Here is a 55,217-nt window from a genome sequence, read left to right on the forward strand (position 1 = left end):
ACCCCGACGTACTCGGTCCACTGCCGGGCGTTGTTGAACACCGCGTTGGGGTCCGCGAGCGCTTTCAGCGCCTCCAACTCGAACGCCAGCGTCATGTCTGTAGATCCGCCGCTGTCCATGCGACCCGCTTGCTCCCCACCGGCGAAAACAACTTCGCTTCCGGGTAGCCGCGCCCGCTCACCGCAGCGCGCCCGCCCACCGCCGTGTGATTACCCTCCTGACGCGACCGCCCTCACCGCGACCGAACCAGGTAGTAGTCGGTGAACTTCACCACGTCGCCGTCGTCGAGGTCGCCGGTCTCCGGCGCCGTCCACGGCACGTCCGCCAGCTCCCGGACGATCCCCTGCTCGTCGTCGTCCAGTTCGTCGTAGTGGCGCACGCGCGCGTCCGACGGGATGCGGCCGGTGCGGCGGAGCCGTACTCGTCGCCCGGTGTCTCTAAGTGACATGTGTTACCGTATAACATGATTAATAATAAGTGTTTCGCGGCGGGCGCCGCTCCGGTTCGGCTCGCTCGCCCCGCGAACGCGACGGCGGCGTCTCAGTCGTCGGCGCGGGGGAAGGTGAGGGTCACCACGGTGCCGCGGGGCGCCGCGTCCGCGACCGCCGCGGCGCCGCCCGACTGCTGGACGACCCAGTAGACGAGCCATAGCCCGAGACCGCTGCCGTGGTACAGCGCGTCGACCGCCGTCCCGTCGACGAGGACGTCTCGGTTCATGCCGGTCAGCCCCGGCCCGTCGTCCTCGACGCGGATCTCGATCGCGTCGGGGCGGGCTTCGACCGAGACCGCCACCGTCGGCCGGTCACGGTCGTGGTGTTCGACGGCGTTCCGGACCAGCTCGTCTATCGCCCGGGAGAGCCAGGTGGTCGCGGACGCCGTCGCGACCCCGTCGTCAGGCGTCGACGCCTCGATCGTCGCCCCGGGGAACTCCTCGGCCCGCGCGGCGACCACCTGTCCGGCGACGCGTCCGGCGTCGACGGGCTCGGTCTCCGGCGCGTCGCTCAGTATCTCGGTGATGTGGTGGGCCTTCTCGCTCGTCTCCAGGAGGCCGTCGGCCCGCGACACGATGTACCCGGCCGCGTCCGCGGGGTCGGCGGCGCCCGCGGCGATCTGCTCCGCCCGTCCCCGGACGACCGTCAGCGCGTTCCGGAGGTTGTGCTGGAGGACCCGGTCGACGACCCGAAGCTGTCGCGCGCGGTTCTCGCTGTCGGTCACGTCTCGAAGCACGCCGACGACCCCGGCGGGCTCCCCGTCGTCGGGGCTATCGAGCGGGTAGTACCGGACGTCGAACGTCCGCCTGCCCCGGGTCGGGTGCGTCCGCGTCGTCCGGTACTCCACCCGCTTCCCGCGGAGCGCGCGCTCCACCTGTCGCTCGACGTCCTCGTAGCCGTCCCCCGGGACGACGTCGGCGAGCGTCAGGTCCGTCACGTCGCGGTCGCCGAGCCCGTGGTACTCGCGGTACTGCGGGTTCGCGAACAGGAGCCGCCCGTCGCGGTCGACCGCGGCGATGAGGTCCGTCGCCCCGTTGATCGCGCGCTCGTACCGCTCCAACTCCCGTTCGCGCTCCTTCCGGTCGGAGACGTTCCGACAGATGGCGAAGGTGCCGGCCAGGTCGCCGTCGGCGTCGTAGTAGGGGTACCGCTGCGTGCTGAACGTCGCCTCCCGATCGCCCTCCGGAAACGTCGGTGAGACCTCGTACTCGGCCATCTCCTCGGCGTCGAGCACGCCTCGCCGGCGCTCGTCGACCTCGGTCGCCGTCTCCGCGTCCATGAACGCGAACTCGTCGGTGCCGTACAGCGCCTCCCGGTCGACGCCGGCGAACTCGCTTACGGCCTCGTTCAACAGCTCGAACTCCCCGTCGCGGTTCTGGAGGAGGACGGGGTCGTCGAGCCGCTCGACGATGTCCCGGTACTGTTTCAGCTGGCTTATCGCCGCCTTCCGTTCCGTCACGTCCGTCTGGATCGCGACGAACCGAGTCACCTCGCCGTCGTCGCCGATCACTGGTGCGATCGTCTGATGGGCGTGGTACGGCTCGCCGTCTCGCCGCCGGTCGATTATCTCCTCCTCCCACACCTCGCCGTCCAGCAGGGTCGACCACAGCGAGTCGAAGTACTCGTCCGGCATCTCGCCGGAGTTGAGCATCGCCGGGGTCTCGCCGAGGACCTCCTCCGGCTCGTAGCCGGTGTGGTCGGTGAACGCCGGGTTGACGTACTCGATCGTCCCGTCGACGTCGGTGACGTATATCGCGTGGCCGGCGTGTTCGACGAGGTTGCGGAACGTCTCCAACGTCTCTCCGCCGACTTCCTCGACCCCGTCTCGAAAGACACCGGTATACACGGCGTCGGTGCTGTCTCTTATACACATCTCTGAGNGCCATCAGAGATGTGTATAAGAGACAGGTCACGGTGTGACCGTCCGCGTGTCTGATGGGGGCAGAGAAGCTCCCGCGGCCGTCGAGCCCCTCGACGCGTGTGAACCGCTCGCGGACCGACCGGGCGCGTCCGTCCGCCGCCTCCGAGGCGACGAGGGAGGCGAGGTCGCGGCCGCGGAGGGCAGCGGGATCGTAGCCGAGAACCGCCTCGGTGGCGGGATTCGCGTAGACGACCGTCCCCCTCCGGTCGACGGAGACGACCGGATCGGAACACGCCTCGACGAAGGAGGCGAAGAAGCCGGCCGGAGGCCCTTGCGATCCGGATGACATATAAATGAGAATGGGCGCCAACGGTGAAAAGCACCGTGGCACGTCGCTCGCAGCGAATCCGCCGCCGCGACCGGCGCAGGCCGATAATGGGGCGAGGTCGGCGGGCTACTGCTCGGTCGGGGCCGCCAGGTCGTCGACGGAGAAGCCGGGCTCCATGAGGCGGTCCGTCTGGTCGCTCACGTCGCGCCCCTCGCGCATCAGCTGCTTGAACGCGGACTGCGGCGAGAGGTCGCCGATGAGCACGCCGCCGACCACCTTGCCGTCCTTCAGCGCGACGCGGCGCCACTCGCCCTCGGCGGTGGTCGCCTCCACCGACTCGTCGCCGAGCGTCGGGTGCCCGAAGGAGAGGAACGGGAAGTCGAAGTGCGTGATCGAGTACGAGGAGACCCACTCGAACGCCTCGCTGCCGTACTCGACCATGTTGCGGGCCGCGATCGTTCCCTGCTCCTTGGCCGACCCCCACGAGCCGTTCTTCGCGCGCTCGCCGAGGATGAGGTCGTTGAACGTGGTGATGTCGCCCGCGGCGAACACGTTGTCGACGTTGGTGCGCATGAACTCGTCGACGACGATGCCGTCGTCGAGCTCCAGCGGCGTGTCCTCGACGAGCTCGGTGTTGAAGTTCAGCCCGATGGCGACGCCCGCGAAGTCGCACTCGTAGCGCTCGCCGTTCGGGTCGACCGCGGCCTCGACGTGGCCGTCGTCGTCGACCTCGAAGTGGTCCACGCCGGAGCCGAAGACGGGCTCGACGCCGCGCTCGCGCATCGCCTCGTGCATGATCTCCGCGCCCTCCTCCGAGAGCGCGTAGCGCCACCAGTTGTCGCCGCGCATCAGGTACTTCGCCTCGACGTCCTGCGCGCCGCAGATGGCCGCGAAGTCGATGCCGAGCAGCCCGGCGCCGACGATGACGCCCTTCTCCGCGCCCTCGACGCTCTCTTTGATCCGGCGGGCGTCCTGGAACGTCCAGAAGTGGTGGATCCCGTCGGCGTCCGCGTTCTCGACCGGGAGCTGCTGGGGCGTGCCGCCGATCGCGAGCAGGAGGGAGTCGTACTCGAACGTCTCGCCCTCGTGGGTGTGGACCGCGTCCGCCTCGACGTCGATGTCGACGACGACGGTGTTGAGTCGCAGGTCGACGTCGTGGTCGTCGTACCAGTCCTCTTGGTGGATCGAAATCGGGGCCTCGGGGAGCTTCCCCTTCGCGTACTCCTTGATCAGAATCCGGTTGTAGAGGGACTCACCCTCGTCCGTGAGAACCGTGATCTCGGCGTCGGGCGCTTGCTCGCGCAGCGTCTCGGCCGCGGACGCGCCCGCGATACCGTCACCGATGATCACGTACGAATCGCTCATAGCCGGCCGTTCGGATTCATGGTTAATGTGGGTTGTCATCCGCGTCTCGGGGCGTGAGAACCTCACTCACCCGCGACGGAACGCCTGTCCCGATCCGCCCCGCGCGGTGGATCTCTCCCCCCGATCAGCGATCCGTCCCCGGTCAGTGATCCGCACCCGCCGGCTCCGCGGGGAAGTCCTTCTCCCCCGCCTCGACGGCGACGTCGAGCCAGTTCTCCGTCGGGACGAGCGGGCACTCGTACGCGTGGTTGTACGCGCAGGTCGGGTTGTACGCCAGGTTGAAGTCCACGATCCACTCGTCGTCGACGCGGTCGCGGTCGGGCTCCAAGTCGAGGTATCGGCCCGCGCCGTACGTCGCCTCGCCGCTGGTCGCGTCGCGGAACGGCACCCAGAAGCGGTCCGCGCCGTCGGCCGGTCGATACGCTTGGAGCGTCGCCGACTCGCCGTCGACCTCGAACCGGAACTCCCCCCACCGGCGGTACGTCTGCTCGCCGTCCGCGGTCGTCTCGACGGTCACGGTCTCCTTCTCGTCGTGTTCGCGGAGCGGGAGGACGAACCGGTACGCCGGGTCCGGATCGAAGTACGCCAGCCCGGGGAAGGCGTCGCCCCGCATCGAGGCCGGCAGCGGCGACCGCGCCGACTCGCGGAACTGCTGGATCTTGGCCTCACGCTGCGCCTCCACCTGCGCCGCCCAGTCGTCGTCTACCTCCTTCGATCCCATGTCTGCCACAATATTGTTCGTTGAGCGCAATAACAGTTCCGCGGCGCGGTCGGCGTCGCGCACGAGCACGAGCACACGCCGCCCGCTGGTGGCGGAAGGCGCGGACGGGCGCGCGGTCGCGACGCCACACATTCAAGAGCGTCCCGGCCCAACGACGCGTATGAAAATCCGGCAGAACATCCGCCACTGGGCCGCGAAGAAGGCGTTGACCACGCCGGTGGTCGGCGACGTCGCCAACGACAAGCTCGTCGACCTCCACACGAGCATCTTCCTTAACAAGGCCGACGAGGACCGGCGCGAGGAACGCCGCGACCACCTCGACAGCTTCTTCGACGCGACGATGGACACCTACGTCGCCGCCTTGGAGGCCGGGTTCCCGGAGGCCGAGGCCCGCGAGATCACCCACGTCCAGGCGAACTTCGACTTCTTCAACCGCGGGTGGACGGAGATGATGGAGATCCCCGGCGACGAGTTGGAGGCGCACTACCGCCGGTACGAGTCCTTCTTCTCGGAGTACGGGATCACCATCGACGACCCGCTGGGCGAGTTCCGCCCGCCCGGTGGCGTCGTCGAGGCGCCGGAGACGCCCGGGAAGCTCGATGAGCCCGAGTACGAGAACGCGCTGGCCGGCTTCGCCGACGACGTGTACGTCGAGACCGACGACGGGGAGACGGTCGTCGGCGGCGACACGGAGGAGCCGGACGAGGTCGACGCCGCGACCGCGCCCGGCCTCGACGAGGACGAGGCGAGCGCCTGAGCGCGGTCGAAACACCGGTCGTCTGCCCTCCTCTCTGCCCCCGCCTGCCGCCGGTTCCCCGCGGGTCGGCGGTCGCGGCCGCTCGCCGACCACGTTTATACTCCGCGGGAGACACGGGGGCGTATGAACCGCGGGCAATCGTTCCTGCTCCTCCTCATGGGGTCGGTCGCGCTCTTGACGCTCTTCGTCATCCTCCCGTTCGTCGAGTACGTGATCGCCTCCGCGATTCTCGCCTTCATCCTCTACCCGTTCCACCGCCGGCTCACCAGCTGGCTCCGGAAGCGCGTCTCGAACCGGTTCGGCCAGATGCTGTCGGCGCTGATCCTCATCCTCTCGTCGATCGTCGCCGTCATCCTCCCGCTCGCGTACATCACCTGGGTGTTCGTCCGCGATCTCACCGCGATCGCGGCCGGCGAAACGGGGATAGACGTCGCCGCCATCGAGGCCGAGATCGCGGCGCTCACGGGACAGGACCCGGAGGTCGGCGACCTCCTCCAAACGATCGGCGAGCTCCTCGTCCAGACGCTGTTCGGCGGGTTCAGCGGCGTGTTGAACACGGCCATCCGCGCGTCGGTCGGGCTGTCGCTCGCGCTGTTCTTAGTGTACTACACGCTCATCGACGGGCCGGCGTTCGTCAAGTGGATCCGGGCGACGAGCCCGCTGCCGTCCGACGTGACCGCGGACCTCGTCGACCGCGTGAACGTGATGACCCGCGGCGTCGTCATCGGCCACATCTCCGTGGCGCTCCTCCAGGCGCTGGTCGCCGGGATCGGGCTGTGGGCCGCCGGGATCCCGAACGTGGTGTTCTGGACGTTCGTGATGGCGGTGTTGGCGCTGTTACCCCTCATCGGCGCCTTCTTCGTGTGGGGCCCGGCGGCCGCGTACCTCGTGATCGTCGACCAGGTGACCGCCGGGATCTTCCTCGCCGTCTACGGCGTCGCGGTGATCGCGATGGTGGACAACTACGCCCGGCCGCTCGTCATCGACCAGCAGGCGCATCTGAACCCGGCGATCATCCTGCTGGGCGTCTTCGGCGGAATCTACTCGGTCGGATTTACCGGCCTCTTCGTCGGCCCCATCGTGATCGGCGTGCTCGCGGCCACGCTGGAGACGTTCCGCGAGGACTACGACGCGATCTGAGCGGGATTTAAGCCCGCACACCGCGAACGGCCCCCTATGGCGACGACCGCGACCTCCCGACTCCCCGACCGACGGGACGCCCTCCTCATCGCCGGCGCGGCGATCGCGGTCAACCTGATCGGCGCGCTCGGCGTCCCCTTCACGACCACCCAGAGCGCCTGGTTCGCGGCGCTGGAACTGCCCTCCTTCTACCCGCCGGGGTGGGCGTTCGGCGTCGTCTGGCCGATCCTGTACGCGTTACTCGGTTCGGCGGCCGCGCTCGTCTACCTCGCCGGGCGCGACGGGAGAGCGCCGGCGGGTCGCGTCTGGACCGCGCTCGCGCTGTTCGGCGTCCAGCTCGCCGTCAACGTCGCGTGGTCGCCGATTTTCTGGGGGCTCGAACGCGCCGACCTCGGGCTCGCCGTCCTCGTCGTCCTCCTCCCCTTGGTCGTCGCGACGATCCGGGCGTTCGACCGCGTCGACCGGCGCGCCGCGGCGCTGCTCGTCCCCTACCTCGCGTGGGTCTGCTTCGCGACCGCGCTCAACTACGCGATCTGGACGCTCAATTAGCGCCCGTCGCGCGGGGACCGGTCGGGGTCGGGCGGCCCGCGCTCCAGCCGCGCCGCGACGAACCGGCGCTCCGCCCGGCTCAGCTCCCCGTCGGTCTCGCGGAACGCCGCGAGCCCCTCGCGGTACCGCTCGGGGTCGACGTCCGCGGGCGCCGCCGCGGGTCGCTCCAGTTCCAGCTCGGCGATCCCCGTGCGCTCGCCGGTGTACGCGAAGCCGCACTTGTGGCACGCCTCGTACGCGAACGGGTTGTTCACGGCGATCTTCACGCGCTCGAAGCCCGCGACGGCGAGGTCGGCGACGGTCTCGCCGATCAGCCGCGGGCCGATCCCCTCGCCGCGCCGCGCGGCGTGGACCGTGACGTACCGCAGCCGACAGGTGGCGGGGTCGGTCCGGTCGGGCGAGAAGGAGACGGCCGCGACCACGTCCTCGTCGAACGCCCCGGAGTCGACCGTGTCCGGCAGCGGCTCGTCCGGCTCCCAGTCCGGCGCGGCCGGGCGCCCGTCCGGCGTCCGGATCACCGACTTCCCCGGCGCGCCGACGACGAACTTGCCGGCGTACGCGAACGCTCGGTAGTCGAGCCGGAGGGTCTCGCCCTCGTCTGGCGGACACACGAGCGCGTACTCCATGCGGGTCCCTACGGCGGCGAGCGGCTAAATATGGTCGGTGGCTCTTTATCAGTCCCGGCGCTCGGTTCGCCCATGTACGGGATCGGCGACGTGGGCTTCTTCGACCGGGTGGCGCCGCTGTACGACCTCGCGATGCCGCCGGCGGACGGCGAGGCGCTGGCCGCCGGCCTCGACCACGCCGCGCGGCCGATCGAGCGCCTCCTCGACGTCGGCGGCGGCTCGGGGCGCGCGGCCGCCGCGCTGACCGGCCCGGAGATCACAGTCGTCGATGCCTCCGTCGGGATGCTCTCGCGGGCGCGTCGCGGCCGCGAGCTCGCGGGGCTCGCGGCCGACGCGGGCCGGCTCCCGTTCCGCGACGGGAGCGTCGACGCGGTCACGGTCGTCGACGCGTTCCATCACCTGCCGGACCAGGACGCCGCGCTCGCGGAGGCGGCGCGCGTGCTCGCGCCCGGCGGCGCGCTCGTCGTTCGGGATTTTAATCCGGACCATCCGCTCGGCCGGCTGCTCGTCGCCGGCGAGCACGCGATCGGGATGGACTCGCGGTTCCGGCCCCCCAGCGAGCTCGCGGCCGCGATGGACGACGCCGGGCTCGACCCGCGGATCGTCGACCGCGGATTCGGCTACACGGTCGTCGGCGTTCGACGATGATCGGTCGGTACAGAGAAAGAGACAACCGATCGGCGGTGCCGTGGCGCGTGCCTGCGAGCGGCCGACAGGCCGCGAAGCCAGCACGCGCGAGGGAGTCGGCGGCGACCATCGAGAGCCGCCGACGAGGCTGGGGAGGGGTGAGGTGCTGGGCGGAGCGGTGCGGGGTGGGTTCCGAAGGGGCAGCCGCGAGGCGGGCGTAGACGACGCAAGGACCGCAGGAACGAGCGGAGCGAGTGACGAGGACCGCAGCGAGTGTACGCCCGCCTCGCGGCTGGGGCTTCGGCGGTGTTCGTGTCGATCGGCCTCTTATAAATAGAGGTGTATCGCCGAGCGGCTGGGGCTTCGGCGGTGTTCGTGTCGATCGATGTCGATGAATCCGGTCGTTTGCCTCAGTCCTGCGTCCGTCCCTGCGGCTCGGCGCCGCGGGTCGGGTCCGGGGAGTCCTCGTCGTGGTCGTGGCCGCCGCCGTGATCGTGATCGCCGTGGTCGTGGGCGTCGTTCGACCCCGTCTCGCCGAGGACCTCGGCGCCCTCGCCGTCGATCATGTCCATGTTCTTCAGGTTGTCGCGCTCCTCGAAGTCCTCGACCGCGTCCATCACGTCCGCCTGCGTGATCGTCATTCGGTCCTCTGTGAGCGCGCCGAGGACGGCCTCGCGGAGCACCATCCGGAGGTCGGAGCCGGTGAGGCCGGTCGTCCGGTCGGCCACCTCTTCGGGGTCGAAGTCGGCGATCTTCATCTCCTTCGTCACCACGCGGAGGATGTCCGCGCGCATGTCGCGGTCCGGCTTGGGGAAGTTGACGATCTCGTCGAAGCGGCGCCATGCGGCGGCGTCGAGCTGGTCCGGGTGGTTCGTCGCGCCGATGAGGAGCACCTCGTCGCGCACGAGCGACACCTCGTCGATCGACTTCAGCAGGGTGTTGACCGCGCGTTTCAGGGCGGCGTGCTCGTCCGAGCGGCGGGTCTTCGCCACCGAGTCGAACTCGTCGATGAAGAGGATGCACGGCGAGAGCCGCTTGGCGACCTCGAAGCTCTTCTCGACGTTCTTCGACGTCTCGCCGAGGTACTGGCTCGTGATCATCGAGAGCTTCACCTCGACGAACGGGAGCCCGAGCTCGTGAGCGAGCGCGCGCGAGACGGTCGTCTTCCCGGTGCCCGGCGGGCCGACGAACAGCAGCTTGCCGATCTCGCGGAGGCCGATCTCCGCGAGGTACTCGCGGTGTTCGATCGCCTTGACGATCTTCTGGATCTCGCCCTCCTGGTCGCCGGTCAACACGAGGTCGGCCAGCGTCGTCTCGATCTCCTCGGGCGCGCGGACGTTGACGAGGTCGAGCATCTCCCCGTCCTCGTCCTCGTCGAAGTACTCGGAGAGCAGCGCGTCGATCCAGACGCGGTCGGCCTGGACCGGCCGCACGTCGTCTCGGGCCTCCTCGCGGGTCACCGGCGGTTCGAGGTCCTCGGCGGCCTCCATCGCGGCGACGAGCGTCGGGTTCCCGGCGACGCGCTCGTCGTCCGCGCGGTCGCGGTACCACTCCAGCCCCATCGCGGGCTGGGTCAGGGAGATCTCGCCGGAGAACTCCGTGCGTTGGGTGAAGAGGAGGTCGGAGACCGCGTCCCACGGCCGCTCGACGCCCGTCGCGGTGCGGGTGGTCTCGTCGGTCGCCTTCAGCGGTCGCTCCACGCCGCCGGGGGCGTCCTCGGCGGCGTCGGCCGACCAGAACACCTGCCGGAAGCGCGGCGGCAGGTCGTTCTCGTCGAGGTCGCGGTCCTGCGTGTAGAAGTGCGTCGTCAACACGAACTCGACGACGTCGAGCGCCGGGTCACTCATCCGCGCGAAGTAGCGCCGGGACGCGGTTAAGAGCGTCGAAGCGCCGGCGGTCGCGGGCGGACCGTCGGTCGGCGGATGCGGAACGGCGGTCGGCGGGAGCGAAGCGCCGTCGGGGCGGGCGAACGGGAGCGTCGTCGAGGCGGGCGGCGGGAGCGTCGTCGGTGCGGGCGAACGCACGCCGTATCGAATCCTTATTAGCGCTGGTCCGCGACGTACCGCGCATGAGTTCCGAAGACGCGGCCGAGCCGGGCGACCCCGCCGGCACCGGCGCGAGCGGCACCGGCGGCGAGAGCGAGACGGACCACGAGAACGCGCTTCAGGACGTCATCGCCGTCGACCCCGACGACGTGGCGCAGGGTACGGTGAACCGGCTCGACGCGCACACCGGTGACGGGATCCGCCACCGCGCGTTCACCTGCCTCGTCTTCGACACCGACGGCCGGATCCTGCTGGCCCAGCGCGCGCCGACCAAGCGCCTGTGGGACGGCCACTGGGACGGGACGGTCGCCTCCCACCCCGTCGAGGGGCAGTCCCAGGAGGAGGCAACCGAGCAGCGCCTCGAGGAGGAGCTCGGCATCTCGCCCGACCAGTACGACGACCTCCGCGTGACGGACAAGTTCGAGTACAAGCGCTACTACCCCAACGAGGGCGTCGAGTGGGAGGTGTGCGCGGTGCTGAAGGTCACCCTCGACGACACCTCGCTCGACCCGGACGACGACGAGATCGGCGGCATGCTGTGGGCCGACTACGAACACCTCCACGAGCACCCCGAACTGTACCGGCAGCTCCGCCTCTGCCCGTGGTTCGAGATCGCGATGCGGCGCGACTTCTCCTGAGCGGCCGGACCGGCGCGCCCCGGCCGAGCGGGTCCGCGCCGCCGTCGCCCTCTCCGGACCGAAGCAGCGAGTTGAAGGCGCTCCCGCGCCGCGATCCGGTATGACCGTCGTCGCCCTGCTGGCGAACCCGCCCCGCGAGGGGCTCGTCGGAACCGCGATCGCCGAGTCGACGCCGCTGTCGCCCGCCGAGGCGGCCGACCTCTACGAGGCGCAGTTCCGGGACGCCGTCCTCGCGGTCGACCGCTCCGGCGGCGAGCTCCTCGTCAACTACCCCGACGAGGAGGACCTCCCCGCCGACTACCGGACGGAGACGAGCCCGGAGGCGGAGCTGCGGACGCTCGTCGCGGACACCCTCGGCGGCACCGAGGAGGTCCGCTTCGAGCGGCAGGTCGGCTCCTCGTTCGGCGCGCGCGCCGGCAACACCGTCACGCACCTGCTGCGCGAGGAGGGCGCCGACTCCGTCGCGGTCGTCACCCCGACCGCGCCGCTGCTCTCGCGCACCGTCGTCGACTCCGCGGCGATGAAGCTCCGGACGACGGAGGTCGTTCTCGGGCCCTCGTCGAACGGGCGGGCGTACTACGCGGGCTTCACCGAGCCGATCGACTTCGACGGCGCGTTCGAGGCGCCGGCGCTGCCGACGCTCGCGGAGCGCGGCCGCGACGCGGACCGCTCGGTGGACTTCGTGGAGCCGTCGCCCTCGCTGGAGACCGGCGAGGACCTGCTCGACGTGATCCCGATGCTGCGGGCGCGGTTCGCAGCGGAGCGCGTGGTGCCGGACTACACGGCCGCGTTCGTCCACGAGAAGGGGCTGGACGTGGTCGTCGAGGACGGCGAGCAGCGGTTGGTTCGGGATTAAAAATCAGCACACCGTTTGGTCACCAGTCGCCGCACCGACCCCGATTACAACATATCGTCAGTCGTCTCCGCCGTCCGGAGCTCGCCTAAGGTCGTGTACCGCAGCGCCTGCGGATAGCGCGTCTCGTAGGGGACCGGATCTTCGAGTTCGTACAGCGAGCCCGGTTTGAAGATGATGACTTTCTTATCATCTGCGATTGCGCCCCGATTCTTGTACTCTAACGGCTCACGCATCAGGTCCGCCTGCTCAGGCGACACGACTCGCTCGACTTCGGCGATATATTTCACCTGTCGAACGCCACCAGTGACGTACATCGCCACGTAATCGAACTCGCGTCCGACCCGAACGAACCCCCACGCCTCGTTCTCTTTTAAAAAGGACAGCCCGGATTCCCTCGTCGGGAATACTGCCACCGTTGAGTCCGGATCTCCGTCGATGTCTCCGCGGCGGATCGTTCCAGCGATGTGATTTTTGATCGGTTCGAGACGGCGGTTGTCTGGACCATCCGTAGAACCGGTTTCACCACTGACGTCGATCTCGTCGTCAGTCGTTGGCGGGCTGTCGGCGGCGGCGAGCTCACTTTCCGTTTCTCCGACGAATTGGCGCTGTTCACGTAGCAGAGACACGAGCCCCTGAACGAACTCCCTCGACTGCGCCTGAAGGTCGATCGGTAACTCGCCGACCTCATCGGTAACCGCGCTCGCGACGGAATCGGTGACCGTCGATTCATTCTCGCTTAAATATCGGATCGTACGATTCGTTTCCGCGACTTGTTCGGCGATCTCCGCCGATTTTCCCGATCGGATCGACTCTTTCGTGAGGAGTTCGAGAACGCCCGGACGCTCGTTGAGATCTTCGAGGCTGAACTGAAGGACCGACATCTCTTCGCCGCCGTTACGGCGGCGATCCTTCGTCAGGACCTCGAACGATTTTCCGTTGGTTAAGATTCCCCAATCGACGTCTAACTCTTGCCGCATGTAACTTCGCAACTGACGGACCTCGTCGTCTGACAGCGTCGATCGGACGGGTTTTGCTTCGACGAAGACGACTGGTGAATCACCGACAAGGAGAGCGTAGTCGACGTGTGTGCTGCCCGACGCCATCGGAACGTTGTACTCCAGTGCGACCTCCGTCGAGTAGAGGTCCCACCCGAGGAGTTCGAGGAAGGGCTGGATCAGTTTCACCTTCGTGTTCTCCTCGTCCATCTGCGGCGATGCTTCGATGAGTCCCCGACATCGGTCGACGTACTCATCGATTTCGTCCCGGTCCATTGACGTGTGATTTATGGCGAGGCCTTTTAAAATACCGCTGGGTCGGACATTCCCGATCCGATACCACTTAGTCGGCCGACGCCGAGCGGTCACGTGTGGTGGGATGGCAGAGTGGCCCATTGCGCCTGCCTTGAAAGCAGGTAGCCTCACGGCTTCCTGGGTTCGAATCCCAGTCCCACCGTGTCGAGCGCGGCGCATTCCGCGCCGCGCGAAGACCGTGCGCGGATTCGAAGCCTGCGAGTCGCAGCGCCCGAGCGGTGCGAGGTGTGAGCAACGCGAACACCTCGAAAGCGAGCGGCGAAGCCGCGAGCAGCGAGGGCGACCGTCTCGCATCGGTTCGAATCCCAGTCCCACCGTTTCTCCGAGAACAGCAGTGAGCGGAGAGCGGTTGCTGGGATCCGAACCGGAGACCGACCGGGCTGGCGCGAAACTTAATTCGGTTACTCCCTCGTCTCGTCCGTCGATCACGAGCGACCCTCGTTCTCAAGGCCCTATTTCCTCGAACCGCTACCACACCGCTGATAGCCCGAAGCGGCCGGTAACACTCACGTCCGGTGCCCCGTGGTACCGCGTGCCGCATTATCTTTAACAGGTTTCCGGCACATGTTCGTAACAGGTGATACACGCATGAGCTACGAACTCGATCCGCTACCGTACGATTACGACGCGCTGGAACCGCACATCTCCGAGCAGGTGCTCGAATGGCATCACGACACCCACCATCAGGGGTACGTCAACGGCTGGAACTCAGCCGAAGAGACGCTCGAAGAGAACCGTGAGTCCCACGACTTCTCTTCGTCCGGCGGGGCCATCCGCAACGTGACCCACAACTCCTCGGGTCACATCCTCCACGACCTGTTCTGGCAGAACATGTCGCCGGAGGGCGGCGACGAGCCCGAGGGGGCGCTGGCCGACCGCATCGCAGAGGACTTCGGCTCGTACGAGGCCTGGAAGGGCGAGTTCGAGGCGGCGGCCTCCGCGGCCAGCGGCTGGGCGCTCTTGGTGTACGACACGTTCTCGAATCAGCTTCGCAACGTCGTGGTCGACAAGCACGACCAGGGCGCGATCTGGGGCGGTCACCCGATCCTCGCGCTGGACGTCTGGGAGCACTCCTACTACCACGACTACGGTCCGGCTCGCGGCGAGTTCGTCGACAACTTCTTCGAGGTCGTCGACTGGGAGGAGCCGTCGGATCGCTACGAGCAGGCCGTCGAGCTGTTCGAGTAAGCGCGTTCGAGAGGGCGCGTTACGCGCGTCGAGATCCGCATTTTTTCGCAGGACACTACGGGGTTAGTGACGGATCCGTTCAGGCCGATTGATTTACCGGGAACTTTTGACGGGTGCCGGGACTGCCCCAAAGCCCCACCCGCGAGGACTCGCGTGACTCGCTGCGCTCCTCGGTCGCTCACTCCGTTCGCTCCCTGCGGTGCTTGCGTCGTCAGGCTTCGTCCTCGCGGGTGCCCCTTTGAGTCCCACCCGACCGCAACCGCATCGCACCTCTCACCTCCCCAGCCTCGTCAGTCGCCCGTCGCTTCGCTCCGGGCGACTGACTCCCTCGCGCGTGCTGGCTCGCGGCCTGTCGGCCGCTCGCAGGCACGCGCCACCGCACCGGTGAATCCGTATCGGCAGCGTTTACGGACGCGGTCGCGTACCCTTGCGCATGCCCGAACCGAAGTCGGCGTTCGACGCCACCTACCCGTGCGACTTCTACGAGCCCGCGGAGCTGTTCGAGCCGGACCAGATGTACACCGTCCCCGAGATCGGTCGCCTCCTTCAGGGGCTGGAGCCTGACGCCGAGGTCGACCCCGACACCGAGGCCGTGCTGGTCGACTGGGCGGTCCCGTGGGTGATGGTCCACTCTGAAGACATGGTCGTCGCCGAACCCTTGCGCGAGGACGGTCCGGGGTACTACGGGCTGGCGACCGAGGGCGACTCGGACGCGGAGTCCGACGCCGAATCCGAACCGGACGCCGACGGCGACGAGGCCGGCGCCGACGAGTCGGCGTGACCGGGGAGCCCTCGGACGCGCCGACCTATCTCGTCGCCGGCGGCGCGCGCGTCGACGCCGGCAAGACCACCTTCTCGGCGGGGCTGGTCGCGCACCTCGCCGGGCGCGCGGGCGACGCGGTCGGCGTCAAACCGCGCGCGGGCAACGATCACTGGTTCGACCACGACGACTACCGAGTCGCGACCGACGCGGGCCGGCTCTACGGGAAGGACGCGCGCACCCTCGCGGCCGCGACTACCCGCGCGCTGGCGACGGTCGACGACGCCGCACCGTCGCCCTCGGCGGTCACGCCCGAGTCGATCAATCCGGTCCACCGTCTCTGGAAGCCGACGCCAGGCCGGACCGGAATGTTGGGCGACGCCGACCGCACGTTCCTCTGTGACCGCGTGACGACCGACTCCGGAACGCGGTTCGTCGTCAACGGCGCGGCGGAGGACGCTGGGCTACTTCCAGACGGCCTCACCGAGCGCCTCCCGCTCGCGGACGCGACCCGCGTACACGATGTCCCCGAGTTCAACGAAGTGATGGCCGAGGCGCACCTCCCGGCGATCGAACGCCTCGCGGAGCGCGTCGCGCGGACCCCGGTCCCGCGGGTCGTCGAGTCGTACGCCGACGTCGCCGGGACGCTGCCCCGCGACGGGCCGGTCGCGCCCGACGCGGTCGCGGTCGTCGACCCCGGCCGCGCGCGGATCTACGCGGGCGACCGCTACGCGAAGGCCCGCGCCGTCGCCGCCGGCAGCCCGCGCGAGGGCGCCCGCGAGGAGCACGTCGACGCGGTGACGGAGATGATCGAGCCGCTCGCGACCGAGCCGCTGCCGGCGCTGTCCGGCGAGGTTCGGGGGGACCCGGATCGGATCGCGTCACGGTACGAATCGGCGTACGCGGCGCTCACCGACGGTATCGACAGTTGAGAAGAGGTCCGGCGACCCGCGTTCAGGCGTTCCGCTTGGTGTAGTGTTCCAGCGCGGACTCGATCGACGAGAGGTCGGCGTTCACGCGGCTGTCGGCGACACGCATGAAGCCGGGCGTGTACGACGACGAGTAGTCGAAGATGCGGTTGACGGCGCGCTTGGGGGCGGAGACGGCGCTGAAGTCTGTGACCGTGTACACCCGGGTGGTCGGGAAGGCGGTCCAGAACGTCCCGCTCGCCCACCGGCCCTCGTCCGCGAACGCCTCGCCGACGCGGCCGGTCGCGACGTACTCGTCGTCCGCGTAGAACAGCAGGAGGTCGCCCCCGCTCATCTTCTCGAACGTCGAGCCGTTGCCGCTGTCGTCGTCGACGGCCCACAGGCGGGCCTCGTCGAGGTCCGCGAGGGGTTCGGGGCGATCCGGGTAGTCGGTGAGGTCGACCGGGGACCGGACCGTTCGGTCGAAGTTCTCCGGGTCGATCGGGACCAGGAAGACGTTCGCGCTCATTACCCGTCGTTTCGCCGGCAGGGGTTTAAAGCCGTTTGTTGCTGTTCCAGGACCGGAGTCGTTCGGTCACTCGTCGTAGTCGGCGTACAGGCGGTCCATCCGCGCCGCCATCACGAAGTCGGCGCGGGTGAGGCCGCCGACTTCGTGGCTCCACATCTCGACGCCGACCTCGCCCCACGACAGCGCGATGTCCGGGTGGTGCCACTCCCGCTCGGCGAGCTCGCCCACGTCGTTCGTGAACGCCAGCGCCGTCTCGAAGTCGGGGAACTCGTAGCTCGCCTCGAGGTGGTGGTCGTCGACGACCTCCCAGGCGTCGCCGAGCTCGGCGACGTAGTCGGCGCACTCGTCTGCGTCGAGCGGTTCCGCGTCGTCGCCGGCCGGTTCGACAGGCTCGTCCGCGAGCGGTGAGGACATACCCCACGTTGGGCGACGAGCGGTTTGTACCTTCCGCGGCCGAGACCCGTCGCTCCCGACGAGCGAGAGTCCGGGGCTCACCGGAGCCGCGAGAGCGCGTCGCGGACCGTACGGCGGAGCCGGGCGAGTGGTCCGTCGTCGCCGTCCGCGTCAGGCTCCCTCGCGCCCGGCTCCGAGAGTTCCCAGCCGGCCTTCTCGGCCGCTTCGTCGACTCGCAGGAACTCGTAGCCCGTCTCGGTCGCGACGCGCTCGTCCGCGCGGGTGGTGCCGACGAACACGCGGCGCGGGGCGGCGCTCTCGTCGCGCACGTCCGCGAGCGTTCCCCACTTGTCCCAGTTCGTGAGTTCGTAGTCGTTGTCGACTCCGTGGTCGCGGGCGAACGCCGCGACCTGCTCCGCCTCGTTCGCGACGATACCGACGTGGCGGCTCCACCGGCGCGCGTCGGCGAACGCCGCGGCGGGGTCGGCGAGCGACCGCGCGGCGCCGAGCGAGAAGACGAGCGTCACGTCGCCGTCGCCGGGGTCCGTCGCGTCGATTCCCATCTCGTTCGGCCGGAGGCGACCCGCGGCCTAAACGCTGTGGGGAGGCTTTTGTCCGGGCGCCTCCTCGGCCCCGACGATGGAGTTCGAATCCACCTTCGGCACGGGCGCGCCGCTGCTCGGCATGGTCCACCTCCCGCCGCTGCCCGGCGCCCCCAGAGCGCCCGACGACGGGCGCGAGGCGATGCGCGCGGCGGTCGACCGGGCCGCGAGCGACGCGCGGGCGCTCGACCGCGGCGGCGTCGACGGGATCGTGATCGAGAACTTCGGTGACGCCCCTTTCTACCCGGACGAGGTCCCGCCACACGTCGTCGCGGCCGTCACCCGCGCCGCGACCGCGGTCGCCGACGAGACGGACCTCCCGCTCGGGATCAACGTCCTCCGGAACGACGCCGAGGCCGCCCTCTCGATCGCCGCCGCGGTCGGCGCCGACTTCGTCCGCGTGAACGTCCACACCGGCGCCCGAGTGACGGATCAGGGGATCGTTCAGGGGCGCGCCCACGAGACCCTCCGCCTGCGAGACCGGCTCGGCGTCGACGTGGGCGTCTTCGCCGACACCGACGTGAAACACTCCGCGCCGCTGACGCCGGCGGGCTACACCGCCGAGTCGTTCGCCGACACCGCCGAGCGCGGCCTCGCCGACGCCGTCATCGCCTCCGGGCCCGGGACCGGCGAGGCGGTCGACGCCGAAGCCTTGGAAGCGGTCGTCGCAGAGCGCGACCGCCACGGCCTCGACACGCCGGTCCTCGTCGGCAGCGGCGTCACGTCGGAGACGGTCGCCGACCTGCTCGGCGTCGCGGACGGCGCCATCGTCGGCACCGCGCTCAAGGAGGGCGGCGAGACGACCGCGCCGGTCGACGCCGACCGCGTCGCCGACCTCGTCGCGGCCGCCGACGCGGTCCGGTGACCTCGTCAGTTCCGGTACTTTCGCCGATCTCAGTCGCCGTCGTACCCGCGCTCCGCGAGGAACGACTCGACCTCGCTCCGCGTCGGGAGTCCGGGCTGCGTGAACCGGCTCGTGCAGTTGATCGCGGCGACCGCGGCGGCGAACCTGACGCCGGAGGCGACGCCGTCGCGGGCGGCAGATGAATCCGCGGACGCTTCCGCCGATTCCCCCGCGATCCACCGGTCGATCAGCCCGCCGGTGAACGCGTCGCCGGCCCCGGTCGTGTCGACCGTCTCGACGTCGAACGCGTCGAACTCGGTCGCCTCTCCCCCGGCAACCGCCGTCATCCCGTCCGCGCCGTGCGTGAGGACCGCGCGGGGCCACGTCGGGCCGCCTCGCGACCGCGATGCGGACGCCGCGTCGGATTCTCTCTCGGACGCGACCGCTCGGCGCTGTGCGTCCGCGACCCGTTCGACCGCCGCCTCCGCGGAGCCGAAGAACGCGGGCGCGGCGACCCCGTCGGCGACGAACAGGTCGGCCCGGTGGAGGAACCGGTGGATCGTCGCCGGTTCCGTCCCGCGTCCGACCAGCTCCTCGACGGACCCGGAGAGGTCGAAGATCAGCGCGGGCGGGCTCCCGCCCGAGTCGGCCGCGCTCTCCCGGAGCGACTCGACCCGGTCGAGGATCCGCCGCGCCGCGCGGTCGGGGGCGTAGGCGGTGAGGAAGACGGCGTCCGCGTCGGCCATCGCCGCGAGCGCGTCGTCGTCGGGACGGAGGCCGCGGAAGCTCTCGCCCGCCGTGACGATGGCGCGCTCCCCGTCCGGGTCGCGGAGGATGAGCGACCTAGTGTGGGCGTCGTCGCCGACCGCGACGTGGGTCCCGTCGACGCCGGTCTCGGCGAGGTACGCCAGCGCGCGGCGCCCGTACTCGTCGTCGCCAACGCGGCTGACGAGCCCCGCGTCGCGGCCGAGTCGGTCGAGCGCGACCGCGACGTTGGCGCCGACGCCGCCGAACGCGGACGTGACTTCGCCGGCGAACGCGCCGCCGTCCGGCTGGGGGAGGTTGCTGACCGCGTACCACTCGTCGATGGCCGCGGCGCCGACCGAGAGAATCGCCGGTGAACCCCCCTCCGCGGCGTCGCCGGCGTCCGACTCCGGCGTCACGGCTCGCGGAAGAAGTCGTCGTGGACCGCCATCGCGGCCTCGACCGCGATCGGCCCCTCGACGGTCGTGTCGCCGTCGGCGCGCCGGATCACTTCTTCGAGGGGGATCGGCACCACGTCCGCGGAGAGCTCGCCGAGCGTCTCGCCGTCGACGCCGAAGACGATCCGGCCGATCCCCGCGTAGTGGATCGCCGTCGCGCACATGGGGCACGGCTCCGTGCTGGCGTACATCGTACAGGCCTCCAGCTCGTCGGCGTCGAACTCGCGCGCGGCCCAACGCGCGAGGGTCAGCTCCGGGTGCGCCGCCACGTCGCCCTCGGTCCGCGTCTCGTTTCGCGCCTCGCCGACGACCTCGCCGTCGACCGCGAGCAGCGCGCCGAACGGGGTGTTGCCGGCCTCTACCGCCTCCTCCGAGAGCCGGATCGTTCGCTCGACGTACTCCCGGTCGGTGGGGTCGTCGGGGAGGTCCTCAAGGTCCTGGAACTCGCCGGCGTCGCCGGCCGCGTCCGCGTCTGTCATACGCCCCCGTACGCCTCCGGATACCTAACGGTTGGTACCGCCGTCGTCGGACGACTTCGGGCGGTCGTCGTCCGGCGGCCGCCCGCTGCCCTCGTCCGAGTCGGTGGGGGCCGCCGCGTCCTGCGACTCCCGCACGTCGCGGAGCGCGTCGACCGCGTCGTCGGTGGCGCTCGCGGTCCGGGTCTCGGTGGCGGCCGCTGGGTCGAGCCCGTTGGGTTGGTCATCGTTCGTCGCGCTTTCGTCGGCCTCGTCGGCGTCGCTCGCGCCCGTCTCGTCGCCCGATTCGCCCGCGCCGTCGGCCTCGTCGTCCGCGCCGAAGAGCCACGCGCGGACCGCGTCGATGAATCCCATGGATCTGTGTGGTCGTCGTCAGTAGTTCCTGAACAGCAGCGCGCGCACGTCGTCTTTCGTCCGCGCCGTCTCGACGCTCCCGTCGGGGAGGTCGACCTCGTACCGCGCGTCGCCGTCCCCCTCTCGCCACTTGTCGGCATGGGTGTCGAGGAGGCTCATCATCGCGTCCAGCTGGCCGGCGCCGCCGTCGTCGCCTCCGGTAGCGTCTCCATCGGCGTCGTCTTCGCTTGCTTCGTCCTCGACCGAGTCGCTTTCGTCGGCGGCGTCCTCCACTGGCCCATCCGTGGACTCGACCGCGTCGAGGTCGACGTCGACGCGCGCGAAGGGGTCGGCGGCGAGCGCCTCGGCGGCGTCGAGGATCGCGTCGACGAGCTCGTCCTTCGTCATCCCGCTGCGCCCGGTGACGTCGAAGGCGGCGGCGATGTCGGACAGGTCCATCGGATCGTCCGGGTCGGGGTCGCTGTCCCGTCGGTTCCGCGCCGAGAGGAGTTCGCGGGCGCGGTCGCGGTCGAACGGGACCGCGTCGGCCGCCGCTTCGCCCACGGCGTCGGTCGGCTCGTCGCCGGTGTCGTCGCCTCCCCCGTCGCCCGTCGGCGCCGCGACGCGTTCGGGGTCGTCGACGGCGTCCGCGAGGTCGAGCAGGTACGAGAGCGCGTCCTCGCGGTCGACGGAGGCGTACGTGCCGGCGTGGGCCGCTTCCAGCTCCTCGCGGAGCGCTTCGATCCGGTCGGCGTGGTCGTCGGTGATGTCGAGCGTGGGCATAGTGTGGGTCCGGGGCTACTGGTTCTGTGGCTCGGGCGGCTACTGGTTCTCCTCGAAGCGCGCGAGCGCGTCCGCCCAGCTCTCGGCGAACTCCGGCTCGCCGGAGTGGTCGGCCTCCACGTCGGCGTAGCCGCAGTCGTCGCAGGCGACGGCGGTGGCGGCGCCGAGCGAGAGCGACGACAGCTCGGCGCCGCAGCGGGGGCACTCGTGCGACACGGATGCTCGCGTGGAACCTCGTCGCCCGCGGTGAAAAACGCACGGGTCGGGTGGGTGCGTCGACGGACGGGAACGCGATCGGAGCGGCGGGCGAACGGTGCGCCGCCGGGGTAACAGTCATTACACTCGGCGGAAACGTTCGGATATGAGCGAAGCGGACGCCGAGAACGTCCTCATCGAGTACTACCGTCGCTACGTCGGCGACCCGGACCGGACGATCGACGTGTACGCCGGCTTCGGGCTGTTCTCCGCCGGCATCGCGCTCGGGGTGATCGGGGTCGTCGTGTTCCTCTACAGCGCCACGCTCGACCCGACCGCGGCCTCGACGTTCGCGGTCCGCGAGGTCGCCGCGGTTGCGGGCGCCGTGGGACTCCCCGCGCTGCTGTTCGGCATCGTCGTCCTCCTGCCGGTCGACCGCCGGATGCTGTACCTCGCGGGCGCCGGGATCGCGGTCACGCTCGCCGCCACGGGCGCGTTCACCTGGGCGTACCCACACAACTGGAACGTCGTCGTCAACACGGACTACAGCGCGCGGATCGTCGCCGTCTACGCGCTCGGACTGGTGGCGGTCATCGGCGCCACGGGCGGCGCCCTGGTCGCGCACCGCGTCGAGCGCGTCGCGGGCGGCGCGGGCGCGGCGGGCGCGGCGGGCGGTGCGGGCACCGAGGGCGGCGTCGCGGACGCGAGCGGCGGGTCGGGGTCGGAAGCGGCCGGCTCCGGCGGCGAGGCGGTCACCGAGGAGTCGGTTCGCGCGGACATCGAGCGCGAGCTGGAGGACGCGGAGCTGACGTGGGGCGGCGTCGAGCGCTCCGAGACGCGCCGGCTGGAGCTGAACACGAGCGCCGTCGACGAGGCCGACGTCGACGCCGAGAAGCTCGCGGGGTCGGCGACCGAGACCCGGACGACCTCCGGCACGGTCAACGACGCGGTCTCCGAGTTGAAGGGGCTTCAGGGCGGGGACGTGAAGACCGACAGCGGGCAGGGCACCGACGACCAGGCCGCGAAGCTCCGCGAGCTGCGCGAGCAACAGCGGAAGGAGGCCGAAGAGGACGACGAGGACGGCTCCGTCGTCGACAGGATCAAGGGCCTGTTCGGCTGAATCGGGCTGGCTACGTTCGATAGTATTTATAAAAAGGTGGTTCGGTTGAGGGCGTCGCCGTGTTCTCAGCCGGTTATTTATAAGAGATAGATGCGCGGTTGGCGACGAACACCGCCAAAGCCCCAGTCGCGAGGGCGGCGCACGCTCGCTGTCGCCCGAAAATCGTAGATTTTCGGGATGACGAGACGCCTCCGGCGTCTCGAACCACGCGCCTCACTCGGTCGCTCGCGCTGCTCGCTCCCTCGTTGCGGTGCTTACGTCGCCTGCGCCGCCCTCGCGACTGCCCCGTTGAGTCCCGCCCCGCACTGCTCCGCACAGCACCTCTCACCGCCCCAGCCTCGCCGCTCACGCCCTGCGGGCGTTCGCGGCGTCCCTCGCGCGTGCTCCTCGCGGCCGCCTCCGGCGGCCACTCGCAGGCACGCGCCACCGCGAATCGATTTATGAATGCCTGCGGGCTAATCGTCCGACGGCCGTCGCTCGCCCATTTATATACCTCCCGCCGCGTAGTTCGGGCGTGTCCCGCGTCACCGTCAGCATCGACCCGCACGTCCACTCCGAGGGGAGCTACGACGGCCACGAGCCGGTCGAGCTGATTCTCGAACACGCGGCCGAAATCGGGCTCGACGCGGTCGTCATCACCGACCACGACGTAATCCGGGAGTCGAAACGCGCGGCCGAGATCGCCCCCGAGTACGGGCTGATCGGCATTCCCGGCGTGGAGGTGTCGACCGCGCACGGCCACCTGCTCGCGGTCGGCGTCGAGCGGATGCCGCCCCGCGGGCGCTCGTACGCCGAGACGGTCCGCTGGATCCGCGACCGCGGCGGGGTCGCCATCGTCCCGCACCCGTTCCAGCGCTCGCGCCACGGCGTCCGCCAGCGCAACATCCCGACGCCCGGGTCGGCCGAGGACGCGGACGAGCCCGTCGCGGCGGACGGCGCCCCCGAAGCCGGGGCCGTCGAGGCGGACCCCGAGCCGGAGCCCGCCGCGGCGGTCGCCGAGGTGGACGCGATCGAGGTGTTCAACGCGTGGCTGTTCACCGGGTACCGCAACCGTCGCGCGCGTCGGTTCGCGGCCGAACACGGCTATCCCGGCGTCGCCGCGAGCGACGCGCACCACCTCCAGTACGTCGGCCGGGCGTTCACGGAGCTGACGGTCGAGGGCGTCGAGTCCGTTCACGACGTCACGGCCGACGACGTGCTGGCGGCGATCCGCCGCGGCACGACGACCGTCGAGGGGCGGCGCGCGCCGATCCGGATGGCGGCGAAACACTACGTCGGCGCGGCCGGGCGCCGCTCGGCGTACTACGCGCGGACCGGCGCGGCCCGGGGCGCGCGCGCCACCAAGCGGACCGCGGTGGACGGGGCGGTGGCCGCGAAGGTCGCCGCGCTCCAGTCGATCCACCGCACGCGGCGGTTCCTCTCCTGGTTCGCCTGAGAACGAGACCCGGCGAGCCGGCGCCCGCGGAGAACGGGTTTTTGCCCGCGGCCGCGAATGTACTCCCATGAGCCACGACAGACGCGAGTCCGGGTTCAAGCGGCGGACCCGGGTCGCGGACGCGAGGGCGACGCTGCTCGACGCCGTCACGCCCCACGACCGGACGGAGTTGGTCCCGGTCGAGGCGGCGGACGGGCGGGTCGTCGCCGAACCGATCGACGCGCCCGCGCCGGTGCCGGGGTACGACCGCGCCGCGATGGACGGGTACGCGGTCCGCGCGAGCGACACCTTCGGCGCGGGCGACCGCTCGCCCGCGGTCCTCGCGTCGAAGCCAGCCGAATCGGACGCGGTCGCGCCCGGCGAGGCCGCGCGCGTCCACACCGGCAGCGCGGTGCCCGAGGGCGCGGACGCCGTCGTGATGGTCGAACAAGCGGAGGAGGTCGGCGACGAGGTGGAGGTGTTCGACGCGGTCGCGACCGGCGAGAACGTCGGCGAGGCCGGCGAGGACGTCGCCGACGGCCAACGCCTCTACGAGCCCGGGCACGTCCTGCGGCCCTCCGACATCGGCCTCCTGCGGTCGGTCGGTCTCGACAGCGCGCCGGTCCGCGAGCCGCCCGAGGTCGCCGTCATTCCGACCGGCGAGGAGCTGGTCGAGTCCGACCCCGACCCCGGCGAGGTGATCGAGACGAACGGGCTCACGGTCTCCCGGCTCGTCGAGCGCTGGGGCGGCGAGGCGCGCTACCGCGACGTGGTCACCGACGACCCGGACGCGCTGCGCGAGGCGGTGGAGTCCGACCTCGACGCCGACGTGGTCGTCACCACCGGCGGCTCCTCCGTCGGCGAGCGCGACCTGATCCCCGAGGTCGTCGACGGCCTCGGCGAGGTGCTCGTCCACGGCGTCGCACTGAAACCCGGCCACCCGGTGTGCCTCGGGACCGCCGAGGGGACGCCGATCGTGTCGCTCCCGGGTTACCCGGTCGCGTGCATCGTCAACGCGGCGCAGTTCCTCCGGCCCGCGACGAAGCGGGCGGGCGGGACCGACGCCGAGCCGTTCCCGACGCGGCGCGCGACGCTCGACCGGAAGATCGCGAGCGAGCCCGGCGTGCGGACGTTCGCGCGGGTGACGCTCTCGGAGCCGGTCGACGGTGCCGATTCGACTGACGGCGACGACGCCGACGACGCGCTCCCGACCGCGACGCCGACGCGCGCCAGCGGCTCCGGCATCCTCTCCAGCGTCGCGCTCGCCGACGGCTGGGTGGTCGTCCCCGAGCCGCGGGAGGGACTCGACGCCGGCGAGGCCGTCGACGTGGAGCTGTGGGAGGTGACCGAATGAGCGACCGCAAGGAGTTCCGCGACCTCGCGACCCCCGAGGCCGCCCGCGAGGCGATCGCGTCGCTCGACCTCTCGCCGGCGCCGGAGACGGTCCCGCTGCGGGAGGCCCGCGGGCGCGTCCTCGCCGAGCGCGTCGACGCCGCGATCGACGTGCCGGGGTTCGACCGCGCCTCGATGGACGGGTACGCCGTGCGGGCGCGCGACACCTTCGGCGCCGACGAGGCCGACCCCGCGGAGCTCGACCTCGTCGGTGCGGTCCACGCGGGCGCGGCGCCCGACGTGACCGTCGAGCCCGGCACCTGCGCGGAGATATCGACGGGTGCGGTGATGCCCGACGGCGCGGACGCGGTCGTGATGGTCGAGCGGACGGACGAGGTCGACGGGGGCGATTCCGGGTCCGGCCGGATCGCGATCCGAACCTCGGTCGCGCCGGGCGACCACGTGATGACCGCGGGGACGGACATCGCCGCCGGCGCCCGCGCGCTCGGCCCCGGAACGCGGCTGACGCCCCGCGAGATCGGGCTGCTGTCGGCGCTCGGCGTCGACGAGGTCCCGGTCGGGGGGCGGCCGCGCGTCGGCATCGTCTCGACGGGCGACGAGCTCGTGCGGCCGGGCGACGAGCTCGACCCGGACCGCGGCGAGATATACGACGTGAACTCGACGACGATCGCGGCGGGCGTCGAGGAGGCGGGCGGCGAGCCCGTCCTCTACCCGCACGCCGGCGACGACTACGACGAGATGGAGCGGCTGCTCCGCCGCGCGGCCGACGAGTGCGACCTGGTGCTCTCGTCGGGGTCGACCTCGGCGAGCGCCGTCGACGTCATCTACCGCGTGATCGAGGCGCGCGGCGAGCTGCTGCTCCACGGCGTCGCCGTCAAGCCCGGCAAGCCGATGCTCGTCGGGCGGCTCGACCGTACCGAAGAGGCGGACGGCTCCCGGGGAAGCGAGTCCGCCTACATCGGCCTCCCCGGCTACCCGGTGTCCGCGCTCACCATCTTCCGGACGTTCGTCGCACCCGCGATCCGCGAGGCCGCCGGCCAGCCCGAGCCGGCGACGGCGACCGTCGAGGGTCGGATGGGCGTCGGCGAGCGCTACGGCGAGGGGCGCCTGCGGCTGATGCCGGTCGGCCTGCTCGACCTGGAAGACGGCGACCGCCCGCTCGTCTACCCGGTCGACAAGGGGTCGGGCGCGACGACGAGCCTCGTCGAGGCGGACGGCGTCGTCGCGGTCGACCCGGACACCGAGTACCTCGACGTCGGCGAATCGGTCTCAGTTGACCTGTTCTCGCCGGACGTGCGCCCGCCGACGCTGCTGGGGGTCGGCGAGGACGACCCCGCGCTCAACCGCTTACTCGACCGGCTCGACAACCCCCGGTACCTCGCCGTGGGGTCGCGCGAGGGGCTCCGGCGCCTCCGCGACGGCGTCCCCGACGTGGCCGTGACCGCGGGGCCGACCGAGCGCGACGTCGACGCCGAGGCTGTCGGCGGCTGGACCCGCGAGTGGGGGCTCGTCGTCCCCGACGGGAACCCCGACGACGTGACCGGGATCGCGGACCTGATCGACCGCGACCTCCGGTTTCGGAACCGACCGACCGTCTCGGGGCTCCGACGGAGCCTCGACACGGTCCTCGACGACTTGGCGGACGGGCGCGACGCCGACCGCCGCGACCTCGCCGAGGAGATCGACGGCTACGAGCGGACCGCGAAGGCGTTCGAGAGCCCGGTCCGCGCCGTCGCCGCCGGCGACGCGGACGCCGGCCTCGGTCTCCGCGAGACGGCGGACCGACTGGGCTGCGGGTTCGTCTCGCTGGGCGAGCAGTCGGTCGTCGTGCGCGCCGCCTCCGACCGTATCGACCGCGAGCCGGTCGCGGCGCTGGCGGCGGAACTCGGCGGTGGCGCCGACGACGGCGCCGAGACGGCGGGCGCGGGCGCTGACGCGGCCGAGGATCGTCCCGACCTCGACGCGATCCTCGCCGACCTCCCGGGCTACTCGCGGAACAGCCGGAACGACCCCTGACCGACGACGACCTCCGACCGGTTCCCGTCGCGCTCGCCGTCTTCCTCGGCTCCCTCGCCCCCGTTTCCAGCGGTGGTGACGGTCATTTCGCTGACGCCGATCGAACCGCCAGCCCGCACCACCTCGGCCTCCGCGCGGAGGTCGCCGTTCGCGGGCCGGAGGTAGTTCGCGTTGAGGTTCACCGTCGCCACGCCGCCGTCGAGCGGGTCCTCGAACGTCGTGCGCTGGGCGACGCCGCCGGCCGTGTCGATCAGCGTCGCCGCGACGCCGCCGTGGATCGTCCGGCCGTCCGCGTTCGTGAGCTTGTCGTCGAACGGGATCGAGAGCACGACGCGGCCGCGTTCGATCGTCTCTACCTCCGTGTTCAGCCACGAGAGGTAGCCGTGATCGTCTTCCAGCTTCCGCCTGACGAACTCCGTCGCCCCGTCCGGGAGCGAGTCCATCTCCGCGATCTCCGTGCGGTCCATGTTCCGGAGAATACCCCGGGAGGGTTTGTACCCCCCGGAAACGCGCGACAACCGGCCGCCGATTGACGGCTTCGCTCAGCCGACGCCGAGCCGGATCGGGTCGTCGCTCGCGACGACGTCGAGCGTCACCGACTCGCCGATCTCGAACTCGCGGTCCGGGCAGACCACCTTGACGCCGAACCGGTCGCCGCGCGCGGCGAACAGCGACAGCCCGGTCACGCGCTCGCCGTTCGCGAGGACGTCGACCGGCGCCCACTCGACGCCGGGCGCTCCGGCGTCGGCGTCGCCGGCCCGGAGACTCCCGATTTCGGTACCGAAGAGGGATAGCGTCGTCCCGTCCGGCACGGTGGACCCCACCTTCCCTCGGAACGTCCCGCCGCCCGCGTAGTGCGTCAGCCCGCCGTCGAGCGGGACTCCCTCGTCGCTCGCGAGCGCGGCGAACGCCGGTCCGGAACCGGAGCGCCGCGGGCCGTCGAGGACGACGTGCGTCGGGCCGCGCTCGACGACGGCCCCGGTCCCGCCCCACGCGACCGGCTCCGCGTGGAGATCCGCGGCGACCGGCAGCGACCCGCTCGCTCGGAGGGGATTCGCGTCCGGCGGGCGGAAGCCGAGGTGGACGTGGTCGTCGACCCACTGGCCGAAGAAGCCCGAGCGCGTCGTCGGGCCGAGCGCGTCGCCGACGGCGACCCGGTCGCCGGGGTCGACCTCGGGGATCACGTGGAGGACCCGAGCGACGGTTCCGGACGGAGCGCCGGCGCGGGCGCACCACTCGTCGGCGAGGTCGACGACGATCAGGTGGTCCTCGGCGGCCGCGTACGGACGGTCGGGGCAGCCGACGGTGCGGACCTCGCGGACGACGCCGGCGACCGGCGACCGGCCGACGCCGGCGCCCGGGTACAGGTCGACCGCGCGGCCGTGGTCGTGGGCGGGGTACGGGGAGTTGAACCGCGAGAACTTCTCGTACCGCTCGACGACGTCGGCGGGGAGGGTGACCGTCGCTTCCGGCGCGTCGGAATCGGCGGCGCCGTCGTCGGCCGGGGGCCCCGTCACGAGTCGGCCGCCTCCATCCCCTCGATCACGAACCGCGCGCCGCCGGCGTCGGACTCGGCGACCGAGAGCGTCCAGCCGTGCGCCTCGACGATGTCGCCGACGATGGCGAGTCCAAGCCCGGTGCCGCCGCCGAGCGACACGCCGCGCTCGGTGACGCGTTCGCGCTCCTCGGGCGGTATCCCGGGGCCGTCGTCGCCGACCGCCAGCGCGACCCCGTCGCCGTCAGCCGAGACGGTGACGGTGACGGCGACGTCCTCGCCCGCGTGATCGATCGCGTTGCGGAACAGGTTCGAGACCAGCTGTTCGAGGCGGTCGCGGTCGGCCAGCGCGGTCGCGTCGCCCTCGACGGTCAGCGTCGCCTCCGCGGTCTCCAGCCGCGACCAGACCCGCCGAACCGTCGCGTCCAGCGAGACGCGGTCGAGGTCGTCGACCGTCTCCCCCGCCGTCGCCAGCGCGAGCAGCCCCTCGATCATGTCGTCCATCCGCTCGTGGGCGTTCGCCGCCCGCTCTAAGGCGCCGTCCGGGTCCTCGCCGCGCTGGCGGGCCAGTTCGACGGCCGCGGACGCGGCGGCGAGGGGGTTCCGCAGGTCGTGCGAGACGACGCCGGCGAACTCCTCGAGCCGCTCGTTCTGTCGTTCGAGCTCGGCCTCGCGCCGTTCGAGCTCGGTCTGTCGCCGCTCTCGCGCGGTCACGTCGCGCAGCAGGAACACGTGCCCGCGGTCCGTCCCGCGCGGGTCGGTTATCGGGTTCTCCTGGATGTCGAACTGGCGGTCGCCGATGGCGATCGGGTGCTCGTCGCCGCCCTCCAGGCGCGGGAACGCCTCTGACAGCGACGATCCCACCGCGTCCGGCGGGAGGATCGCCTCGGCCGCGGGGTTCAGGTCGCGGATGCGGCCGTCGGAACCGGAGACGATGACGGGGTCTTGCATCACCTCGACGGCGGTGTCGCGCGCGACGACCGCGGCGTCGAGGGTGCCGAGCCAGAAGACGGTGCCGTAGAGGAACACGCCGTGTATCACGAACGCCGTCGGCAGCCACGAGAGGTGCGCGTAGCTCCCCACGTCGACGAAGGTGGCGATACCCGCCAGGAACGGGAACAGGGTGCCGAGCAGCACGACGAACGTCTGGAGCCGGTAGCGGTTCCCGGTCCGCTCGTAGAGGTCGACGACGAGGAGCACGCCGGCGACGCACAGCCCGTACGCGAGGAGGACGAACGCGCCCCCGACGGGGCCGAGCCCGTACCCGAGCAGCATGAACGGGCCGTCCGTGACCGGCGTCACCGAGCGGCGGGCGAGCCCGTGGGTGCCGCTCGACCACGCGAGGAGGACCCAGACGAACGCGGGCGTCGCGAGCGCGACGATCCGGTTCTCGGTTCGCCAGCGGTCGTGCCCGGTGAACGCGAAGGCGAAGAGGATCCAGAGGACGGGTAACGCGCCCATGAGCGGCGTCGCCAAGTTGAGCGCGACCGTCATCGCGACCTCGCCGGTCGCGGCGACGCGGAGCGCGTACAGGAGGGAGACGCCGCCGCCGCACAGCAGGTAGAGCGCGACTTCGATCCCGCCGGGCTCGTCGCGCTCGCGCCACGCGACCCGGCCGAGCCAGAGCCCGATGCCTCCCGCCAACAGGCAGGCGGTCAGGTACGCTTGGACCGGCAGCGCGCCAAGGTCGCTCATCGATACCTGAACCACTTCCAGGGCCGACAAAACTGTTGTGTCACACGGCGGCCGACGGGCCGCCTCCTCGCCGGGGCTCGGGGCGCGCCGACGGGCGACCGCGCCCGGCGCAAAGGGCTTGTGCGCTCCCGTCGTCGGATTCGGTATGCGCGTGTACAGGGGCGAGTTCGCGACGCCCGCCGCGGACCGCGAGCCGACGGCGGAGCTGCTCGCGTCCGCCGCGGACGGCGTATCAGCCGTGCGCGTGGCCGCGCCGCCGCGGCAGGTCGCGTTCGGTCGGCGTGACGCCCGCGAGTCCGGGTTCGAGGCGGCGAAGCGGGCGGCCGAGGAGGCGGGGTTCCCGCCCGTCGAACGCGACGTCGGCGGGCGCGCGGTCGCGTACACCGGGTCGACGCTCTCGTTCGGCGTTGCGGTGCCGGCCGGCGGCGGGCGGGGCTCGATCGACTCGCGGTACGAGACCGCGACCGAGACGCTCCGCGACGCGCTCCGCGACGTGGGCGCCGAAGTGGTCCGGGGAGAGCCGCCGGCCGCCTTCTGTCCGGGGGACCACTCGCTCCGGGTCGCGGGCGGGAAGCGCGCTCCGAACGCTCCGGAGGACGACGGCGGAAAGGTCGCGGGCCTCGCCCAGCGCGTCCGCGCCGACGCGGCGCTCGTCGCGGGCGTCCTCGTCGTCTCGGCCGCGGACCCCGACCCGATCGCGCGGGTCACCGAACCGATCTACGACGCGCTCGGGGTGCCGTTCGATCCGGAGTCGGTCGGGAGCGTCGCCGACGCCGGCGGTCCGGACGACCCGGACGCCGTCGCCCGCGCGGTCGAGGGCGCGTTCGTCGACGGCCCGTGGGGGGACGGCGAGCGCGAAGTCGTGCGCGTGGACGGGGAAGACGCCTGAGCGCGGCGCGGCCCGCGGTTCCGACGTTTCGACGTGCTTTTTATGCGCGGGGGACTGGGTTCGCGCATGGCCGAATTCAAAGTCGTCGTCGCCGACCCCGAGACCGGCGAGACGTTCCAGCGAGAGGTCGACGGACAGGACGCCAACCGATTCCTCGGTCGCGAACTCGGCGACGAGATCGGCGGCGACGCCGTCGGGCTCTCCGACCACACGATCGAACTCACCGGGGGCTCCGACGAGACCGGGCGCCCGATGCGCGAGGACGTCTCCGGCACGCGCCTGAAGGAGCTCCTCCTGGAGGGCGGCGTCGGCTTCGAGCCGTCCCGCGAGGGCGAGCGCAAGCGCATCACCGTCCGCGGTCGGGAGATCGACGACGATATCGCGCAGATCAACGCGAGCGTCGTCGACGGCGACGGCGACGTTGCGGCCGCGCTCGGCGAGGGCGACGCGGACGACGACGCCGACGAGTAACGACGCGGCGATGCCTCGCGTCCCCTCCGACGGCGAGGACGTCTCTTCGATCCGCGTCTCGCTCGCCCGGAGCGGCGGCACTCGCCGCCCCTGCGTCAGGCTCCCCGACGACGACGCGCTCGACGGCCGCGTCGAGTCCGGACGCTGCGACGCGCTCGGCGTGAGTCAGGGCGACCTGATCCGCGTCGCGATCGACCGCGAGGAGTACCACGCGCGGGTCGCAGGCGACTCGACGGGACGGCTCCTCCGCGGCGCGTTCGACAACCGGCGGCTCGCGCGCGAGGCCGGCGAGGGCACGAACCGATTGGTCGAGTGGCTCGACGCGAACGGTCGAGGGCCGGGCGACAGCGTCGTCCTCGACGTCGTGGTGCCCGGCGAGCTGTACGGCCTCCGGATCCCCGGCGAACGGACCGTGTACGACGCGAACCGCGGGCCGCGCTCGTCGCTCGCGGACATCGCGCAAGACGTGGACGAGTAGCCCCGCGGCGTCAGGCCAGAAGCCCCGCGGCGTCAGGCCGGATCCCTTATTCTCGCTCGGTTCCGAGGTCGTTCCATGCAGGAGGTCGACGCGGACCTGACGGCGCTCGACCGCGCGATCATCAACGCGTTCCAGGGCGGGTTCCCGGTCGCGGAGCGCCCCTTCGACGCGGCGGCGGCCGCGCTCCGCGAGCGCGGCGTCGACGTGACCGGCCCGGAGCTGTGCGAGCGCGTCCGCGAGCTCGACGAGGAGGGAATCCTCTCGCGGTTCGGCGCGCTCGTCAACGCTGAGGAGATCGGCGGGGCGGCGTCGCTCGTCGCGATGCACGCGCCCGAGGACCGCTACGAGGAGATCGCGGAGACGGTCAACGAGTTCACCGCGGTCGCGCACAACTACGAGCGCGAGCACCCCCACCTCAACATGTGGTTCGTGGTGAGCGTCGCGGACCACCCGGACCCGGACAAGGACGGGAGCGACCGGGTCGAGGAAGTCCTCTCCGAGATCGAGGCCGCCACGGGCCAGGAGACGTACAACCTCCCGAAGCTCCGGGAGTTCCACGTCGGCGCGAAGTTCCTCGTCGACGGGCCGGTCCCCGAGGGCGACGTCGACCTCTCGGAGCTGGGCCCCGAGGTCGCGCCGAGCGACCGCGGGACGCTCACCCCCGACGAGCGCGACCTCGTGGTCGAGATCCAGGGCGGGCTCCCGGTGACGGAGACGCCGTACGCCGACGTGGCGGCCGCGATCGGCGCCGACGTCGACTGGGTGATCGAGACGATCAAGCGGTTCGAGTGGGAGGGGAAGGTGCGCCGCGTCGGCGTCATCCCGAACCACTACGCGCTCGGCTACACGGAGAACGGGATGACGGTCTGGAACGTGCCCGAGGAGGTCTTAGACGAGGTCGGTCCCGCCGTCGCGGCGCTGGACTTCGTCACGCACTGCTACGAGCGGCCGCGCCACGCCGGCGTCTGGGAGTACAACTTCTTCGCGATGACGCACGGGCGCACGGAGGCGGAGAGCGAGCGCCGGATCGCGGAGGTGCGGGAGCTGATGGACGAGCACTGGGACGTCGGCGCCGACGACTGGGACACCCTGTTCTCGACGCGCATCCTGAAGAAGACCGGCATCCGCATCGCGGACCGGGCGGACAGCAACACGGCGTGACCCGCCGAACCGCGCGGCTCGGAGGCCGAGCGTGACGCCGCTGTACCACGACCTCGCGGGCGAGACGGTCGTCGTCTTCGGCGGCGGCGCCGTCGGCTCGCGGAAGGCGAGGGGGTTCGACGAGGCGGGCCGGATCGTCGTCGTCAGCCCCGAGTTCGCAGAGCGGCTGCGCCCGCTCGAGGACGAGACGACCGACCCCGACGGACCGATCGAACTGGTCCGCGCCGCGCCTGACGCCGACGCCGTCGCGGAGTGGATCGACCGCCTCAACCCGGCGCTCGCGGTCGCCGCGACCGACGACGCCGCGGTCAACGCCGCGGTCGAGGCGGCCGCGCTCGACCGGGGAATCCTCGTCAACCGGACGGACGTCTCCGGGGGGCGGGACCCCGGGAGCGTCGTCGTGCCCGCGACGGTCGAGGACGATCCGGTGACCGTGGCGCTCTCGACGGGGGGGACGAGCCCCGCGCTCGCGAAGGCGCTGCGGGAGCGGATCGAGGCCGAGATCGCGGGCGCCGGCGAGATGGCGGCGCTCTCGGGCGAGATCCGCGAGGAGCTGAAAGCGGCGGGCGTCGCCCCCGAAAAGCGGCGGGAAGCGGTCCGGCGCGTTGTCAGATCCCGGGGGGTTTGGAAGGGTTTACAAAAGGGGAGATCCAACGGACGGCAAGAGGCCGACACCGTGATTGAGGAGGTACTCGACCGATGAGAGAGACGGGTGCGATCGCCGGCGTGAGCGTCGCCCACGCCGACGCGACCGTCGACGAGATCGAGGCCGCCGGCGGCGACGGCGTCCGCGCGACCGTCTCCGACCTGCTCGCTCGCGAAGGGGTCGAGGAGGCGTTCGCGGTCCAGACGTGTAACCGCTCGGAGGCGTACGTCGTCACCGACCGGACCGTCGACGGGACGACGGCGCTGTCGACGTTCGCGCCGGACGTTCGCGGCGGCGCGGTCCGCCGCCTCGACCACGAGGAGAGCTTAGAGCACCTGATGCGCGTCGCGTCCGGGCTGGAGTCGCTCGTGCTCGGCGAGGACCAGATCATCGGCCAGCTGCGCGAGGCCTACGAGGAGTCGAAGTCGGCGGGCGGGATCGGCCCCGTCCTCAAGGACGCCGTGACGAAGGCGCTCCACGTCGGCGAGCGCGCACGGACGGAGACGGAGATCAACGAGGGCGTCGTCTCGCTCGGCTCCGCGGCCGTCCGGCTGGCGGCCGGCGAGATCGACCTGACCGACGGGACCGCTGTCGTCGTCGGCGCCGGCGAGATGGGAACGCTCGCGGCCCGCACGCTCGACGACACCGCGGTCTCGGAGATCGTCGTCGCGAACCGCACGGTGCCGCACGCGGAGTTCGTCGTCGAGGAGGTCGACACCCCCGCCGAGGCGGTGTCACTCGCGGACCTCCCCGCGATCATCCCCGACGCCGACCTCGTTGTCACCGCGACCGGGAGCCCGGATCTGGTCGTTCACCCCTCGTACGTCGACGGCGCGGGTCGCGTCGTCTGTATCGACATCGCGCAGCCGCGCGACGTCGACCCCGCGGCCGGCGCCCGCGAGGGCGTCACCGTCTACGACATCGACGACCTCGAAGACGTCACCCGGCGGACCCGCGAGAGCCGCGCCGAGGAGGCCCGGAAGGTCGAGTCGATCATCGACGAGGAGCTCGACCGCATCCTCCGGGCGTACAAGCGCAAGCGCGCGGACGACGCCATCTCGGCGATGTACGCCGGCGCGGACCAGGTGAAGGCGCGCGAGCTCGACCGCGCGATGTCGAAGCTGGAGGCGCAGGGCGGGCTGACCGACGAGCAGCGCGAGACGGTCGAAGACCTGGCGGACGCGCTCGTCGGCCAACTGCTCGCGGCCCCGACGCGCTCGCTCCGGGACGCCGCCGGCGAAGACGACTGGGAGACGATCCGCACCGCGCTCCGGCTGTTCGACCCCGAGTTCACGGCGGAGGCCGACGGGCCGGAGGAGACGGACATCGCCGACGCCGCGGCCGGCGGTCCGGACGCGCTCCCGGACTCCGTCGCCGAGGAACTCGACGACTAAGTTTGTCGTTTATAAGTAGTTGTCAGTAGACCGGCGCTGAACGCTTCTAAAGTCCCAGCCGATTATTTATAAATCGTTGCTGGCGGATCGGCGACGAACTCCTCCAAAGCCCCAGCCGGCGAGGACTCGCGCGGCTCGCTGCGCGCTTCAGTCGCTCGCTTCGCTCGCTCCTTCCAGTGCTTACGTCGCCGTGCTTCGTCCTCGCGACTGCCCCTTTGAGTCCCACCCGACCGCACCGCACAGCGCCTCACGCCTCCCCAGCCTCGTCGGCCTCCCTGCGGTCGGCCGACTCCAGCGAGGGACCGGAGGTCCCTCTGGCAGCCGGCGCGTAGCGCCGGCGACCTCGCGCGTGCTGCCTCGCGGCCGCCGGAGGCGGCCGCTCGCAGGCACGCGCCACCGCCGCGTTCATTTATAAATCGTTGTCTGCGAGGGTTGAGGGTCGACCGGTACTTCGACCCGACTTGGTTCGGACGGACCGCCGCGCTTTATTCCCCGCCCGCACCACGGGCCGGTATGAAGCTCTCCGAGTACGTCGAGCGACTCGACGACGAGCTCGACACGGCCGCGTACGCCGACGTCGACGCGAGCGCGAACGGGCTCCAGGTCGGCCCGGACGACGCCGAAATCGAGCGCGTCGCGTTCGCGGTCGACGCCGCGCAAGCGACCATCGAGGCCGCCGCGGACGCGGGCGCGGACGTTCTCGTCGTCCACCACGGCCTCTCGTGGGGCGGCATCGAGCGCGTCACGGGGCGCGTCCACGACCGGATCGCGGCGCTCGTCGAGAACGACCTCGCGCTGTACGTCTCCCATCTCCCGCTCGACGGGCATCAGGAACTGGGCAACGCCGCCGGCGTCGCCGAGGCGGTCGGGCTCTCCGACCGCGACCCCTTCGGGGAGATGGGCCCGGTCACGATTGGGACGATCGGCGAGGCGGCCGAGCCGCGGTCGGCGGCCGCGATCCGCGAGACGCTCGACGGGTTCGAGGGGCAGCCGGCGGGCGAGGCATCGCCCACGCGGGTCCTCGACTTCGGCCCCGACGAGATCGAGCGCGTCGCGGTCGTCACCGGGTCCGGCGTCGACTGGCTGGACGAGGCGGTCGCGGCCGACGCGGACGCGCTGATCACCGGCGAGGGGAAACAGCAGGTCTACCACGACGCGCGGGAGGCCGGAATTTCCGTGTTCCTCGCCGGCCACTACGCCACGGAGACGTTCGGCGTCCGCGCGCTCCAATCGCTGACCGACGACTGGGGCGTCGAGACGACGTACCTCCCACATCCGACCGGTCTGTGAGTCGACCGTCGAGGTGACCGCGCGCCGGCGGGACTCCGCGGCCGACGGGGCGACTCCGATCGGGGGCGCGTTCGCCGCCGAACGCAACCCTTACCGCTCGCGTCCGCGCAGTCGGGGTATGCGCGATCACTTCGAGATCCGGGACCACGACGCCGCCGGGCGGATCGGCCGGCTGGAGGTCCCGCGCGCCGACGTCACGGTCGAGACGCCGGCGCTCCTGCCCGTGGTCAACCCCAACGTGCTCACGATCGAGCCCGAGCGGCTCCGCGGAGAGTTCGGCGCGGAGATGCTGATCACGAACTCCTACATCATCCGCAGCACCGACCGCATCCGCGACCGCGTCCTCGACGAGGGGCTCCACGACTTCCTCGGCTTCGACGGCGCGATCATGACCGACTCCGGCTCCTTCCAGCTGGCGGAGTACGGCGACATCGACGTGACGACCGCGGAGATCATCGAGTTCCAGCGGCGGATCGGCAGCGACGTGGCGACCCCCGTCGACGTGCCCACGCCGCCCGACGCCGACCGCGACCAGGCGGAGCGAGAGCTGGCGACGACGAAGCAGGCGCTCGCGGACGCCGAGGACGCCGAGACCGGCGAGATGCTGGTCAACGCGCCGGTCCAGGGTTCGACGTACGCCGACCTCCGCGAGGAGGCGGGTCGGCACGCGGCCGCGACCGACCTCGACGTGTTCCCGGTCGGCGCGATGGTCCCCCTCCTGAACTCCTACCGCTACGCCGAGGTGGTCGAGGCGGTGCGCGCGGCGAAGCGGGGCCTCGGGCCGGGCGCGCCGGTCCACCTGTTCGGCGCCGGCCACCCGATGATGCTGGCGCTCGCGGTGGCGGCCGGCTGCGACCTGTTCGACTCGGCCGCCTACGCGCTGATGGCGCGCGACGGCCGCTACCTCACCGTCTCCGGGACGGAACACCTCGAAGACCTCGACTACTTCCCCTGCTCGTGTCCCGTCTGCGCGGACCACACGCCCGCCGACCTCCGCGGGTTCGACGACGGCGAGACGGAGCGGCTGCTCGCGGCGCACAACCTCCACGTCACCTTCGAGGAGCTGCGCCGGGTGAAGGAGGCGATCCGGTCCGGGAACCTGCTCGACCTGGTCGACCGCCGCGCCCGCGGCCACCCGGCGATGCTCGACGGCTACCGCGCGCTGCTCGACCACGCCGACGAGCTGGAGCGCACCGACCCCGGCTCGAAGGACGCGTTCTTCTACACCTCTCACGAGGCGGCGCGCCGGCCGGAAGTCGAACGGCACCAGGACCGGCTCGCCCGGCTGGCGGCGCCCGACGACCTCCTCCTCACCGAGTCGAAGGCGCCCTCGAACCACGAGTACGACGAGGTATGGCGCGTGAAGCCGCCGTTCGGCCCCTACCCGCCCGCGCTCTCGGAGACGTACCCGCTCACCGCGGAGGTGCCCGAGCGGACCGACGACGCGGCGCAGGTCGCGGCCGCGGCGGGCGTGGCCGCGCTCGCGGCGGCGAACCCCCAGACGGCGCTCACGCTCGGCCACGACGCGTGGTGCGACCGCGCGCTCGACCGGCTGCCCGAGCGCGTCGAGACGGAGAACCTCCGGACGCTCGGCTGACGAGCGGGACGCTCGTTCGGGAGGGAACCACCGCGCCGAAAAGCGCAGCCGTGACCGCGTCGCCCGTCGGTTCGGAGACGTCGCGCGGCTCAGTCCCGGCGGTGGCCGGCCGGCTTCTTCCGGTCGACCTCGACCTCGACGTGGATCGAGTCGGGGAAGTCGCGGCCGACGACGTCGCGCGCGATGTCGTCGGCGCCGTGGATCTCCATCGAGCGGCGGTACACGTCGTAGCGCCACGGCGAGAACTCGTCGCCCGGCGAGAGGTTCTTGTACAGCGGGACGGTGACGTTCTCCGAGGGGCTCGCGTGCGGGCCCTTACACTCGGCGCCTTTCCGTTCGAGCGTCTCCTTGAGTTCCTGGACGGTCTCGACGAGCACGTCGCGGTCGCCGGACGCGAAGTCGAGCTTCGTGACGAAGGTCATGGCTGGGGGTCGTCCGCAAATGGCCGCCCGAGCGGTAAAAACGCATCTACCCGTGCTGGACGCGCGCGACCCCGGGCGAATCCCGCCGGGAAACCGGTCGACGCCGCCGAGTCGCTTCTCTCTGTTCGGGAGTCCGACACGCTCTTTAGGGGTGATCGCTTACCTGCGGCCAATGACGGTCGAAGCGACCAGTGCCGGAGCCATCCTCTTCCGCGATACCCGCGGCGAACGGGAGTACCTGCTCCTGAAGAGCCGACCGGGGGACTGGGAGTTCCCCAAAGGCGGGGTCGAGGGGGACGAGGAGCTCCAGCAGACGGCGATACGAGAAGTCGGCGAGGAGGCCGGTATCGAGGACTTCCGGCTGATCGACGGGTTCCGAAGGGAGTACGACTACGTGTTCGAGGCGAACGGGAAGACCATCCACAAGACGGTCCACCTGTTCATCGCCCGCTCGTTCGAGGCGAGCGCGGAGCTCTCGAAGGAACACCGCGACCTCCAGTGGCGCGACTACGACCAGGCGCTCAACACGATCACCCAGGACGGCCCGCGCGACATCTTAGAGGAGGCCCACGACTACCTCGACGAGCGGAAGGACGAGGAGAACGGGAAGTACGTCTGATCGGGACGCGGGGGCGGCGTGGGCGACGACCGCCTCGCCCCGAGCGGTCCGCTTTTGTCCGCCGCGCTCGACGGTCCGACCAGTGACGCCCGACGCCGAGTTCGGCTACGAGCTGCTGGTCTGCCGGTACGCCGAGCTGGCCTGGCACCCAAGCGAGGGGTCCCGTCCCGCGTTGGTCTCCCGCCAGCTCGGCACCAAGGACCGGCGGTGGGACACCGTCGTTATCGAGCTCGACCCGGAAGCGTTCGAACGGCGGCGCGAGTTCGGCGACCGGGCCATCGACTCCGACCTCCTCCACGTCGTCCGGGGCGCGCCCGCCGAGTGGGCGTTCTACCGCGACGCGCTGCCGCACCCCGGCTACCCGTGGCGCTACGTCCGGCAGGCGGTCCACCGCGCGGCGGGCCGAGACCTGATCGAGAAGCGCCGCGACGGCAACCGAATCGAGATCCGCCGGAAGCGACCGTACCCGGACTGGGTCGAGCGGATCGTCGCGGTCGAGAACAAGCCGGACCTGGACCGCTCCGCGGCCGACCGGCTCTCCGACCAGCTCGATCACGACATCGAGACCGCGCTCGCCGACGAGGCGTGGCTCGCGACCGAGACGACCGGCGAGCGCGTCGAGCCGGCCCTCCTCCGCGAGATGCCCGTCGAGGCCGGGATCCTCGCGACCGACTTCTCGGGCGGCCTCGACGCTGACGCGGCCGACGTGGCGTGGCACCCCAGCGACCTCTCCCCGGGAGAAGGCCAGCGCCGCGACCCCGAGACCGAGACGCTGCGGCTGGAGATCGCCGAGCGCGCCTACGGGAAGGGGTGGCGCTCGTACCACGACACGATGCGCCCCGACTGCCGGCACTTCGAACTCCGGCGCGAGGGGCGCGCGCTCGTCCCGTACTGCGCGGCGAAGGGGAAAGTCCCGACAGCGCGGGAGTGTTCCGGCTCCTGCCCGGAGTTCTCGCCTGAACCCCCGCAGTGGCGGACGAGGGGCTGGCCGATCGAGGGCGGGCCGGGGAAGGGTATCGAGCGGCTACTGCGGAGACGGCGGGAACGCGAGCGGGACCGGGCCGAAAGGGTTGAGTGAGCGGCGGCGCCAGCGAGCGTATGCGGTTCCCGAGCCCGTCGCCCTCCGAGTACGCGCTCAACACGGCGCTCGTGGTCCTCACGCTCGCGGTCCTCCAGTACACCGGCTGGCTTTGGGACGACCCCGCGGGCCTTGACCCGGCGTTCCTCGTCGCGGTCGCGGTGATGTTCCCCGCGTTCACGTACCTGATCGCGCTCGTCGGGGCGAACGTCCGGTCGAACCCCAAGTGAGCGACTCACCGGAACCGACCGGGCCGTAGCCGCCGCCACATCGGCCGCCGCCTACGCCAGCGCGGCCGCCAGCTTCTCGATCGGGTGCGACGGCTCCGGCACCTCGCCGGGGCCCTCCTCCAGTTGCGTCCGGCAGGAGGTGCCGGGAGCGACGAGTTCGTCGCCGTCGCTGGCGTCCACCTGCTCGAACAGGTTCTCGCCGATCGCCTTGCTCATGGAGTAGTGCTCGGCCTCGTAGCCGAACGAGCCCGCCATCCCGCAACAGGAGGAGTCGAGGGGGTCGACGCCGTAGCCGGCCCGGCGGAGCACGCCGACCGCGTGGTGGTCCTTCTTCGTCGCCTTCTGGTGGCAGTGACCGTGGTAGGTGAGCGACTCGGTTGGCGCGTCGAGCGCGAGCGACTCGTCGAGCCGGTGGGCGTCGACGTACTCCATGACGCCGTAGGCATGCTCCGAGACGGCCGCCACGTCGGCGTCGGGCACGTCGCTGGCGTCGCCATCGAGCAGGTCGTGGTAGTCCGACTGGAGCATCACGGCGTCGGACGGCTCGACGACGACCACGTCCCATCCGTCGCGGACGTCGGGCGCGAGCGTCTCCACGGCGTCTTTCGCCGTCGCGCGCGAGACGTCGAGCATCCCCTTCGAGTGGGGCGGGCGCCCGCTGCCGTCCACGTCCGGAATCTCGACGTGGCAGTCCGCGGCCTCCAGCACGCGCACCGCGGCCTTCCCCGCGCCGGGGTTCGTGTAGGTGGTGTACACGTCGGGGAATAAGAGCACGTCGCGGGCGGCCTCCTCGCGCGGGACGCCCGCGCCGCCGCGCGCCTCGAACCAGTCGACGAGCGTCTCCGAGCGGAACTCGGGGAGGTCCCGTTCTTTCGCGATCCCGAGCGCCTTCTCCGCGACGAGGCCGCTCCCGGGGATCTTGTTCGGCAGGTTAGAGAGCGGGGCGAACTTCGAGGCGAGCGGCGCGAGCGACTCGAAGCGGCCGAGCAGCCGCGTCCGGAGGTCGATCCCGTGCTCCTCGTGGTGGGCGTGCTCGACCTCGGCCTTCAGCTTCGCCATGTCGACGCCGCTCGGGCAGTCGACCTTACAGCCTTTACAGCCGACGCACAGGTCCATCACCTCGGTGACGAACTCGTCGTCGGTCGGGTCGTCGGGGAGCTCGCCGGAGATGGCCCCGCGGAGCATGTTCGCCCGGCCGCGGGTCGCCTGGATCTCCTCCTCCGACGCGCGGTAGGTCGGGCACATCACGCCGCCGGTCGTCTCCTGCGGGCCGCGACAGCCGCCGCAGCCGTGACACAGCTCGACCATCCCCTGCATCCCGTTGTCGACCGCCCACTCCATCGCGGGGTCGAAGCCGGCGTCGTACTCGTAGTCGGCGTCGAACCGCAGGTTCTCGCTCATGTCGGAGTCGCCGCAGACGTTCCCGGGGTTGAGCAGCCAGTCGGGGTCGAACGCGGTCTTGAGATCGCGGAACGCCTCCCAGAGGTCGTCGCCGTACAGCTTCCGGTTCCACTGGGTGCGCGCGCGGCCGTCGCCGTGTTCGCCGGACACCGACCCGCCGAGCCGGACCACCGCGTCGGTGACGCGGTCAGCGATGTCGACCATCGCGTCGACGTCGTCGACCTCCTTCGTGTTGATCAGCGGGCGGATGTGTAACACGCCCGGCCCGGCGTGCGCGTAGAAGGTGGCGAACGTGTCGTTGTCCGCCAAGATCTCCTGGAACTCGCGGGTGTACTCGGGGAGGTGTTCCGGCGGGATGGCGCAGTCCTCGATGAAGGAGATGTGCTTCTCGTCGGTGGTGCGCGAGAGCAGGATCGGGAGGCCCGCCTTGCGCATCTTCCAGAACCGGTCGCGCTGCTCCGGGTCGTGCGCCTCCATCGCGTGGACCGCCCGCCGGGGGTGGCTCGTCGTCTCGGCGGCGCCCGCACTCGGGTCGGCCGCGGTGTCGACGGCGGCGCCGGACCCGTCGGCGGCCCCGCCGTTGGCGTCGGCGCCCACCCGGTCCGCGATCAGGTCCGCGACCTTCTGTTTCCCCTCCGCGTCGTTCTCCGCGTAGAACTCGACGAGGAGGACGGAGTCGGTGCCGTCGGGGAGCATGCCGACCACGTCCTCGAACTCGGGCGTGTCGGCGGCGAGGCCCAAGAGCACGTCGTCCATCACCTCGACGGCGGCGGGGTCGTGTTCGAGACACGCCGCCACGTCCTCCATCGCGTCGAGGAGGTCGTCGTAGGTGAGCAGCGCCACCGCCTTCGTCGCGGGGATCTCGACGAGCGAGACGGTCGCCTCCGTCACCGTCGCGAGCGTCCCCTCGCTGCCGGCCATGAGGCGGCCGAGGTTGACGACGCCCTCCTCGCCGTGCTCGCCGCGGTACTCGGCGAGCAGGCGGTCGAGGTTGTAGCCGGAGACGTTCCGCTTCAGCTCCGGGAACCGCTCGTCGATCCGGTCGGCCTCCTCGTCGAGGATCCGCACGACCTCGGCGTGGATTCGGGGCAGGAGGTCGTCGGCGTCGGGGTCCGCGGACTCCCGAAGCTCCTCGACCGCGACCTCGCCGAACGTCGTCACGGTGCCGTCGGCGAGGACGACCTCCAGCTCCTCGACGTAGTGGTCGGTCTTCCCGTACTTCAGGGAGTGCGAGCCGGTGGAGTTGTTGCCGATCGCACCGCCGACGGCGGACTTGTCGCGCCACGCCGGGTCGGGCGCGAACTTCAGCCCGTCGCCCTCGACCGCGGCGTTGAGGTCGCCGACGTACGCGCCCGCCTGAACGCGGGCCCGCTTGGCGTCGGGATCGGTCGAGAGCACGTCGTCCATCTCGCCGGTCAGGTCGAGGACGACCGCCTCGTTGACGGTCTGCCCGGCCAGCGAGGTGCCGCCGCCCCGCGGGAGGACGGGGATCCCCTCCGCGTAGCAGTACTCGTGGACGGCCGCGACGTCCGCGGTCGACTCCGGGACCACGACGCCGATCGGGGTGACCTCGTACGCCGACGCGTCGGTCGCGTACAGCCGCTTCGAGTAGTCGTCGAACCGCACGTCGCCCGCGACGCGGCGATCGAGCGCGTCGACGAGGTCCGGTCGCTCCACCGCGCCGCCGGTGTAGTCGAAGTCCCCGCCGTCCGTCGGGTCGGGACCCGGGGTGTTTGTCGCCATGCGAACCCCTCGCAGTCGAACCGTGAAAAACTTCCTGCCGTCTGCGCGTCGGGGGAATTCGATCGCCCGCGCGGCGGGCGAGACCGCCGCGTGCCTGCCGCGCTATCGCCGCCCGGGAGCCGTCGCAAAAGCCATATACCGGCCGGCGAAGGCACGATTATGTCACTCGCAGACACGTCGACGTTCACCCGGCGGCTCGACGACCTCGGCGTCGCGGTCGCTGCGGGTCCGCCTGAGGAGTGCGCGACCATGGTTGAGGCGGCCGCGGGCGAGCCCGCGGTCGGCGTGCCGCTCGGTCGCTCGGGGCCCGACGGGCTCGCCGACTCGCCCGCGACGCTTCCGGACCGCGTCGAGACGGAGCCGACGACCGCCGACCTGCGCGCGGCGCACACCGGCATAACCGCCGCGTCGCTCGGCGTCGCCGAGTACGGGAGCGTCGCGCTGGAGGCGGACCCGGCCGGGACGGAGCCGGTGAGCCTCTTCGTCGACCGCCACGTCGTCGTCCTCCGGGAGGCCGACATCGTCCCCGACATGCCCGACGCCTTCGACTGGCTCGGGCCGCGGGCGCGCGACGAGTCGGCCGACGTGGTGTTCGCGACCGGTCCGAGCGCCACCGCGGACATGGGCGGGCTCGTCCACGGCGCGCACGGACCGAAGGAGGTCCACGTGGTCCTGCTTCGCGACGACGGCGCGACGGACGGCTCGGACGCCGCCGACGCGGCGGAGGGAATCCAATGAGCAGCGACGCCGAGGCCGGCGCGAGCGACGCCGCTGGCGCGGGCGACCCCGACCGCGAGACGAAGGCCGAGCGGATCCGCGAGCTGCTGGCGACCGAGGGCGACGCGGTCGCCGAGAACACCCGCGGGTTCAACGACGGGCGCTACGAGTCGACCGGTCGCCTCGACGACTACGAGGCGCTGAAAGACGAGGCGCGCGCCATCAAGGAGGACGCGATCGAGCGGCTCCCCGAGCTCATCGACGAGGTGCGAGAGACCGTCGAGGCCAACGGCGGGACCGTCTACCTCGCCGACGACGCGGCCGACGCGAACCGGTATATCCGCGAGGTCGCGGCCGACCGTGGCGCCGAGCGTGCGGTGAAATCGAAGTCGATGACCTCCGAGGAGATCGAGGTGAACGACGCGCTCGCCACGGACGGCGTCGACGTCGTCGAGACGGACCTCGGCGAGTGGGTGCTCCAGCTGGCCGACGAGGAGCCCTCCCACATCGTCGCGCCGGCGATCCACAAGTCGCGCGAGGCGATCGCGGAGCTGTTCGCCGAGCGGTTCGACCCCGACGACCCGCCCGAGACCGCCGAGGAGCTCACGATGTTCGCCCGCGAGCGGCTCGGCGAGCTGATCGAGGACGCCGACCTCGGGATGACCGGCGCGAACTTCGTCGCGGCCGACTCGGGTACCATGCTCCTCGTCACCAGCGAGGGGAACGCCCGGAAGACGGTGACCGCGACTGACACCCACGTCGCCGTCGCGGGCGTCGAGAAGCTCGTCCCGACCGTCGAGGAGTTCTCTCCCTTCGTCGAGCTGATCGGGCGGTCCGGCACCGGGCAGGACGTGACCTCCTACATCTCGACGCTGACTCCCCCGGTCGACTCGCCGGTGCCAGACTTCGAGGACGACGAGACGCCGCTCGCCGACGGCTCCGACGCCGACCGCGACTTCCACCTCGTCTTGATCGACAACGGCCGACTGGCGATGCGCGACGACCCGGAACTGAAGGAGACGCTGTACTGCATCCGCTGTTCGGCCTGCTCGAACGCCTGCGGGAACTTCCAGAGCGTCGGGGGGCACGCGTTCGGCGGCGAGACGTACTCCGGCGGGATCGCGACGGGCTGGGAGGCCGGCATCGAGGGGCTCGACACCGCGGCGGAGTTCAACGACCTCTGTACCGGCTGCTCGCGCTGCGTGCCGGCCTGCCCGGTCGGCATCGACATCCCGTGGATCAACACCGCGGTCCGCGACCGGATCAACCGCGGGGAGGCCGACGCGAGCCAGCTCGACTGGGCGTTCGAGGAGCTCGTCCCCGACGAGGAGCCCGGCGGCCTCGACCTCGCCACGCGGCTGGTCGGCAACTACGCGACGCTGGCGAAGTGGGGCCACCGGACCGCCCCGATCGCCAACCGCCTCGCGAACGCCGGGCCGGTGCGCGCCATCGCCGAGCGGGTCGCCGGGATCGACCGCCGCCGCGAGCTCCCCGAGTTCGCGCGCGAGTCGCTCGTCGACTGGTTCGAGGCCCGCGGGGGCCCCGCGGTCCCGGCCGACGAGGCGACCCGCGCGGCCGTCGTCTACCCGGACACCGCGACGAACTACGTCGACGTCGAGCGCGGGAAGGCGACCGTCAGGGCGCTGGAGGCGCTCGGCGTTCACGTCCGCGTGCCGGACCTGCCCGGGAGCGGCCGCCCGCCGCTCTCGCAGGGGATGGTCGCGACCGCAGAGGCCGCCGCCGAGGACCTCTACGCCGGGCTGGCGCCGCACCTCGACGCCGGGCGCGACGTGGTCGTGATCGAGCCGAGCGACCTCGCGACGTTCCGCCGGGAGTACGAGCGGTTCCTCCCGGTCGACTCCTACGAGCGGCTCGCGGACGCGAGCTACGACGCGATGGAGTACGTCTTCGGTCTGCTGGAGAACGGCGCCGACCCGGCGGCGCTGCGCGCGCCGAGCGAGGGGACCGGACCGGTCGCGTCCGGGAAACGGATCGCGTACCACCCCCACTGCCAGGCCCGAACGGTCGAGGTCGGCGAGTACGCGACCGCGACCTTCGAGCGGCTCGGCTACGACGTGCGCGTCTCCGACACGGAGTGTTGCGGGATGGCCGGCTCGTTCGGCTACAAGACGGACTACTACGAGCTGAGCGTGGACGTCGGCGAGCCGCTGCGCGAGCAGTTCGGCGACACCGACCGCACCGTCGTCGCCCCCGGCACGTCCTGTACCGAGCAGCTCGACGCCCTGCTCGACGCCGCCCCGAGGCATCCGATCGAAGTGATCGCGCCGCGAGGGTGACCGGCTCCCGAGCGTCGGGAACCCGCCGGCGTCCGACGCGCGTCGTTCGACAACGAACGCTTATTAGGCGCGCTCGTGTCCGTGTCGTGTATGAACGCAGCCCCCGAAGAGATCACGGCGCTCGTCGGTCGCGAGGTGTACTCGAGCAACGGCGTTTTCGTCGGTGAGATCGAAGACATCCAGCTGGACTTAGACGCGCGCGCCGTCACCGGACTCGCGCTCGCCGAACTCAACCACGAGCTGTTCGCCGGACAGGTGGACGGCTCGACCGGCGTCGTCGTCCCGTACCGCTGGGTCCGCGCGGTCGGCGACGTCGTCCTGATCAACGACGTCATCGAGCGGTACGACGCCGGCGAGGCCGACGAGGAAGGGAGCGAAGTCGAGGCCCGCCCGGACGCCCGTTAAGCGAGACCGAGCGGCGGCCGTCCGTCGCGACCTCAGAACGGAAGCGCGTCGCGGAGGCTGGCGATCACGCCGCGCTCCTCGCGGCGGGCCTCGTCGAACACCGGGTATAAGGCGTCGAGAAACGCCGTCTCGTTTTCGAACTCTTGCTGCGGCACGCGGTCGAGCGCGTCCGCGAGCGCGATCGACCGTCCCTGCGCGTCGTAGGGAACCTCCTGGTCGCCGAGCGCGTCTCGGAGCTCCGCGGCCGTCGCGGGAAACGACACGTCAGCCTCGTCGAGCCGGGCGTCGAGCGCGGCGATGCCGAACTCGATCGCCTCCGGTTCCTTCGTATCGCCGCCGCCGGGTGGCCGTGCTGCCATTACGACCGGATATTCCCTCCGACGGCTTGAAACCCCTGCTCTCGGCTCACTCGGGGACCGTTTCGGTCGGCGGTTCGGCGTCGACGACGGCGAGTTCGACCCCGTCTCCGGACCGATCGAAGGCGGCGACCGAGTCCTCGTCGTACGGCGGGACGGCGACGATCACCACGCCCGCGAGGTCGTCGGTCCGCGACACCCCGAGGAACCCGTCCGGGTGCGAGACAAACCGCGCACCGCCCTCGCCCGCCGGCGTGCCGAGGTCGACGCCGAACACGGAGCTGACGGACCCCCCCACGGACGGGAGCGTGAAGTGGGTCACGACCGGCGTCGCCGGGTCGAGCCCGAGATCGGTCTCGAACTCGCCGGCGGGCGTCGCCGAGAGGCGGAGGTTCGCCTCGTCGGGGTCCTCGCTCGCCGCGCGCTCGCGAAGCACCGTCAACAGGTCGCGGGTGACGTAGATCACTGGTCGGCCGTCGCTACGGGACCCATTGACAAAAGGTCACGCACAGTGCGACCGGGTGGGTCAGCTGACGGGGTCGGCCGGCGGAGTCGGCCTCCGCCGCCGGCCGCTGTCCGCGTTCAGAACGGCAGCGCCGACTTGAGCGTCTTCGCGTACAGCCCGGGGGCCTTCGACCGTGAATCGGAGAGCGCGTCCTCGAGGGCGACTGCGGCGCGCTCGTGGACGCCCACGCCGTGGCCGACGAGGACGCGCTCGGGGTCGAGCCCGGAGAGCGCGCCAGTCGGCGGCGTGAGTCGTAACATGGGGTGAACGCCGAGGCGCTCGCGGTCGCCGCGGAAGTACGAGGCGTTGCCGAGCGACTCGGGAACGATCAGCGTCTCCCCGTCGAAGAGCCCGACCTCCTGCCACGGCGGCAGCGAGGAGTCGCGGATCTCGATCGCCTCGAAGCCGGTGTCCGCGAGCCGCGAGCCGAACCGCTCGACCTCGACGTCCGGGTCGAGCTCCTCGGCGACGCCAGTCATCCACTCGGGGACGTACACCGGGACGTCGTGGCGCGCGGCGACCTCGCCGCTGTCGCGCACGTGGCGGTCGAGTCCGACCACGACGCCGGCGACAGTGCCGAGCTCGTCGAGCAAGTCGTCGACGCCGGGCGCGTCGACCGGGTCGACCACCCACACGTCGTCGCCACCCGTCTCCTCGTTCGCGACCGCGAACGCGTGGCTCGCGCGCTCCATCGTCTCGTCGGGGTACGCGATCCAGCCGACCCCGCCATCGTAGCGATCGATCTCGTGGAGGTCCGGCTCGTCGCCTTTCATTCCCATACCCGCCGTTCGGCCCGGACCCTTGTTAAGCCGTCTCCGTCGGAACGCCGTTCCGGCACCGGCCCGCGCGTCCGCGAGCCTACTCGTCGGCCGCCTCGTCCGGCCACTTGATCGAGCAGCCGCGCGAGGGGCGGTCCGGAATCTCCACATCTTCGCCCGCGAGGACGGCGTCGACCGCGTCGCGGACGTAGAACTCGGTCGCTTCGTCGTCCGGGTTGAGCGCGTCGTCGAGGCGGCCGTGGTAGCGGAGCCGCCACGCACCGTCCTCGCGGCCGAAGAGGAACGGGTCCGGCGTACAGACGGCGTCGTACGCGGCCGCGACCGCGCCGGTCTCGTCGCGGAGGTACGCGTCGTACGCGACCGTACCGTCCGCGACGCGTTCGCGCATCGCCGCGAAGGAGTCGTCGGGGTACTCCTCGGCGTCGTTGGGATTGATCCCGACGACGGCGAGGTCGTCGTACTCGGCCGCGAGCTCGTTCAGGAGGTCGATCTTCGCCTTCGCGTACGGGCAGTGGTTACAGGTGAAGACGACGAGCAGCGCGTCCGTTGCGAAGTCGTCGAGCGCGTAGGTTTCCCCGTCCGCGCCGGGCAGTTCGAAGTCGGGCGCGGCGTCGCCGCGGTCGAGTTCCGAGTCGGATTCCATCTGGACCATGTGTAGTCGTACGGGCGGGAGCGGAAAAGGCGTTGTGCGCCATAGGGGGTGACTGGAAACGGATCGGACCGATCCGCGCGAGGCGTCACTTATCAGGTCTAATAACGACGACGAAACCCACATGTAGTCCCATCGGGGTCTACCGATATGTCTCAGACTACGCAGGCTACGCAGAACGAACGTCTTCGAGAGACGAGTAGCGAATCGGACGGGGACTTCTGGCGATACACATTCGAGCAGTTCATTTCGGAGCTTCCTGAAGCGGCGTTCGTCGTCGATGCCGCCGGTAACATCACCCAATGGAACGCAGCCACGGAAGCGATCCTCGGCCTGCCGGCGAGTGAAGCGGTCGGAATGAACGCGTACGACGTGTTCGGAACGGAGGGCGAAGACGAGACGTTGGCTGAGGAGGTCGTTCGTACCGGGACGCCGATCCGGGAAGAGGAGTTCCGATCCGCGGAACGACCGGACGGTTCGAAGGCGCACGCACGCGCAATCGGGACGCCGATCCAGACGCCGACCGGAGAGGTCGTCGGTGCGGTCGAGCTCCTCTTCGACGTGACGGCGGTCGTTCAGCAGCGAAAGACGCTGACAGATCTCCAAGAGGAACTCTCTGACAACGTCGAGACGTCGATGAAGCAGTTGGGTGAGTCGACCACCGAAGTCGCGAACCGCTCGAACGAGATCACGCAGCTCGTCTCCGAGCAGGCAGCCGAACTCGAACGCACCCAAGGCGACGTCTCCGGATTTAGCGCTACCGTCGAGGAGATTGCGTCCAGCGCCGAGGAGGTCAGCAGCCAGAGCGCCGAATCGAGAGCGCTCGCGCAAGAGTCCGTCGACACCGCGAGCGAGGTCATCGATCAGGTAGACGACACGGCCGAGAAGTCGGCGACCGTAGCAGACGACGTCGCGGATCTGAGAGACGAGATCGAACAGGTCGAAGAGTTCGTCGGAGTGATCAACGATATTGCGGAGCAGACGAACATGCTCGCGTTGAACGCTAACATCGAGGCCGCACGCAGCGACAGCGACGGGTTCGCCGTCGTCGCCGACGAGGTCAAGAGCCTGGCTGGCCGCTCTCAGGACCAAGCCGACAACATAGAAGATACCGTCGCGGAGATCAAAGCGAAAGCGAACCGAACGACCAACGAAGTGAATACGGCCAACGACGAGATCCAGTCCGCGAGAGACGACATTCAGGCGGTCCTCGAGAACCAGCAGCAGATCTTGGCGGCGGTCGAGCAGACCGAAAGCGGGATCAGCGAGATCGCCGATGCCACAGACGAACAGGCGAACGTGGCCGAAGAGATATCGAGCGCCGTCGACGACGTCTCTCAGCGGGCGCAGGTCGTCAACGACGAAATCGCGGAGATCGCGGACGAAAACGAGAGCCAGACAGAGATGGTCTCGCGGCTCACTCGGCAGGTCGAACAGATCGACCGCGAACTCGCTGAGGTCATGGACGGGTCGGTCTGACAACTCCTACCGGAAGCCGCAGTCAACTCGACCGCTACCGTCCGTCACGCCGCCGCATCCGCTTCGTCGCTCGTGGTTTGTGACGAGTATTGCCGGGCTTTTCGCCTCCTCAGGTCGTGGGCTTCCTCCTTGGCTCCGTGAGAACCGCCGACCGGCTGCGGTTCACTCCTCCCGCGTGGTCGCGACCGAGTCCGCCGCTTAGTACTCGATGGTCGCGGAGTACCGATTCAGAGCGGCCACGAGCCCGGCGCCGACGAGCGCCGCCAGCGCGAACCGCGGCGCGGCCGCCCGCCAGGACTCGCCGCTTTCGGCCAGCCGCGCGGACACCTCCACCAGCGGCGCGCGAAGCGCCCCGACGACCAGGCTCACGAGGAACGCGAGCGTGGCGGCCCGCGCCCGCGACAGGGCGTGGCGGACGGCGTGGGCGATGGTGAAGAGCCCGACGACGCCGCCGAGCAGGAACGTCGCCACCGGCGGCAGCGTCTCGACGAGCGCGTCCGCGCGGTTCCCGAGCGCGAGCGCGCCGGCGGCGTCAACGAACCGCGCGACGACGCCGGACATGTACTCGTACTGGCCGAGGACGATGAGCAGCAGCGAGCCCGAGATCCCCGGGAGCACCATCGCGCTGACGGCGAGGCCGCCCGCGACGAAGACGACCGGCAGCGGGCTGCCCAGCGCGGTCGCGGCGACGCCCGACGCGAGGAAGGCCAGTGCGAAGCCCGCGATCGCGGCGGTCTTCCGCCGGAGCGTCGAGAGGTCGACGTCGCCGAGCAACACCGCGGCGCTCGCCGCGATCAGCCCGAAAAAGAAGCCGTGCGTCGCGACCGGGCGGGTCGAAAGCAGGTAGTTCACGCCGCTTAACACCGTGACGACGGCGGTACCGATCCCGGCGCCCAACATGAGGAGGAACGCGCCGTCGACCTCTCGGAACGCGGCCCGCGCGTCGTCGCGGCTACCGGGTCGTACGCCGGCGAGCACGCGCCGCACCCGAGCGGGGTCGATCGCGGTGACCGCCGCGATCAGGCGCTCGTAGATTCCGACGATCAGCGCGATGGTGCCGCCGGAGACGCCCGGCACGGCGTCGGCGCTCCCCATCGCGATCCCCTTCAGGTAGATCGTCGCCCATTCGCGGAGGTCCGCCATCTGCTCGCACGAAGCGCAGCCGAAGTAAAGAAGGGTGGGATCGAACGACGGCGTCGCCCGCGCTGCGCGCGGGTCGGCGTCCGCGTCAGTTCGGTGCGGTCGCGGTCGTCACGGTCGTCGTCGCGGTCGTCGCCGCCGGCTCGACGCCGATCAGCGACCCCGCGTCCGTCGAGTTCGTCGTGTTACCGCCGTCGCTTCCGCTACCATCGTCGACCGGGCACTCCGAGTCGCCGCTCGGGCAGTCGATGATCTGCTCTTCGAGCTCGACCGTCGCCGCCGAGTCGTCTTCTCCGACGACCTGTCCTTCGGTCACCTCGACCTGCCCGACGCGCTGGGTGGTGTACAGGTCGTCACCGGTCGTCTGTTCCGTGGTGATGTTGTACGGGCCGGTCGCGCGGACGCTGGTGTTCGTGTACCCGTTCTCGGGGCCGAACTCCTCGTACCCGGTCGTCGAGTACGGGAGCGTGAACGCGAAGTTCCCGTCGTCGTCCGCCGTCGCGTACTGCGTGTACTCGAACGTCTGGCCGTTCGGCTTCTCCATCTCGACGGTCGCTTTGACCTCCTGGCCGGGCTCGGCGCCCGAGCCCTCGACGGTCGCGCCCGGCACGCGTTCGAACGTCTTGACGAAGTCGTCGCGGAACGCGCCGAGGAACGACTCGCCGAACGTCGCCTGGAGGTCGACGCCGAACCGTTGCGCGAGGATGCTCGCCTGCTGTGCGTACGGCGAGCGACCCGGCGCCTCCGTGGCGTGAACGAGCCGGTAGTGTTCGAGCGCGTCGAGCCGCTCGGAGGGGACGCCCATCACGCCGCCGACCTGCGCCGAGCCGTCCTCCTCGACGTACGACCGCGCCGCGGAGAGGTTATCGAACCGCTGGATCGGCTGGCCCTCGCTCGGGAGGACCCTGATGTCGACCTGCTCGCCGGACCGGGTCTGTGCCGTCTGCGGCTCCCAGTCGAGGACGACCGGCTGCGGCTCGACCGCGCTCCCGTAGTGCTGGTAGAGCCGGATCATCTGGCTCTCGTGGTAGCGCTGTGTCCGCGTCTGGAGCGCGGCCCGGAGCCCGCCGCCCTGGCCGTTCTGTCCTTCTGTCCGCTGGTAGAGCAGTTCGTTGAAGTCGCGGACGGTCTCGTTACCGCTGTAGAACGTGACCGGCGCGTTGAACTTGGAGTTCGGCGACGCCATCTGCCAGTCGACCATCACGTAGCGGGTGTTGTTCCCCTCGGTGCTCTGGCTCGCGAGCACTTCCGCGGCCTCCTCCTCGCTCGGCGCGAGCAGGTAGTCGGCCGCTTCGCCCGCGTTCTGTTGGAACGGGTTCGCGTTCGGAATGCGCTCGGCGCGCGTGGTGATCCAGTGGCCGTAGTCCCACCACGACTGGACGCCGTAGGCGCCCTCCGGATACTCGAAGTCGCCGTCGGCCGGCCGTTCGTAGGTGCCGTACAGCTCCATCGGGTTGTCCGCACCTTCGAGCTCGCCCGGCTGGGGCGTCTCGTCGTTCATCCACTGGAGGCTCTCGTCCCACTGGACGACGCTGCCCGGCTGGCTGGAGTTACCCGCCTGCCAGACCGGCGTGGCGACGCCGACGAGGGGAACGATGAGGATCGCGAGGACGGCGGCGACGGTGAGTATCTGCCAGCCTTCGATCTCGCGGAGCGCGTCGAGTGAGGTGAGCTCCAGGGCGTCGAGCGCGACTTGGAGGAAGTACGCCGTCCCGACCGCGACGACGACGGCGAGGTAGTAGTTGAAGCGGACCTGCGTGAACGCGGCGCTCCCGATGAACGCCGCCCACACGACGAAGTACAGCTCCTCGGCGTCGTACTCGACGAGCAGCGTCGCGCCGACGAGGAAGGCGGCGGCGATGAGGAGACCGATCACCTGCCAGTCGACGCCAACGACGCCGCCGATCGCGCTGTACGCCTGCGGGACGGCGTAGACGGAGCCGACGACCGCGAGCGCGGCCGGGATGTACAGCGTGTGGTTGGTGTCGTCGGAACGGTAGAGCGGGCGCGCAAGGATGTAAAGCACCGCGGCGAGCGCAAGGAAGAAGGCAAGCCCGTACTGCGAGAGGACGAAGTTCGAGAACGAGGCGCCTTGGAGGGGCGGTTGTGCCTCGCCAATGGTGCGTGCGCCCGCGCTCGCGGAGAATGCGACGGTGTTGAGGAGGTTATTGACGATCGTCGACCACAGCGACGGAATCGCGAGCCAGACGACGCCTGCGGACGCGAGAACCAGCCCGCCAACGGCCGCGGGATAGGTGTCGGTACCGAGGTCGCGCGCCTCCCACTGGCGGGCGAGCCACGCCAGGAAGACGGCACCGAGCGCGACGGCGAGCGGTGTGACGATCTGGAGCACCGAGTACTCGCTCGGTGCGAATCGGAAGGTGTCGAGCGGGATAATCTGCATCAGACCGGCGACTGTCATTGCCACCGCGCCGGCGAACGCCACCGGTTCCGGGCTCTTCCCGTGGTAGGTGTCGCTCGTGAGTTTGACGGCGAGGAAGATGCCCGTGAAGCCGACCATCAGGATGCCCGGCTGCCACGTCCACATGTAGAGGCCGAGCGCGACGCCGGCCGCCGCGGCGTAGGCAACGGGTTGCCGGAGCGCGTCCCAGTCTTGGTCGACGACGAGTTCCCACACCGGCTTCTCGCGTTCCGCCACGCCGAGCGCGACGAGGAACGCGAGGATAGCGGTGCTCTGGAAGAACACCTCGGCCACGCTGTGGTCGGGGAATCCGACGAGCGTGTAGCGGAGGAACGTGCCGGAGAACAGCGCCAGCGTCAAGGTGCCCGCGAGTGCGGGAATCCGGTCAACGAACCGCTGCGCGATGAAGTACGTCGGGACCGCGACGAG

The 55,217-nt window shown here is 70.9% G+C and carries 56 protein-coding genes, 1 tRNA gene and 1 pseudogene (2 of these 58 running past the window's edge); 30 read left to right on the top strand and 28 right to left on the bottom strand.

Going from position 1 to position 55,217, the window contains the following annotated elements; all coding sequences use genetic code 11:
- The 6 genes and pseudogenes from C466_RS10300 to C466_RS10320 all read right to left on the bottom strand — a co-directional run.
- Nucleotides 1–119: the 5' end (the start) of a DUF7124 domain-containing protein gene (locus C466_RS10300; protein ID WP_004596184.1), read on the bottom strand. The gene continues 298 nt to the left of window position 1, outside the view; 119 of the gene's 417 nt are visible here — the first part of the coding sequence; it begins with the start codon at nt 117–119; the stop codon falls past the left edge of the window.
- Between the two features lie 113 nt (nt 120–232).
- A complete protein-coding gene (locus C466_RS10305) occupies nt 233–448 on the bottom strand; it encodes a hypothetical protein (protein WP_049897510.1) in 216 nt (71 codons plus the stop codon).
- Nucleotides 449–540: 92 nt separating this feature from the next.
- Entirely contained in the window at nt 541–2,364 is a 1,824-nt protein-coding gene (locus C466_RS10310) for a PAS domain S-box protein (RefSeq protein WP_394295023.1), read from the bottom strand.
- A gap of 70 nt (nt 2,365–2,434) precedes the next feature.
- A pseudogene (locus tag C466_RS17600) lies at nt 2,435–2,701 on the bottom strand (PAS domain S-box protein); the annotation flags it as partial.
- A gap of 105 nt (nt 2,702–2,806) precedes the next feature.
- Nucleotides 2,807–4,045, bottom strand: a complete 1,239-nt coding sequence (locus C466_RS10315; protein ID WP_004596180.1) for an NAD(P)/FAD-dependent oxidoreductase — start codon at nt 4,043–4,045, stop codon at nt 2,807–2,809.
- Nucleotides 4,046–4,187: 142 nt separating this feature from the next.
- Nucleotides 4,188–4,766: a DUF1684 domain-containing protein gene (locus C466_RS10320; protein WP_004596177.1), complete on the bottom strand. Its 579-nt coding sequence runs from the start codon at nt 4,764–4,766 to the stop codon at nt 4,188–4,190.
- Between the two features lie 160 nt (nt 4,767–4,926).
- On the opposite strand from C466_RS10320, the gene C466_RS10325 reads away from it, so the two are divergent.
- The 3 genes from C466_RS10325 to C466_RS10335 all read left to right on the top strand — a co-directional run bounded on the left by C466_RS10325 (nt 4,927) and on the right by C466_RS10335 (nt 7,212).
- The gene (locus C466_RS10325) at nt 4,927–5,523 is read left to right on the top strand and encodes a DUF6149 family protein (RefSeq protein WP_004596175.1); all 597 of its coding nucleotides are present in this window, start codon (nt 4,927–4,929) and stop codon (nt 5,521–5,523) included.
- Nucleotides 5,524–5,646: 123 nt separating this feature from the next.
- Entirely contained in the window at nt 5,647–6,663 is a 1,017-nt protein-coding gene (locus C466_RS10330; protein WP_004596174.1) for an AI-2E family transporter, read from the top strand.
- Nucleotides 6,664–6,699: 36 nt separating this feature from the next.
- Nucleotides 6,700–7,212 (top strand): TspO/MBR family protein, encoded by a 513-nt coding sequence (locus tag C466_RS10335; RefSeq protein ID WP_004596173.1) that lies wholly within the window; start codon nt 6,700–6,702, stop codon nt 7,210–7,212.
- Here the strand turns inward: C466_RS10335 and C466_RS10340 are convergent.
- On the bottom strand, nt 7,209–7,838 hold the full coding sequence (locus tag C466_RS10340; protein WP_004596172.1) for a GNAT family N-acetyltransferase: 630 nt from the start codon (nt 7,836–7,838) through the stop codon (nt 7,209–7,211). The genes C466_RS10335 and C466_RS10340 overlap by 4 nt on opposite strands.
- 72 nt (nt 7,839–7,910) lie before the next feature.
- Between C466_RS10340 and C466_RS10345 the strand changes: the two genes are divergently transcribed.
- Entirely contained in the window at nt 7,911–8,486 is a 576-nt protein-coding gene (locus C466_RS10345) for a class I SAM-dependent methyltransferase (protein WP_004596171.1), read from the top strand.
- A 389-nt stretch (nt 8,487–8,875) separates the two neighbouring features.
- Here C466_RS10345 and C466_RS10350 read toward each other — a convergent pair whose 3' ends face one another.
- Nucleotides 8,876–10,312 (bottom strand): ATP-binding protein, encoded by a 1,437-nt coding sequence (locus C466_RS10350; protein WP_049908351.1) that lies wholly within the window; start codon nt 10,310–10,312, stop codon nt 8,876–8,878.
- Nucleotides 10,313–10,533: 221 nt separating this feature from the next.
- Here C466_RS10350 and idi point away from each other — a divergent pair, with 221 nt between their 5' ends.
- Together idi and C466_RS10360 are read left to right on the top strand one after the other, a co-directional pair.
- Nucleotides 10,534–11,148 carry an isopentenyl-diphosphate Delta-isomerase gene (idi, locus tag C466_RS10355; protein WP_004596169.1) on the top strand — a complete coding sequence of 205 codons (615 nt, stop codon included), beginning with the start codon at nt 10,534–10,536 and terminating at the stop codon, nt 11,146–11,148.
- Nucleotides 11,149–11,248: 100 nt separating this feature from the next.
- Nucleotides 11,249–12,004 carry a DUF2064 domain-containing protein gene (locus C466_RS10360; protein ID WP_004596168.1) on the top strand — a complete coding sequence of 252 codons (756 nt, stop codon included), beginning with the start codon at nt 11,249–11,251 and terminating at the stop codon, nt 12,002–12,004.
- A gap of 44 nt (nt 12,005–12,048) precedes the next feature.
- Here C466_RS10360 and C466_RS10365 read toward each other — a convergent pair whose 3' ends face one another.
- Nucleotides 12,049–13,275 (bottom strand): type I restriction enzyme HsdR N-terminal domain-containing protein, encoded by a 1,227-nt coding sequence (locus C466_RS10365; protein WP_004596167.1) that lies wholly within the window; start codon nt 13,273–13,275, stop codon nt 12,049–12,051.
- 97 nt (nt 13,276–13,372) lie between these two features.
- On the opposite strand from C466_RS10365, the gene C466_RS10370 reads away from it, so the two are divergent.
- The 4 genes from C466_RS10370 to C466_RS10385 all read left to right on the top strand — a co-directional run bounded on the left by C466_RS10370 (nt 13,373) and on the right by C466_RS10385 (nt 16,194).
- Nucleotides 13,373–13,456 (top strand) — tRNA-Ser (locus C466_RS10370).
- A 446-nt stretch (nt 13,457–13,902) separates the two neighbouring features.
- The gene (sod, locus tag C466_RS10375; RefSeq protein WP_004596166.1) at nt 13,903–14,502 is read left to right on the top strand and encodes a superoxide dismutase; all 600 of its coding nucleotides are present in this window, start codon (nt 13,903–13,905) and stop codon (nt 14,500–14,502) included.
- Between the two features lie 433 nt (nt 14,503–14,935).
- Nucleotides 14,936–15,283, top strand: coding sequence for a DUF5827 family protein (locus tag C466_RS10380; RefSeq protein ID WP_004596165.1), 348 nt, complete (start codon nt 14,936–14,938; stop codon nt 15,281–15,283).
- Nucleotides 15,280–16,194: a hypothetical protein gene (locus tag C466_RS10385; protein ID WP_004596164.1), complete on the top strand. Its 915-nt coding sequence runs from the start codon at nt 15,280–15,282 to the stop codon at nt 16,192–16,194. Before C466_RS10380 ends, C466_RS10385 begins: the two co-directional genes overlap by 4 nt.
- A gap of 22 nt (nt 16,195–16,216) precedes the next feature.
- Here C466_RS10385 and C466_RS10390 read toward each other — a convergent pair whose 3' ends face one another.
- The 3 genes from C466_RS10390 to C466_RS10400 form a co-directional block, all read right to left on the bottom strand.
- Nucleotides 16,217–16,699, bottom strand: coding sequence for a hypothetical protein (locus C466_RS10390; RefSeq protein WP_004596163.1), 483 nt, complete (start codon nt 16,697–16,699; stop codon nt 16,217–16,219).
- A 66-nt stretch (nt 16,700–16,765) separates the two neighbouring features.
- A complete protein-coding gene (locus C466_RS10395) occupies nt 16,766–17,113 on the bottom strand; it encodes a 4a-hydroxytetrahydrobiopterin dehydratase (protein ID WP_004596162.1) in 348 nt (115 codons plus the stop codon).
- A gap of 77 nt (nt 17,114–17,190) precedes the next feature.
- Nucleotides 17,191–17,655, bottom strand: a complete 465-nt coding sequence (locus C466_RS10400) for a DUF7124 domain-containing protein (protein ID WP_004596161.1) — start codon at nt 17,653–17,655, stop codon at nt 17,191–17,193.
- A gap of 76 nt (nt 17,656–17,731) precedes the next feature.
- On the opposite strand from C466_RS10400, the gene C466_RS10405 reads away from it, so the two are divergent.
- Entirely contained in the window at nt 17,732–18,559 is an 828-nt protein-coding gene (locus tag C466_RS10405; protein WP_004596160.1) for a BtpA/SgcQ family protein, read from the top strand.
- A gap of 29 nt (nt 18,560–18,588) precedes the next feature.
- Here the strand turns inward: C466_RS10405 and C466_RS10410 are convergent, their stop codons facing one another.
- The 5 genes from C466_RS10410 to C466_RS17015 are packed head-to-tail and all read right to left on the bottom strand — an operon-like array spanning nt 18,589 to nt 21,548.
- On the bottom strand, nt 18,589–19,701 hold the full coding sequence (locus tag C466_RS10410) for a carbohydrate kinase family protein (protein WP_004596159.1): 1,113 nt from the start codon (nt 19,699–19,701) through the stop codon (nt 18,589–18,591).
- Nucleotides 19,698–20,219 carry a nucleoside deaminase gene (locus tag C466_RS10415; protein ID WP_004596158.1) on the bottom strand — a complete coding sequence of 174 codons (522 nt, stop codon included), beginning with the start codon at nt 20,217–20,219 and terminating at the stop codon, nt 19,698–19,700. The genes C466_RS10410 and C466_RS10415 overlap by 4 nt, the downstream gene beginning before the upstream one ends.
- Before the next feature lie 24 nt (nt 20,220–20,243).
- Nucleotides 20,244–20,570: a hypothetical protein gene (locus C466_RS10420; RefSeq protein WP_004596157.1), complete on the bottom strand. Its 327-nt coding sequence runs from the start codon at nt 20,568–20,570 to the stop codon at nt 20,244–20,246.
- A gap of 18 nt (nt 20,571–20,588) precedes the next feature.
- Nucleotides 20,589–21,332 carry a hypothetical protein gene (locus C466_RS10425; protein WP_004596156.1) on the bottom strand — a complete coding sequence of 248 codons (744 nt, stop codon included), beginning with the start codon at nt 21,330–21,332 and terminating at the stop codon, nt 20,589–20,591.
- 39 nt (nt 21,333–21,371) lie between these two features.
- The gene (locus C466_RS17015) at nt 21,372–21,548 is read right to left on the bottom strand and encodes a hypothetical protein (RefSeq protein ID WP_004596155.1); all 177 of its coding nucleotides are present in this window, start codon (nt 21,546–21,548) and stop codon (nt 21,372–21,374) included.
- A 145-nt stretch (nt 21,549–21,693) separates the two neighbouring features.
- Here C466_RS17015 and C466_RS10430 point away from each other — a divergent pair, with 145 nt between their 5' ends.
- The 4 genes from C466_RS10430 to C466_RS10445 all read left to right on the top strand — a co-directional run bounded on the left by C466_RS10430 (nt 21,694) and on the right by C466_RS10445 (nt 27,430).
- Entirely contained in the window at nt 21,694–22,647 is a 954-nt protein-coding gene (locus C466_RS10430; protein ID WP_004596154.1) for a DUF7139 domain-containing protein, read from the top strand.
- A 514-nt stretch (nt 22,648–23,161) separates the two neighbouring features.
- Entirely contained in the window at nt 23,162–24,082 is a 921-nt protein-coding gene (locus C466_RS10435; protein WP_004596153.1) for a CehA/McbA family metallohydrolase, read from the top strand.
- A 67-nt stretch (nt 24,083–24,149) separates the two neighbouring features.
- Nucleotides 24,150–25,415 carry a molybdopterin molybdotransferase MoeA gene (locus C466_RS10440; RefSeq protein ID WP_004596152.1) on the top strand — a complete coding sequence of 422 codons (1,266 nt, stop codon included), beginning with the start codon at nt 24,150–24,152 and terminating at the stop codon, nt 25,413–25,415.
- Entirely contained in the window at nt 25,412–27,430 is a 2,019-nt protein-coding gene (locus C466_RS10445) for a molybdopterin biosynthesis protein (RefSeq protein WP_004596151.1), read from the top strand. Before C466_RS10440 ends, C466_RS10445 begins: the two co-directional genes overlap by 4 nt.
- Here the strand turns inward: C466_RS10445 and C466_RS10450 are convergent.
- The 3 genes from C466_RS10450 to C466_RS10460 all read right to left on the bottom strand — a co-directional run bounded on the left by C466_RS10450 (nt 27,400) and on the right by C466_RS10460 (nt 30,620).
- Nucleotides 27,400–27,897, bottom strand: coding sequence for a PaaI family thioesterase (locus C466_RS10450; RefSeq protein ID WP_004596150.1), 498 nt, complete (start codon nt 27,895–27,897; stop codon nt 27,400–27,402). The genes C466_RS10445 and C466_RS10450 overlap by 31 nt on opposite strands.
- A gap of 75 nt (nt 27,898–27,972) precedes the next feature.
- Nucleotides 27,973–28,947: a hypothetical protein gene (locus C466_RS10455; protein ID WP_004596149.1), complete on the bottom strand. Its 975-nt coding sequence runs from the start codon at nt 28,945–28,947 to the stop codon at nt 27,973–27,975.
- Nucleotides 28,944–30,620, bottom strand: coding sequence for a sensor histidine kinase (locus C466_RS10460; RefSeq protein ID WP_004596148.1), 1,677 nt, complete (start codon nt 30,618–30,620; stop codon nt 28,944–28,946). Before C466_RS10460 ends, C466_RS10455 begins: the two co-directional genes overlap by 4 nt.
- Before the next feature lie 145 nt (nt 30,621–30,765).
- Between C466_RS10460 and C466_RS10465 the strand changes: the two genes are divergently transcribed.
- The 8 genes from C466_RS10465 (at nt 30,766) to tgtA (ending at nt 38,546) form a co-directional block, all read left to right on the top strand.
- On the top strand, nt 30,766–31,509 hold the full coding sequence (locus C466_RS10465) for a lipoyl protein ligase domain-containing protein (RefSeq protein ID WP_004596147.1): 744 nt from the start codon (nt 30,766–30,768) through the stop codon (nt 31,507–31,509).
- A 66-nt stretch (nt 31,510–31,575) separates the two neighbouring features.
- Nucleotides 31,576–31,980 carry a 30S ribosomal protein S6e gene (locus tag C466_RS10470; protein WP_004596146.1) on the top strand — a complete coding sequence of 135 codons (405 nt, stop codon included), beginning with the start codon at nt 31,576–31,578 and terminating at the stop codon, nt 31,978–31,980.
- A 10-nt stretch (nt 31,981–31,990) separates the two neighbouring features.
- Nucleotides 31,991–32,458: a DUF7112 family protein gene (locus C466_RS10475; protein ID WP_004599787.1), complete on the top strand. Its 468-nt coding sequence runs from the start codon at nt 31,991–31,993 to the stop codon at nt 32,456–32,458.
- Nucleotides 32,459–32,533: 75 nt separating this feature from the next.
- On the top strand, nt 32,534–33,619 hold the full coding sequence (gene ahbB, locus C466_RS10480; protein WP_004596144.1) for a siroheme decarboxylase subunit beta: 1,086 nt from the start codon (nt 32,534–32,536) through the stop codon (nt 33,617–33,619).
- A 31-nt stretch (nt 33,620–33,650) separates the two neighbouring features.
- The gene (locus C466_RS10485; RefSeq protein ID WP_004596143.1) at nt 33,651–34,322 is read left to right on the top strand and encodes a precorrin-2 dehydrogenase/sirohydrochlorin ferrochelatase family protein; all 672 of its coding nucleotides are present in this window, start codon (nt 33,651–33,653) and stop codon (nt 34,320–34,322) included.
- Nucleotides 34,319–35,659, top strand: a complete 1,341-nt coding sequence (hemA, locus tag C466_RS10490) for a glutamyl-tRNA reductase (RefSeq protein WP_004596142.1) — start codon at nt 34,319–34,321, stop codon at nt 35,657–35,659. Before C466_RS10485 ends, hemA begins: the two co-directional genes overlap by 4 nt.
- 513 nt (nt 35,660–36,172) lie before the next feature.
- The gene (locus tag C466_RS10495) at nt 36,173–36,949 is read left to right on the top strand and encodes a Nif3-like dinuclear metal center hexameric protein (protein WP_004596141.1); all 777 of its coding nucleotides are present in this window, start codon (nt 36,173–36,175) and stop codon (nt 36,947–36,949) included.
- Nucleotides 36,950–37,067: 118 nt separating this feature from the next.
- Nucleotides 37,068–38,546 (top strand): tRNA guanosine(15) transglycosylase TgtA, encoded by a 1,479-nt coding sequence (gene tgtA / locus C466_RS10500; RefSeq protein ID WP_004596140.1) that lies wholly within the window; start codon nt 37,068–37,070, stop codon nt 38,544–38,546.
- A gap of 89 nt (nt 38,547–38,635) precedes the next feature.
- Here the strand turns inward: tgtA and C466_RS10505 are convergent, their stop codons facing one another.
- Nucleotides 38,636–38,968, bottom strand: a complete 333-nt coding sequence (locus C466_RS10505; RefSeq protein ID WP_004596139.1) for an uS10/mL48 family ribosomal protein — start codon at nt 38,966–38,968, stop codon at nt 38,636–38,638.
- A gap of 172 nt (nt 38,969–39,140) precedes the next feature.
- On the opposite strand from C466_RS10505, the gene C466_RS10510 reads away from it, so the two are divergent.
- From C466_RS10510 to C466_RS10520, 3 genes are all read left to right on the top strand, one after another.
- Nucleotides 39,141–39,587, top strand: a complete 447-nt coding sequence (locus C466_RS10510) for a bis(5'-nucleosyl)-tetraphosphatase (RefSeq protein WP_004596138.1) — start codon at nt 39,141–39,143, stop codon at nt 39,585–39,587.
- Nucleotides 39,588–39,669: 82 nt separating this feature from the next.
- Nucleotides 39,670–40,665 (top strand): DUF5787 family protein, encoded by a 996-nt coding sequence (locus tag C466_RS10515; RefSeq protein ID WP_004596137.1) that lies wholly within the window; start codon nt 39,670–39,672, stop codon nt 40,663–40,665.
- Between the two features lie 20 nt (nt 40,666–40,685).
- Nucleotides 40,686–40,895 (top strand): hypothetical protein, encoded by a 210-nt coding sequence (locus C466_RS10520; RefSeq protein ID WP_004596136.1) that lies wholly within the window; start codon nt 40,686–40,688, stop codon nt 40,893–40,895.
- Between the two features lie 51 nt (nt 40,896–40,946).
- Here the strand turns inward: C466_RS10520 and C466_RS10525 are convergent, their stop codons facing one another.
- Complete coding sequence (locus tag C466_RS10525; protein WP_004596135.1) at nt 40,947–44,039, bottom strand: FAD-binding and (Fe-S)-binding domain-containing protein; 3,093 nt, start codon at nt 44,037–44,039, stop codon at nt 40,947–40,949.
- Nucleotides 44,040–44,198: 159 nt separating this feature from the next.
- Between C466_RS10525 and C466_RS10530 the strand changes: the two genes are divergently transcribed.
- The 3 genes from C466_RS10530 to C466_RS10540 all read left to right on the top strand — a co-directional run bounded on the left by C466_RS10530 (nt 44,199) and on the right by C466_RS10540 (nt 47,458).
- A complete protein-coding gene (locus C466_RS10530) occupies nt 44,199–44,777 on the top strand; it encodes an LUD domain-containing protein (protein ID WP_004596134.1) in 579 nt (192 codons plus the stop codon).
- Nucleotides 44,774–47,053, top strand: coding sequence for an LUD domain-containing protein (locus C466_RS10535; RefSeq protein WP_004596133.1), 2,280 nt, complete (start codon nt 44,774–44,776; stop codon nt 47,051–47,053). Before C466_RS10530 ends, C466_RS10535 begins: the two co-directional genes overlap by 4 nt.
- A gap of 90 nt (nt 47,054–47,143) precedes the next feature.
- The gene (locus C466_RS10540) at nt 47,144–47,458 is read left to right on the top strand and encodes a PRC-barrel domain-containing protein (protein ID WP_004596132.1); all 315 of its coding nucleotides are present in this window, start codon (nt 47,144–47,146) and stop codon (nt 47,456–47,458) included.
- 32 nt (nt 47,459–47,490) lie between these two features.
- Here the strand turns inward: C466_RS10540 and C466_RS10545 are convergent, their stop codons facing one another.
- The 4 genes from C466_RS10545 to C466_RS10560 form a co-directional block, all read right to left on the bottom strand.
- Nucleotides 47,491–47,817 carry a DUF5789 family protein gene (locus C466_RS10545; protein ID WP_004596131.1) on the bottom strand — a complete coding sequence of 109 codons (327 nt, stop codon included), beginning with the start codon at nt 47,815–47,817 and terminating at the stop codon, nt 47,491–47,493.
- A 46-nt stretch (nt 47,818–47,863) separates the two neighbouring features.
- On the bottom strand, nt 47,864–48,280 hold the full coding sequence (locus C466_RS10550; RefSeq protein WP_004596130.1) for an MPN domain-containing protein: 417 nt from the start codon (nt 48,278–48,280) through the stop codon (nt 47,864–47,866).
- A 116-nt stretch (nt 48,281–48,396) separates the two neighbouring features.
- On the bottom strand, nt 48,397–49,092 hold the full coding sequence (locus C466_RS10555) for a hypothetical protein (protein ID WP_004596129.1): 696 nt from the start codon (nt 49,090–49,092) through the stop codon (nt 48,397–48,399).
- Between the two features lie 85 nt (nt 49,093–49,177).
- Nucleotides 49,178–49,750, bottom strand: a complete 573-nt coding sequence (locus C466_RS10560) for a thioredoxin family protein (protein WP_004596128.1) — start codon at nt 49,748–49,750, stop codon at nt 49,178–49,180.
- Between the two features lie 147 nt (nt 49,751–49,897).
- Here C466_RS10560 and C466_RS10565 point away from each other — a divergent pair, with 147 nt between their 5' ends.
- Nucleotides 49,898–51,226 carry a methyl-accepting chemotaxis protein gene (locus C466_RS10565; RefSeq protein ID WP_049897501.1) on the top strand — a complete coding sequence of 443 codons (1,329 nt, stop codon included), beginning with the start codon at nt 49,898–49,900 and terminating at the stop codon, nt 51,224–51,226.
- 198 nt (nt 51,227–51,424) lie between these two features.
- Here C466_RS10565 and C466_RS10570 read toward each other — a convergent pair whose 3' ends face one another.
- On the bottom strand, nt 51,425–52,369 hold the full coding sequence (locus tag C466_RS10570; RefSeq protein WP_004596126.1) for a DUF368 domain-containing protein: 945 nt from the start codon (nt 52,367–52,369) through the stop codon (nt 51,425–51,427).
- 85 nt (nt 52,370–52,454) lie between these two features.
- A protein-coding gene (locus tag C466_RS10575) for an oligosaccharyl transferase, archaeosortase A system-associated (protein ID WP_004596125.1) crosses the window boundary here: on the bottom strand, nt 52,455–55,217 show its 3' portion. Its footprint extends 387 nt past the window's final position; only the last 2,763 of its 3,150 coding nucleotides appear in the window; its start codon lies beyond the right edge, outside the window — the gene reads right to left on this strand; the stop codon is at nt 52,455–52,457.

It is taken from the genome of Halorubrum distributum JCM 10118 (genome assembly GCF_000337335.1).
Taxonomy (GTDB): Archaea; Halobacteriota; Halobacteria; order Halobacteriales; family Haloferacaceae; genus Halorubrum; species Halorubrum distributum.

Coding starts and splice junctions, on each gene's coding strand:
- C466_RS10405 (WP_004596160.1), top strand. CDS start 17,732: ATGGAGTTCGAATCCACCTTCGGCACGGGCGCGCCGCTGCTCGGCATG.
- C466_RS10335 (WP_004596173.1), top strand. CDS start 6,700: ATGGCGACGACCGCGACCTCCCGACTCCCCGACCGACGGGACGCCCTC.
- C466_RS10315 (WP_004596180.1), bottom strand. CDS start 4,045: ATGAGCGATTCGTACGTGATCATCGGTGACGGTATCGCGGGCGCGTCC.
- C466_RS10505 (WP_004596139.1), bottom strand. CDS start 38,968: ATGACCTTCGTCACGAAGCTCGACTTCGCGTCCGGCGACCGCGACGTG.
- C466_RS10495 (WP_004596141.1), top strand. CDS start 36,173: ATGAAGCTCTCCGAGTACGTCGAGCGACTCGACGACGAGCTCGACACG.
- C466_RS10310 (WP_394295023.1), bottom strand. CDS start 2,364: ATGTGTATAAGAGACAGCACCGACGCCGTGTATACCGGTGTCTTTCGA.
- idi (WP_004596169.1), top strand. CDS start 10,534: ATGAGTTCCGAAGACGCGGCCGAGCCGGGCGACCCCGCCGGCACCGGC.
- C466_RS10445 (WP_004596151.1), top strand. CDS start 25,412: ATGAGCGACCGCAAGGAGTTCCGCGACCTCGCGACCCCCGAGGCCGCC.
- C466_RS10510 (WP_004596138.1), top strand. CDS start 39,141: ATGACGGTCGAAGCGACCAGTGCCGGAGCCATCCTCTTCCGCGATACC.
- C466_RS10380 (WP_004596165.1), top strand. CDS start 14,936: ATGCCCGAACCGAAGTCGGCGTTCGACGCCACCTACCCGTGCGACTTC.
- C466_RS10475 (WP_004599787.1), top strand. CDS start 31,991: ATGCCTCGCGTCCCCTCCGACGGCGAGGACGTCTCTTCGATCCGCGTC.
- C466_RS10450 (WP_004596150.1), bottom strand. CDS start 27,897: ATGGACCGCACGGAGATCGCGGAGATGGACTCGCTCCCGGACGGGGCG.
- C466_RS10470 (WP_004596146.1), top strand. CDS start 31,576: ATGGCCGAATTCAAAGTCGTCGTCGCCGACCCCGAGACCGGCGAGACG.
- C466_RS10465 (WP_004596147.1), top strand. CDS start 30,766: ATGCGCGTGTACAGGGGCGAGTTCGCGACGCCCGCCGCGGACCGCGAG.
- C466_RS10420 (WP_004596157.1), bottom strand. CDS start 20,570: ATGGGATTCATCGACGCGGTCCGCGCGTGGCTCTTCGGCGCGGACGAC.
- C466_RS10320 (WP_004596177.1), bottom strand. CDS start 4,766: ATGGGATCGAAGGAGGTAGACGACGACTGGGCGGCGCAGGTGGAGGCG.
- C466_RS10525 (WP_004596135.1), bottom strand. CDS start 44,039: ATGGCGACAAACACCCCGGGTCCCGACCCGACGGACGGCGGGGACTTC.
- C466_RS10415 (WP_004596158.1), bottom strand. CDS start 20,219: ATGACAGACGCGGACGCGGCCGGCGACGCCGGCGAGTTCCAGGACCTT.
- C466_RS10555 (WP_004596129.1), bottom strand. CDS start 49,092: ATGAAAGGCGACGAGCCGGACCTCCACGAGATCGATCGCTACGATGGC.
- C466_RS10430 (WP_004596154.1), top strand. CDS start 21,694: ATGAGCGAAGCGGACGCCGAGAACGTCCTCATCGAGTACTACCGTCGC.
- C466_RS10395 (WP_004596162.1), bottom strand. CDS start 17,113: ATGTCCTCACCGCTCGCGGACGAGCCTGTCGAACCGGCCGGCGACGAC.
- C466_RS10365 (WP_004596167.1), bottom strand. CDS start 13,275: ATGGACCGGGACGAAATCGATGAGTACGTCGACCGATGTCGGGGACTC.
- C466_RS10425 (WP_004596156.1), bottom strand. CDS start 21,332: ATGCCCACGCTCGACATCACCGACGACCACGCCGACCGGATCGAAGCG.
- tgtA (WP_004596140.1), top strand. CDS start 37,068: ATGCGCGATCACTTCGAGATCCGGGACCACGACGCCGCCGGGCGGATC.
- C466_RS10330 (WP_004596174.1), top strand. CDS start 5,647: ATGAACCGCGGGCAATCGTTCCTGCTCCTCCTCATGGGGTCGGTCGCG.
- C466_RS10360 (WP_004596168.1), top strand. CDS start 11,249: ATGACCGTCGTCGCCCTGCTGGCGAACCCGCCCCGCGAGGGGCTCGTC.
- sod (WP_004596166.1), top strand. CDS start 13,903: ATGAGCTACGAACTCGATCCGCTACCGTACGATTACGACGCGCTGGAA.
- C466_RS10460 (WP_004596148.1), bottom strand. CDS start 30,620: ATGAGCGACCTTGGCGCGCTGCCGGTCCAAGCGTACCTGACCGCCTGC.
- C466_RS10535 (WP_004596133.1), top strand. CDS start 44,774: ATGAGCAGCGACGCCGAGGCCGGCGCGAGCGACGCCGCTGGCGCGGGC.
- C466_RS10305 (WP_049897510.1), bottom strand. CDS start 448: ATGTCACTTAGAGACACCGGGCGACGAGTACGGCTCCGCCGCACCGGC.
- C466_RS10570 (WP_004596126.1), bottom strand. CDS start 52,369: ATGGCGGACCTCCGCGAATGGGCGACGATCTACCTGAAGGGGATCGCG.
- hemA (WP_004596142.1), top strand. CDS start 34,319: ATGAGAGAGACGGGTGCGATCGCCGGCGTGAGCGTCGCCCACGCCGAC.
- C466_RS10345 (WP_004596171.1), top strand. CDS start 7,911: ATGTACGGGATCGGCGACGTGGGCTTCTTCGACCGGGTGGCGCCGCTG.
- C466_RS10520 (WP_004596136.1), top strand. CDS start 40,686: ATGCGGTTCCCGAGCCCGTCGCCCTCCGAGTACGCGCTCAACACGGCG.
- ahbB (WP_004596144.1), top strand. CDS start 32,534: ATGCAGGAGGTCGACGCGGACCTGACGGCGCTCGACCGCGCGATCATC.
- C466_RS10325 (WP_004596175.1), top strand. CDS start 4,927: ATGAAAATCCGGCAGAACATCCGCCACTGGGCCGCGAAGAAGGCGTTG.
- C466_RS10400 (WP_004596161.1), bottom strand. CDS start 17,655: ATGGGAATCGACGCGACGGACCCCGGCGACGGCGACGTGACGCTCGTC.
- C466_RS10390 (WP_004596163.1), bottom strand. CDS start 16,699: ATGAGCGCGAACGTCTTCCTGGTCCCGATCGACCCGGAGAACTTCGAC.
- C466_RS10540 (WP_004596132.1), top strand. CDS start 47,144: ATGAACGCAGCCCCCGAAGAGATCACGGCGCTCGTCGGTCGCGAGGTG.
- C466_RS10545 (WP_004596131.1), bottom strand. CDS start 47,817: ATGGCAGCACGGCCACCCGGCGGCGGCGATACGAAGGAACCGGAGGCG.
- C466_RS10530 (WP_004596134.1), top strand. CDS start 44,199: ATGTCACTCGCAGACACGTCGACGTTCACCCGGCGGCTCGACGACCTC.
- C466_RS10440 (WP_004596152.1), top strand. CDS start 24,150: ATGAGCCACGACAGACGCGAGTCCGGGTTCAAGCGGCGGACCCGGGTC.
- C466_RS10565 (WP_049897501.1), top strand. CDS start 49,898: ATGTCTCAGACTACGCAGGCTACGCAGAACGAACGTCTTCGAGAGACG.
- C466_RS10340 (WP_004596172.1), bottom strand. CDS start 7,838: ATGGAGTACGCGCTCGTGTGTCCGCCAGACGAGGGCGAGACCCTCCGG.
- C466_RS10350 (WP_049908351.1), bottom strand. CDS start 10,312: ATGAGTGACCCGGCGCTCGACGTCGTCGAGTTCGTGTTGACGACGCAC.
- C466_RS10560 (WP_004596128.1), bottom strand. CDS start 49,750: ATGGTCCAGATGGAATCCGACTCGGAACTCGACCGCGGCGACGCCGCG.